We start from the raw sequence: 57,671 nt of genomic DNA, 5'->3' as shown, positions 1-57,671 counted from the left end.
TCTCGGTCGAGGACGCCGATGCCCAGACCGATGCCGAGCAGGCGCTGTTCGGCGAGCCCGGCATGCCCGCGCCGCGTGAAGGCTGGCAGCGCAGCCGCATCACCGCGCTGTTCCCCACGCGGCAGGCGGCCGACGAGGCCGTGCGGCTGCTGCAGGCGCAGGACTTCTTCGAGGGTTGCAGCGTGCTGGGCATTGCCGCCGTGCAGGAGCAGGACTGGGTGCGCCTCACCCAGTCGCAGTTCGAGCCGGTGGAGATCACGCCGGACTTCTGGATCGTGCCGACCTGGCATGAGCTGCCGGCCGCGGCGCGCCGCAGCATCCGCCTCGACCCGGGACTGGCGTTCGGCACCGGGACCCACCCCACCACGCGCATGTGCCTGCGCTGGATCGCGCGCCAGGGCGCCGAGAACGGCGGCCAGGCGCTCGGCCGCGTGCTCGACTATGGCTGCGGCTCGGGCATCCTGGCCATAGGCGCGGCCAAGTTCGGCGCCTTGGACATCGACGCGGTGGACATCGATCCCGCGGCCGTGGAGGCCACGCGTCAGAACGCGCAGGCCAATGGCGTGCATCTGCATGCCGGCTTGCCGGAGCAGGCGCAGGGGCAGTACCGGACCGTGCTCGCCAACATCCTGGCCACGCCGCTCAAGGTCCTGGCGCCCCTGCTGTGCGCCCATGTGGCGGAGGGGGGGCATCTGGTGCTGGCGGGCATCCTTGAGCGCCAGGCCCAGGAACTGGAGCAGGCCTATGCGCCGTGGCTGGGCCTGCAGGTGGCCGATCGCGAGGACGGCTGGATCCTGATGACCGCGCGCCGCTGAGCGGCGTTCGTGCCCCGCGTGGGCCGCGGGCGGGCACCTACAATCCACAGCCGATGAGCCAGATCACCCGCTGCCCTTCCTGCGCAACGACCTTCAAGGTGGTCGCGGACCAGCTGCGGATTTCCGATGGATGGGTGCGCTGCGGGCAGTGCAAGGAGGTGTTCGACGCGTCCAAGCATCTGCTGTCGCCCGAACCCGCCCCGCTGCTGCCGGAGATGCCGCTGGATGATCCGGGCACGCCGGACCGGCACGCGGCCGACGCGCCGCAGCCGCAGGACAAGCCGGTCACGGCCAGCGGCGGAAGCGAGGAAGTGGCCCCGCTGTCATCGCTGCTCAGGCGCGAGGCCCTGGTAGAGCCCGAGTCCGAGGCCGTTCCGGAGGCGGCGATCCAGGGCTACGAACTGCCGGGCGCCACCGTGGACGACTCCGACTGGCCGCAGGAGCCCGATGCCGGGGTAGAGGCGGCGAAGCAAGGCGACGATCAACAGGAGGCGGAGCCTGCGCCGGACATGCTCGATGCCGAGCCGCCCCCTGATGAAGAAGCGCAGGCCGCCGCACCGCCTGAATCCGAGCAGCTGGAGCCATTGCAGCCGCTGGAGCAGGAATCGGTGCTGGTGGAGGGGACGGCGATCATGCCCGGTGCGGCCCATGAGGGCGATGCGCCGGAAGAGACGGCGGCATTGCCCGTGGCGGAGCCCGGATTCGTGACGGCCGCCCGGCGCAGCGCATTCTGGCGCAGGCCCGCGGTGCGTGGAGCACTGGCCGTGGCGGTCCTGGCGCTGCTCCTCGTGTTGGGCTTGCAGGTCGCGGTGCAGGAGCGCGACGCCATCGCGGCGCGCGGCCCGGCGGCGCATGCCTTGATGGAAAGACTGTGCGCACCCCTGCAGTGCACGCTGCAGGCGCCGCAGCGTATTGCCTCCGTGGTCATCGATGGCTCGTCCTTCCTCAAGGAACGCAACGATGCTGCGGCCTACCAGCTGCAGATGAGCCTCAAGAACAACTCCGCGCTCTCGGTCGCCATGCCGGCGCTGGAACTCACGCTGACCGATGCGCGGGATCGGGCGGTTTTGCGCCGCGTGCTGCTGCGCAATGAGCTGGGGGCGCCCGCGGAGCTGGCGCCGGGGGCCACGTGGAGCGCCACGGTGTCCCTGCAGGTTGCGCAAGGCGCCGACCAGGTGGCCGGCTACCGGTTGCTGGCTTTCTATCCCTGAATCTTCTTTCTACATCCTTCCATCCGAAGCTTTCACCTTATGGCTGCGCTGATCTGTGGTTCCCTGGCATTCGACACCATCATGACTTTCGAGGGGAGGTTTGCCGAGCAGATACTGCCCGAGCAGCTGCACATCCTGAACGTGTCCTTCCTCGTGCCCACGCTGCGCCGGGACTTCGGCGGCTGCGCAGGCAACATCGCCTACGGCCTCAAGCTGCTGGGAGGCGATCCCAGGCCCATGGCCATGCTGGGCGCCGATGGCGGCGAATACCTGGCGCGGCTGCAGCAGCTCGGCATAGATACCCGCTTCGTCGGCCAGGCGGGCGACACCTATACCGCGCAGGCCATGATCATGACCGACCGCGACAACAACCAGATCACGGCCTTCCATCCAGGGGCCATGATGCAGGCGCACCGCAACCGCATAGCGCAGGATGCCGGCGTGCAGGTCGGGATCATCGCGCCCGACGGGCGCGAGGCCATGCTGCAGCATGCCGCCGAGTTCGTGGCGGCGGGCATTCCCTTCGTGTTCGACCCGGGACAGGGGCTGCCCATGTTCAACGGCGACGAACTGCGCCGCTTCATCGGGCAGGCGAGCTGGATCGCCGTGAACGACTACGAAGGCAAGATGCTGTGCGACCGCACGGGTTGGACGCTGGCCGAGATGTCCCGGCAGGTGCGCGGGCTCGTCGTCACGCTGGGCGCCGAGGGCTGCGAGGTCTGGGAGCAGGGCGCGCGGACCGAGGTGGCGCCGGTCAGGCCCGCGCAGGTGGTCGATCCCACGGGCTGCGGCGATGCCTGGCGCGGCGGACTGCTCTATGGCCTGGAAAAGGGCTGGCCCCTGGTGCGCTGTGCCCAGTTGGGCAACCGCCTGGGGGCGCTGAAGATCGCGCAGCGCGGCCCGCAGAACTACGCCTTGGATTTCACGCCGGACTGACCGGGGACGGCTGGGCGGCCGCCATAAAAAAACCCGGTGCAGGCACCGGGTTCGTGGCTGTGCTGACCAGGCCTTACGGCTTGCCACCCGTAGGGAAGGGCCATGCGGCCTGGGGGTTCAGCGTGGTTTGCGCGGCAGGCGCAGGCGCTGAGGCGGGAGCCTTGGCTGCGGCCTTCTTGGCGGCAGGCGCCTTCTTTGCCGCGGCTGCCTTCTTGGCGGGCGCTGCCGGGGCAGCCTTCTTGGCCGCTACGGCCTTCTTTGCCGGAGCCGCCGCCTTCTTGGCGGGTGCGGCTGCTGCCTTCTTGGCGGGCGCTGCCTTCTTGGCTGCTACGGCCTTCTTTGCCGGAGCTGCCGCCTTCTTGGCGGGCGCTGCCTTCTTGGCTGCTACGGCTTTCTTTGCCGGAGCCGCCGCCTTCTTGGCGGGCGCTGCCTTCTTGGCTGCTACGGCCTTCTTTGCCGGAGCCGCCGCCTTCTTGGCGGGTGCGGCTGCTGCCTTTTTGGCGGGCGCTGCCTTCTTGGCTGCTACGGCTTTCTTTGCCGGAGCCGCCGCCTTCTTGGCGGGCGCTGCCTTCTTGGCCGCTACGGCCTTCTTTGCCGGAGCCGCTGCCTTCTTGGCAGGAGCGGCCTTCTTCGCGGGGGCTGCTTTCTTCGCAGCGGGTTTCTTCGCAGTTGCCATCATTTTCTCCTTGGGTCGATTTGCAAAGAGCACTCCACGCCTGCATTGGGTGTGGAGCGATCCATGGCAACGACACAATGCTCGTCACCACGAATGCGGGGACGCACCAGGGCCGCAACGCCGGTGGGCGCTGGGAGCGAGGAGCGTGGTTGAAAAATCATGGCCTGGTCAAGCGGGAGTCAATCCCAGGACAGCGCCCCGCCGGTCTGGTACTCGATGACGCGCGTCTCGAAGAAGTTGCGCTCCTTCTTCAGGTCGATCATCTCGCTCATCCAGGGGAAGGGGTTTTCTTCGTTCGGGAACAGAGCGTCCAGCCCGATCTGCGTGGCGCGGCGGTTGGCGATGTAGCGCAGGTAGCCCTTGAACATGGAGGCGTTCATGCCCAGCACGCCGCGCGGCATGGTGTCCTCGGCGTAGCGGTACTCGAGGTCGACGGCCTTGTGGAACAGTCCCTTGATCTCGTCCTTGAACGCAGGCGTCCACAGCTGCGGGTTCTCCAGCTTGAGCTGGTTGATCAGGTCGATGCCGAAGTTGCAGTGCATGGACTCGTCGCGCAGGATGTACTGGTACTGCTCGGCCGCGCCCGTCATCTTGTTCTGGCGGCCCAGGGCGAGGATCTGCGTGAAGCCCACGTAGAAGAACAGGCCCTCCATCAGGCAGGCGAAAACGATCAGCGACTTGAGCAGCGTCTGGTCGTTCTCGGGCGTGCCGGTTTTGAAGGCCGGATCCATGATCGCCTCGATGAAGGGGATCAGGAACTCGTCCTTGGCGCGGATGGACTCGACCTCGTTGTAGGCGTTGAAGATCTCGCCTTCGTCGAGGCCCAGCGACTCGACGATGTACTGGTAGGCGTGCGTGTGGATCGCTTCCTCGAAGGCCTGGCGCAGCAGGAACTGGCGGCACTCCGGGGCCGTGATGTGGCGGTAGGTGCCCAGCACGATGTTGTTCGCGGCAAGCGAGTCGGCCGTCACGAAGAAACCCAGGTTGCGCTTGACGATGCGGCGCTCGTCCTCGGTCAGGCCGTTGGGGTCCTTCCACAGGGCGATGTCGCGCGTCATGTTGATTTCCTGCGGCATCCAGTGGTTGGCGCAGGTGGCCAGGTATTTCTCCCAGGCCCACTTGTATTTGAACGGCACCAGCTGATTCACATCCGTCTGGCCGTTGATGATGCGCTTGTCGACCGCGGACACGCGGCGGTGTTGCGCGGCAGCGGATGCCGGCGTGCGTGCAGCGGTGCTTTCGACGGGTTGCAGCGCGGGGGTATCGAGAGCCGTCGGCGGCGGCTCGACCGGGCGGCCGATTGCGCGGCTGCCGTCCATGAACTTTGGCGATGAGGGCTTGACTTCGTCGTCCCAGGTGAGCATAGGATTTCCCGTGGTTGGATTATGGGAGCAGTGCTCCAAAATGAAAAGCACTGAAGCGTTGCCAGGCGGTGATTTGTTGCTTCACCACACAGGTGGACGCGGTGGATGGGCCCGCGCCCGTCCGCATGCGCGGCGAATTCACTGGCAGGCCTCGCAGGATGGGTCGTCGATGGCGCAGAACTTCACGTCGGTGGCGGGCAATGCGCCTGCCTGCGCCTGGGCCGCCGCAGCTGCCGCGTTGAGCGCGCCGGACTGCGAGTCGGTGCCCGCGGAAACCGCGTTGAGCTGGCGCGTGTTCACGGTGCTCATCTCCACGTGCGTGGCGCTTTGCGTGCGCAGGTAGTAGGTGGTCTTGAGGCCGCGCACCCAGGCGAGCTTGTAGGTCTCGTCGAGCTTCTTGCCCGAGGCGCCGGCCATGTAGATGTTCAGGCTCTGGGCCTGGTCTATCCATTTCTGGCGGCGCGCCGCAGCCTCCACGAGCCAGGTGGGCGCGACCTCGAAGGCCGTGGCGTACAGGGCCTTGACGTCCTGCGGCACGCGGTCGATCGCATGCAGCGAGCCCTTGAAGTGCTTGAGGTCCATGAGCATCACGTCGTCCCACAGGCCCAGCTTCTTCAGGTCGCGCACCAGGTACTGGTTGATGACGGTGAACTCGCCCGACAGGTTGGACTTGACCGACAGGTTGCCGAACGAGGGCTCGATGGAGGCGTCCACGCCCACGATGTTGGAGATGGTGGCCGTGGGCGCGATGGCGATGCAGTTGGAGTTGCGCATGCCGTCCTGCGCGATCTTGCCGCGCAGGGCGTCCCAGTCCAGGCGCGTGGTGCGGTCCACCTCGACGTAGCCGCCGCGCTCCCTGGCCAGCAGTTCCAGCGAGTCGAGCGGCAGGATGCCCTTGGACCACAGCGAGCCTTCGTAGCTCGAATAGCTGCCGCGCTCCCTGGCGAGCTCGGTCGAGGCCCGGTAGGCGTAGTAGCAGATGGCTTCCATCGACTCGTCGGCGAAGGTCACGGCCGCGTCGCTGGAGTAGGGGATGCGCAGCTCGTACAGCGCGTCCTGGAAGCCCATCAGGCCCAGGCCCACGGGGCGGTGGCGCAGGTTGGAGTCGCGCGCCTTGTCCACGGCGTAGTAGTTGATGTCGATGACGTTGTCGAGCATGCGCATGGCCGTGCCCACGGTCTTGCGCAGCTTGCCGTGGTCGATGGCGCCGTCCTTGAGGTGGCGCGCGAGGTTCACCGAGCCCAGGTTGCACACGGCCGTCTCGGTGTCGCTGGTGTTGAGCGTGATCTCGGTGCACAGGTTGGAGCTGTGCACCACGCCCACGTGCTGCTGCGGCGAGCGGATGTTGCAGGGGTCCTTGAAGGTGATCCAGGGGTGGCCCGTCTCGAACAGCATCGAGAGCATCTTGCGCCACAGGTCAACGGCCGGCACGCGCTTGAAGAGCTGCAGCTCGCCGCTGTCCACCTTGGCCTCGTAGGCGGTGTAGGCGCGCTCGAAGGCCTGGCCATACAGGTCGTGCAGGTCGGGCACGTCGGAGGGCGAGAACAGCGTCCACTGGCCCTTGTCCATCACGCGCTTCATGAACAGGTCGGGGATCCAGTTGGCCGTGTTCATGTCGTGCGTGCGTCGCCGGTCGTCGCCGGTGTTCTTGCGCAGCTCCAGGAATTCCTCGACGTCCAGGTGCCAGCTCTCCAGGTAGGCGCATACGGCGCCCTTGCGCTTGCCGCCCTGGTTCACGGCCACGGCCGTGTCGTTGACCACCTTGAGGAAGGGCACCACGCCCTGCGACTCGCCGTTCGTGCCCTTGATGCGCGCGCCGAGGGCGCGCACGCGCGTCCAGTCGTTGCCCAGGCCGCCGGCGAACTTGGACAGCAGCGCGTTTTCCTTGATGGACTCGTAGATGCCGCCGAGCTCGTCGGGCACCGTGGTCAGGTAGCACGAGGACAGCTGCGAGCGCAGCGTGCCGCTGTTGAACAGCGTGGGCGTGCTGCTCATGAAGTCGAAGGAGGACAGCAGCTCGTAGAACTCGATGGCGCGCGCCGATCCCGTCGTTTTAGGGTCGCCCTCCCGCAGCGCCAGGCCCATGGCCACGCGCATGAAGAAGGCCTGGGGCAGCTCGATGCGCGTCTTGCGCACGTGCAGGAAGTAGCGGTCGTACAGCGTCTGCAGGCCCAGGTAGTCGAACTGCTGGTCGCGCTCGGCCTGCAGTGCCTGGCCCAGGCGCTGCAGGTCGAAGTCCAGCAGGCGCGGGTCCAGCAGCTCGTTGTCCACGCCCTGGCGGATGAACTGGGGAAAGCTGCCGGCATAGGCCGCCGCCATGTCGGCGGGCGCCACGTCGTGGCCCAGCACCTCGCGCACGATGGTGTGCAGCAGCAGGCGTGCGGTGGCATAGGTGTAGCCGGGGTCCTTCTCGATCAGGGTGCGGGCCGCAAGAATGGAGGCCTTGTAGACCTCGTCCATGGGCACGCCGTCGTACAGGTTGCGCAGGGTCTCGGCGGCGATGGGCGCGGCCTGGACGTCTTTGCCCAGGTTGGCGCAGGCGGACTCGATCAGCGCCTGCAGGCGCAGGATGTCGAGCTCGACGCGCTGGCCCTTGTCCAGCACATACAGTGCCGGCATCTGGGGCAGCAGCTGCTCTTTCTTCTGCGCGCGTTCCTGCGCGCGGCGCTCGCGGTACAGCACGTAGGCGCGCGCCACCTCGTGGTGGCTGCCGCGCATCAGGCCCAGTTCCACCTGGTCCTGCACGTCCTCGATGTGGAAGGTGCCGCCGCTCGGGCGAGAGCGCATCAGGGCGCGCACCACGGCCTGGGTGAGCTCGTCCACCACCTCGCGCACGCTGGCGGACGCCGCGCCCTGCGTGCCGTGCACGGCGAGAAACGCCTTCATCATGGCCACGGCGATCTTCTGCGGCTCGAAGGGGACGACGGCGCCGTTGCGGCGGATGATCTGGTAGTGGCTGAAGACGCCGCCCGAGGCGTCGGTGGCGGGTGTGCCTGCGGCATGGGGCTGCGTGGAAGGCGCGGTGTCGGCGTGAATGGACGAAACTTGCATGGGTTTCCTCTTTGGTGTGTCGTCAGGGGGGGTGGCGCGCCGGGAAAGACAGCCGGCGGGCCTCGGTGAGGGGTGCGGTTGATGTCTTATCGAACACTATACATATGGTGTTCGAAGTACTCAAGACACTACAGGTAGTGTATATCCGTATGAAGGGTGTCGGGAGGAACGGCTTCCCGGAAGGCGATGCCGTGCCAGGCCCTTGCCGCATGGGGCCCGGGCGCGCGCATGCCAATGGCGGCGCGTGTCTGCGGCGTTTTTGGCGCGCAGGCGCGCGCCATGTCTCAAGGAGGGAACAGGATGCCCGAGCCCGCGAAGGCCGATCGCAGCCGCCGCCACTCGAATCCCGGGCCGGGGTCGTTCTTGCGGTGGGGCGCGATGTGTTCGTGCCCGGCGATGTAGCCGATGGGGTAGCGCCGCGCCAGGGCGGCGCACAGGCGGGTCAGGCTGCGGTATTGGGGCTCTTCGAATGCCCGGCCCTCCAGGCCTTCGAGCTCCACGCCGATGGAGTCGTCATTGCAGGCGTCGCGCCCGCGGTAGTGCGAGCGCCCGGCATGCCAGGCCCGCCGATCGGCGTCCACGAACTGCCACAGCCGGCCGTCGCGGGCAATGAAGAAATGGGCCGAGACCTCCAGCCCGCGGATGCTCTGGAAGTAGGGGTGAGCGTCCCAGTCGAGCCGGTTGGTGAACAGCTGCTGCACCGCCGTGCCGCCGTACTGGCCCGGCGGCAGGCTGATGGAGTGCACGACGACCAGGTCGATGAGGGCGCCCGCCGGCCGTGCGCCGTGGTTGGGCGAGCGCACGCGGCGCGCGGGCAGGTACCAGCCGCCTTGCCATGGCGGGCCCGGCCTACTGTGCTTCGCCATGGCTGTCGCCGTCCTGCGGCATGGCGATGTTGAGCCGGTCGATGCGGTAGCGGATCTGGCGCAGGCTGATGCCCAGGCGCGCCGCCGTGGCCGTGCGATTGAAGCCCGTCTCGCGCAGGGCGCGCACGAGGATTTCGCGCTCATGCTGGTCCAGCCAGGCCTGCAGGTCGCTGGGCAAGGGGGGCTCTTCGCTGGCGGCGGGTGGCGGCGCGGGGGGCGTGCCGGCCTCCGGTGGCGTTGGGTGCGGGGGCGCGGGGACGGCGGCGGCGACCTCCGCGGTGGCGGCAGCGGGGTGTTCCACCTGCAGTTCGTTCCCGTCGCTCAGGGCCACGGCGCGGTGCAGCAGGTTTTCCAGTTCGCGCACATTGCCCGTGAGCGGGTGCTGGGCGATGCGCTGCAGCGCGGCGCCGCTCAGGCGCGGCACGGGGGTGCCCGATTCCTGCTCGATGCGGGCGAGCAGCGCCTCGCACAGCGCGGGCAGGTCCTCGCGCCGCTCGCGCAGCGGCGGGATCAGGAGCTCGATCACGTTCAGGCGGTAGTACAGGTCCTGGCGAAAGCGCCCGGCCTGCACGTCGGCCGCAAGGTCGCGGTGCGTGGCGCTGACGATGCGCACGTCCACGGTCTCTTCCTGCGTGGAGCCCAGCGGGCGGATGCTGCGCTCCTGGATGGCGCGCAGCAGCTTGGACTGCATGGGCAACGGCAGGTCGCCGATCTCGTCCAGGAACAAGGTCCCGCCGCGGGCGGCCTGGAAGTAGCCCTCGCGGTCGCTGGTCGAGCCGGTGTAGGAGCCCTTGCGCGCGCCGAAGAACTCGGCTTCGAGCAGGTTCTCGGGAATGGCGCCGCAGTTCACCGCGACCAGCGGACCGTCGGCGCGCTGGCTGCTGGCATGCAGGGCGCGCGCCACCAGCTCCTTGCCCGTGCCCGATTCGCCGCGGATCAGCACGGGCGCCATGCTGCGCGCCACCTTGGCGATGCGCTGCTTGACGTTGCGCATGGCCTCGGACTCGCCGATCAGGCGCGCGAGCACCGGGTTGTCCGCGTCCGGCTCCTGCGCGGGCGTGCGGGGGGGCGTGGCGGCGGGCAGCACGCCGCCCGTGCCCTGGATGGCCGAGGCCACGACCGAGCGGAACTGCTTGAGGTCCACGGGCTTGGTCAGGTAGTCGAACGCTCCCGAGCGCAGCGCCTCCACGGCGTTCTCGGCCGAGCCGTAGGCCGTCATGACCACGCAGCGCTCGCGCCGCTGCTGCTCGCGCAGGTCGTACAGCAGGTCCAGCCCCAGGCCGTCGGGCAGCCGCATGTCGGTGATCACGGCGTCGAACCTGCGGCGCTGCAACTGCTCGCGCGCCTCGGCCACGCTGGCGGCGGTCTCCACGCGGTAGCCCTCGCGCAGCAGCGTCAGCTCGTAGAGCGTGCGCAGGTCGGGCTCGTCGTCGACGACGAGGATGGATGCGGCGGTGGCGGTGGCGTTCATGGAACCGGCGAGCGTGTCAGACCACGATTGTGTCAAACAGTGAGGAGCTCTCCGCAGGGCGCGTGGCGCTGCGGAACGTGACGCTGAAGGCATTGCCCGCCACGGTGCCGCGCGCCAGCGCCCGGTTGGCGCGCTGGTAGGCGATGGCCGCGCCGTGGCGCTGGCACAGCTGCCGGCAGATGTACAGGCCCAGGCCGCTGGAGCGGCTCTCCGACGAGAAGAAGGGTTCGAACAGGTGCCGCTCCACGGACTTGTCCAGCGGCGCGCCATCGCTCCAGACCTGCAGCCTGACCTGGCCCGCGGCCGTGGCACTCGTGCTCAGGCACAGCGAGTCGGGCTCCTGCCCCATGTAGCGCAGCGCGTTGTCCAGCAGGTTCACCAGCACCCGGCGCAGGTGCTCGGCGTCGAACTCCACCTGGGCCGCGCCCGCGTTCAGCTCCAGGCACCCCTGCCGGCGGGCGGGGTCGTGCGCCTGCCAGTCGTTCCAGGCCTGCAGCACCGTGGCGTCCAGGGCCAGCGTGGACGAGGGCGCATGGCCGATCTGGTGCTGCACCCGGGCGATGTCGAGCACGTCCTCGGAGATGCGCACCAGCCGTTCGGCGTTCTGCCGCACCATGTGGGCCAGGCGCTTGTGGCCGGGGTCGCTCAGGTCCTCGTCCAGCAGCTCGTTGGCCTGGACGATGGCCGCCAGCGGGTTGCGTATCTCGTGCGCCACCGCGGCCGACATGCGGCCCATCGCGGCCAGCTTCTCGGTGCGCAGGCGCGCCTCCATCTCGCGCAGGTCGTGCAGGAACATCACGCACAGCGGCTCCTCGTCCGATGCGCCGGAGGCCGGCTGCGTGCGGGTGAGCCAGGTGCGGATGCGCAGGCCCATGGGGCTTTGGCCTTCGTGCAGGATGTTCACGTCGGCGTGCTGGGGCTGCTCCTGCCGGAACGTCTGCCGCGCCAGATCCATCAGGGACTGCCCGGCCGGGGTGCGCTCCAGCGCGAAGGGCGTGGAGGTCTTGGCCGCGGGGCCCAGCAGCAGCAGGGCTGCGGGGTTGGCCAGGCGCACCTGGCCCTGGCGGTCCAGCACCAGCACGCCGTCGGCCACGTGCTGCATGACCAGGGCGCTCACGGCGGTCTGCGTGCGCGCATCCATCTGGCTGCGCCGTGCCATCTGCTGCTCGCTGGTGAGCCTGGCCGCCAGCAGGTGTACCAGGTAGGCCACCAGGAAATAGCCCGTGCCCGTCACCGCCGTCTGCAGGTAGCGCTGCGTGGCGTCGCCCCCGCCCTGGCTGCCCAGCCACCAGGCCCAGGCCAGCAGCAGCAGGGTCACGCCCGCGGTGGTGCCCAGGGCCAGCGTCAGCGTGCCCAGCACGCCGGCCATCAAGATGGGCAGGCCGAACAGCGGCGTGAAGTTCATGCTGCCCGACTGGTGCAGTATCTGCAGCAGGCCGACGAGCGCGATGTCCACCCCGATCGAGGGCAGCCACTGGATGCCCGGGCGCGGATCGGGCGGCGTGCCGGCGCCGAACACCCGCAGCAGGGTGGCCGCGATCAGGTAGCCGAAGCTGGTCGCCAGCAGCGCGGGCTCTATGGCCTGGTTCAGCACCATGCCCAGCAGCTGCAGCAGCAGCAGCGCCTGCGCCACCATGACGCGGGCCGTGAGGAAAGCCTTCCACAGGCGCTGGAATGGCGGGCGGCCCGGGAGCGGTGCGGGTGTCGCTCGTGGCATGGCGGATTCGTTCACGCTCAGGCCGGCCCCTGCTCCTGGTGCGCGCGGCAGCAGTAGCTGCGGCCGTCCGCCCACAGGGCCTCGCCCTGCGGCAGGTGCACGCCGCAATGCGCGCAGCGGACCATGTCCTGCGGCGGCGCGATGCCCGGGCGGGGCGTGCCGCCCTGGCGCGGCGGCGGGCGGCGCTGGCTGCGCCACAGGGCGTAGACGACGGCGATCACCGCCAGCACGATGAGGTACTTCATGCCGCCCTCACGTCGTGCGCCCGAGCACCACCTCGAGCACGAAGCGCGAACCCACGTAGGCCAGCAGCAGCAGGGCCGCGCCCGCGTACAGCACGCGCACGGCGCTGCGCCCGCGCCAGCCGAAGCGCGAACGGCCCAGCAGCAGCACGGCGAACGTGATCCAGGCCAGCATGGAGAACACGGCCTTGTGGTCCCAGAGCCAGGCGCGGCCGTAGAGCTGCTCGCTGAACAGCCAGCCGGCGACCAGCGTGGCCGACAGCAGCACGAAGCCCGCCGCCACGAAGCGGAACGTGAGGCGCTCCAGCGTCAAGAGCGGCATGCCGCTGAGCGAATCGGCCGCCAGGCGCATCTGCCGTTCCGCGCGGCCCATGAGTGCGGCATGGACCACGGCGGCGGCGAACAGGCCGTAGCACGCGATGCCCAGCGTCAGGTGCAGCGGCAGCCATGGCGAGGCCGAGACGTGCAGCGGCCGGCCGGGAAACAGCGCCGCCAGGAGCACGGTGACGCCGCCCAGCGCGCACAGCGCCCAGCGCGTGCGCATCTGCGGAAACAGCTGGCGCTCCACGGCGTAGGTGGTGAGCACCAGCCAGGCCGTCATCGACAGGGCGGCGGCGAAGCCGAAATGCGGCGTGCTGCCCAGCAGCCCCCAGGCCAGGGCGGCCGCATGCAGTGCCCAGGCCGGCGCCATGGCCAGGTGGCCATGGCCCGCCTTGGCGCGCGATGCCACGGCCGCGGCCAGCGCATAGGCGACGGCGGTGGCCAGAGCGAGCAGCCAGGCAAGAGGGGAAGCACTGGGTAAAATCATGAGTTCGCAGTTTAGCCTTTCGCCCCTGGCCGCCGGGGCTGAGCCATCGGCCGGCGCATGCCCGGGTCGATGCATCTGGAGCATTGGGCCATGGCCTCCGCACTCACCGAAAAACTCACCCGTCTCGTCAAGGAGATGCGCGGCCAGGCCCGCATCACCGAATCCAACGTGCAGGACATGCTGCGCGAGGTGCGCATGGCGCTGCTCGAGGCCGACGTGGCCCTGCCCGTGGTGCGCGACTTCATCGCCCGCGTCAAGGAAAAGGCACTGGGCCAGGAGGTGCTGGGCAGCTTGAAGCCCGGCCAGGCGCTGGTGGGCATCGTCAACCAGGAACTGGCCGCCACCATGGGCGAGGGCGTGGCCGACATCAACCTGGCCGCGCAGCCGCCCGCCGTCATCCTGATGGCCGGCCTGCAGGGCGCGGGCAAGACCACGACCACCGCCAAGCTGGCCAAGCACCTGATCGAGAAGCGCAAGAAGAAGGTGCTCACCGTCTCGGGCGACGTGTACCGCCCGGCCGCCATCGAGCAGCTCAAGACCGTGACGAAGCAGGCCGGCGCCGAGTGGTTCCCCAGCAGCCCCGACCAGAAGCCGCGCGACATTGCGCTGGCCGCGCTGGACTACGCCCGCAAGCACTACTTCGACGTGTTGCTGGTGGACACGGCCGGGCGCCTGGCCATCGACGAGCTGCTGATGCAGGAGATCAAGGACCTGCACGCGGTGCTGAACCCCGTGGAGACCCTGTTCGTCGTGGACGCCATGCAGGGCCAGGACGCGGTGAACACGGCCAAGGCGTTCAAGGAGGCGCTGCCGCTCACCGGCATCGTCCTCACCAAGCTGGACGGCGACTCGCGCGGCGGCGCGGCGCTGTCGGTGCGCGCCATCACCGGCGCGCCGATCAAGTTTGCCGGCGTATCCGAGAAGATCGACGGCCTGGAGGTGTTCGACGCCCAGCGCCACGCCGGGCGCATCCTGGGCATGGGCGACATCGTGGCCCTGGTCGAGCAGGTCACGGCCGGCGTGGACCTGGAGGCCGCGCAAAAGCTCGCCGCCAAGGTCAAGAGCGGCGACGGCTTCGACCTCAACGACTTCCTGGCCCAGCTCCAGCAGATGAAGCAGATGGGGGGGCTGTCCAGCCTCATGGACAAGCTGCCCGCGCAGCTCACGGCCAAGGCCGGCCAGGTGGACATGGACAAGGCCGAGCGCGACATCCGCCGCAAGGAAGGCATCATCTGCAGCATGACCGCGCAGGAGCGCCGCAGGCCCGAACTCATCAAGGCCACGCGCAAGAAGCGCATCGCCGCTGGCGCCGGCGTTCAGGTGCAGGAAGTCAACCGCCTGCTCAACGAATTCGAGCAGATGCAGGGCATGATGAAAAAGATGAAGGGTGGCGGCCTCATGAAGCTCATGAAGAAGATGGGCGGCATGAAGGGCGGCCTGCCCGGCATGGGCGGCATGCCGCGCTTCTAGCAGAAAAGGCGTCCAGCGCTTGCCAGTCAAGCGCCGGAAGCTATCAAATCGGAAGCGGCCGTGCGCTTTCGGCGGTCACCACCTCGCCGCGCAGCGTGTAGGTGCGCGCCTCGGTGATCTTCACGTCGATCATCTGGCCGATGAGCCGCTCGTGGCCGGGGAAGTTGACCACGCGGTTGCACTCGGTGCGGCCCATGAGCTCGCCGGCGTCGCGCTTGGACACGCCCTCCACCAGCAGGCGCTGCACCGTGCCCACGCGCTCCTGGCTGATCTCCAGGATGTTGCGGTTGATGACGGCCTGCAACTCTTGCAGGCGGCGCAGCTTCACGTCGTGCGGCGTGTCGTCGTGCAGGTTGGCGGCGGGCGTGCCGGGGCGGGGGCTGAAGATGAAGCTGAAGGAGTTGTCGAAGCGCACGTCGTGGATCAGCTTCATCATCTTCTGGAAGTCTTCCTCGGTCTCGCCGGGGAAGCCCACGATGAAGTCGCTGCTCATGGCCATGCCGGGGCGTATGGCCTTGAGCTTCCTCACCGTGCTCTTGTATTCCATGGCCGTGTAGCCGCGCTTCATGGCCATCAGGATGCGGTCGCTGCCGTGCTGCACGGGCAGGTGCAGGTGGCTGACGAGCTTCGGGATCCTGGCGTAGGCCTCGATCAGGCGCGGCGTGAATTCGTTGGGGTGGCTGGTGGTGTAGCGGATGCGCTCTATGCCCGGGATCTCGGCCACGTATTCGAGCAGCAGGGCGAAGTCGGCCTTCTCGGCCGTCTCGCCCATGGCGCCCAGGTAGGCGTTGACGTTCTGGCCCAGCAGCGTGACTTCCTTCACGCCCTGGTCGGCCAGGCCCGCCACCTCGACCAGCACGTCCTCGAAGGGGCGGCTCACTTCCTCGCCGCGCGTGTAGGGCACGACGCAGTAGCTGCAGTACTTGCTGCAGCCTTCCATGATGGAGACGAAGGCGCTCGCACCCTCGACGCGCGCGGGCGGCAGGTGGTCGAACTTCTCGATCTCGGGGAAGCTGATGTCCACCTGCGGCTTGTGCTGCTTCTCGCGGGCGCTCAGCAGCTCGGGCAGGCGGTGCAGGGTCTGCGGGCCGAAGACCACGTCCACGAAGGGCGCGCGCTTGATGATCTCCTCGCCCTCCTGGCTGGCCACGCAGCCGCCCACGCCGATGAGCACACCCTTTTCCTTGAGGTGCTTGACGCGGCCGAGGTCCGAGAACACCTTCTCCTGCGCCTTCTCGCGCACCGAGCAGGTGTTGAAGAGGATGAGGTCGGCTTCCTCGGGGTCGTCGGTGCTCTGGTAGTCCTGCGCGGCGCCCAGCACGTCGGCCATCTTGGCCGAGTCGTACTCGTTCATCTGGCAGCCGAAGGTTTTGATGAAGACTTTCTTGGACATGGCGGTCTCGTAAAAAGGCGATGCGCCGCGGCCCGTGCGGGGCGCGGCCGGCGGGGGGGAGGGCGGATCAGCGCGGCGTGGCGGCCGGCTCGGTGCGGATGTTGGTGATGACGGCGTCGTCGCCCTTGCGGGGCTGGCGGGCCTCGGCCTCGGTCAGTATCCAGGCCGTGAGCAGCATGCCCGTGCTGGCCTCGGTCACGTAGTTCACCTTGAGCGGCTGGCCGATCAGGGTGTGGGCGAACACCAGCGCGTTCTGCGGATTGAAGATGCGCAGGCCGGGCGCGAGGCGGATGGCCTTGCCGTTGAGCTCGGCCTCGGCCGGGTTCACGATCTTGAGGCTGCCGCGCAGCGCGGCAGGGGGGAAGGGGCGCTGGCCGGCGGGCGTGGGGGCCTGTTGCGCCCCTGCCGCCAGGGGCAGGGCGAGCGCGGCGGCAAGCGCCAGGGCGGACAATGGGGTGCAGCGTGTCATGGTGTGTATCCAGGGGCTGTTGACGAGAGGGCACAAGAAAAAAACCCACAGCGCCTGGGGCGCTGCGGGTTTCTTGTTTTCTGGTGGTGGTACCGGGACTTGAACCTGGGACATCAGCATTATGAATGCTGCGCTCTAACCAACTGAGCTATACCACCGAAGCTCTAGATTATAAATCAAAAAATCACTGGTGCGTGAAGTTCGGGGCGCGCTTGTTCACGAAGGCGTCCATGCCTTCCTTCTGGTCCTGGGTGGCGAACAGGGCGTGGAACAGGCGGCGCTCGAACATCACGCCGTCGGACAGCGTGCCTTCGAAGGCGCGGTTGACCGATTCCTTGGCGGCCATCACGGCGATCTGCGAGAAGCCGCTGATGACGATGGCGGCGCCCAGGGCGTCCTCCATGAGCTTGTCCAGGGGCACGACGCGGCTGACGAGGCCCGCGCGCTCGGCTTCGGTGGCGTCCATCATGCGGGCGGTGAGGGCCATGTCCATGGCCTTGGCCTTGCCCACGGCCCGCGGCAGGCGCTGCGTGCCGCCGGCGCCGGGGATCACGCCGAGCTTGATCTCGGGCTGGCCGAACCGGGCGTTGTCGGCGGCGATGATGAAGTCGCACATCATCGCCAGCTCGCAGCCGCCGCCCAGGGCGTAGCCGGCCACGGCCGCGATCACGGGCTTGCGGATCGAGCGGATGGTTTCCCAGTTGCGCGTGATGTAGTCGCCCTTGTAGGCGTCGGCAAAGCTGTACTGGGCCATGGCGCCGATGTCGGCGCCGGCGGCGAAGGCCTTCTCGCTGCCCGTGAGGACGATGCAGCCGATCTTCTCGTCGGCGTCGAACGCCTTGAGCGCGGCGCCCAACTCGTCCATGAGCTGGCCGTTCAGGGCGTTGAGCTGCTTGGGGCGGTTCAGCGTGATGATGCCGACCTTGTCCGCCTCGGTGCGGACTTCGATGCATTCGTAGGCCAAGGTGATCTCCAGTGTGTAGTGGGTGGATGGCCTGAATATACCCAAGTACCCAAGGCCGCCTACGCCGGGCTCGCGGCGCCCAGCCAGCGCTGCGCCACGGCGGCGTCCTGCACGTCCAGGCGCACCGTGTCGGCCGCGGCGCCGGCGTCGGCGGCCGGCAGCGCGAGCGGCAGGCGCAGCAGGCGCCGGTCGCGGGCCACGAGCGCGGTGGCTTCGGTGGCGCCGCCCGCGTAGAGCAGCAGTTCGTCGAGCTTGAGCAGGCGCCAGGCCTGGCCCTGCGCCTCCAGCGCCAGCCATTCGTCGCCGGCCATGAAGCCGGCGGCCTCGGCCGCGCCGCCGCGCAGCACGGTCTTGACCTGGATGCCGCCGTTCTCGGCCACGCGCAGGCCCAGGCGCTGGGCGGTCTGCGCGGGTTCGGCCTGCACGGTGATGCCGTGCGCGGCCAGCAGCTCGGCCACCGGCAGGTCCGCGGTGCCGTGCACCCACTGCGCGATCTCGCCCGACCAGTCGCGGCCCGAGAGCTCCTGCAGCACGGCGAGCACGTCGGCCTCGGCCATGGGGCCGCCGCCGGTGCGCTGCCACAGCGCGCGCATCACGTCGTCGAGCGTGGTGCGGCCTTCGCGGCGCAGCGCCAGGTCCAGGCACAGGGCGACGAGCGAGCCCTTGGTGTAGTAGCTCACCGTGGCGTTGGGCGTGTTCTCGTCCTGGCGGTAGTACTTGATCCAGGCGTCGAAGCTCGCCTGCGCCACCGACTGCACCAGGCGCCCCGGCGTCTGCAGCACCTGGTTGATGGCCTTGGTCAGCAGCTTGAGGTAGCCGGCGTGGTCGATCAGGCCGGCGCGGCGCAGCAGCAGGTCGTCGTAGTAGCTGGTGAAGCCCTCGAAGAACCACAGCAGCCGGGTGTAGTTCTCGCTCGCGTAGTCGTAGCGCGCGAACTCGGCCGGGCGCAGGCGCTTGACGTTCCAGGCGTGGAAGTATTCGTGGCTGACGAGCCCGAGCAGCGTGGTGTAGCCCTCGGACGCGCGCAGGTCCTTGTCGCCCTGGCCCAGGCGCGGCAGGTCGCGCCGGCTGCAGATCAGGGCCGTGGAGTTGCGGTGCTCCAGGCCGCCGTAGCCGTCGTGCACCGCGTTGAGCATGAAGAGATAGCCGTCGAACGGTGGCTGCCCCGCGCCGTGCCAGAAGCGGATGGCCTCCTCGCAGATGCGCTGCATGTCGCGCGCCAGGCGCTCGCCGTCGAAGGAGGGCGCGGCGCCCGCCACCACCAGCCGGTGCGGCACGCCGCAGGCGCTGAAGCTGGCGGTCCACAGCGGGCCCATCTCCACGGGGCAGTCGGCCAGCTCGTCGTAGCCGCGCGCGGTGTAGCTGCCGAAGCCCGAGGCGTCCACCTGCACGGGCGCCAGCCCCGTGGCCAGCGACCAGCCGGCCAGGGCCGGAGGCCGCACCACTTCGAGGCCGTGCGCCGCATCCTCCTGGCCGTGCACGCGCAGGCACAGGCTGGTGGCGTTGAAGAAGCCGCGCGTGGCGTCCAGCCAGGCCGTGCGCACCGAGTTGTCGTAGGCCGCCACGGCGTAGCTCAGCACCAGCGGCTCACCGGGCCTGCACTGCGCCACCCAGCGGTGCTTGTCCAGCTGCGCGAGCGGCACCTCGGCGCCGCCCTGGCATGCGCGCAGCGACTGCAGGTTCTTGGAGAACTCGCGCACCAGATAGCTGCCCGGGATCCAGACGGGCAGCGACAGCTCCTGCCGCGCCGCGGGCGCGGCCACGGTGAGCGTGACCCGGTACAGGTGGGCGTGGCACTCGCCGGGGTCGATGCGGTAGTGGATGGCGGGCAGGGAGGAGGGCATGGGCGGTGCGGGCGGCGGTATCGAAAGAATAGCTGTCAGCGCTTGCTATGCGTTGTTTTCAGAAAGAAAAGCACCTGAAACAAAGAAATGGCAAGCGCAGGCAGCTCATGTATCAGGAGCAGAGGCCGGCGCGCGGCCGACTGCCTACTTGTCGGAAGAGGCGGCGGCCGCGGCCAGGCGCTTTTCCACGTCCTGCGCGCCGATGGCGCCGGGCACGCGCGAGCCGTCGGCAAAGATCAGCGTGGGCGTGCCGGTGATCTTGTGCTTGCGCCCGAAGGCCAGGTTGCGCTGCAGCGCGGCCGTGTCGCAGCTGGCGGCCGCCGGCGTCTTGTCGCGCAGCATGTGGTCCTGCCAGGCGGCGGCGCGGTCCTTGGCGCACCAGATGTTGCGCGACTTCTCGGCCGAGTCGGGGCTCAGGATGGGGTAGAGGAACAGGTACACGGTCACGTTGTCCACGTTCTGCAGGTCGCGCTCGAAGCGCTTGCAGTAGCCGCAGTTCGGGTCCTCGAAAACGGCCAGCTTGCGCTCGCCCTTGCCGTGCACGATGGTGAACGCGTCCTGCAGCGGCAGCGCCTTGAAGTCCACGGCCGTCAGCTTGTTCAGGCGGTCCTCGGTCAGGTTGCGCCGCGCCTTGGTGTCGATCAGCTCGCCCTGGATCAGGTAGTTGCCCTGGGCGTCGGTGTAGAACAGGTCCGTGCCCATGCGCACCTCGTAGAGCCCCTTCATCGGCGTGGAGCGCACCTCGTCGATCTGCTGCAGCTGCGGGATGCGCTCGGCCAGGGTCTTGCGGATCGCCGACTCTTGCGCCGAGGCGGTCAGGCCCAGCAGGGCCAGCGTGGCGCCCGCGAACAGTGCGGACAGGGCGTGGGTGGGAAATCGGTTCGGTTTCTTGGCAATCATGTCGTTCTTCAGTGCGTCGTTCCCATGGCCTGGCGGGCCGTCCATTCCTTGAGCAGACCGCTGCGCTCGAAGCCCTTGAGGCCCCAGTTGCGCAGCGCCTGCAGCGGTGCCTCGCGGCGTGCGAACAGCTGCTGCAGCCCGTCCATGGCCAGGCCCATGGGCAGCAGCGCCGCCTTGCGTTCGCGCTCGTAGCGGCGCAGCAGCCGCAGGTCGGCAATGCTGCGCCAGTCGCGTTCCGTCAGGGTGCGCGCCAGCGCCTGGACGTCGGCCAGTCCCAGGTTCAGGCCCTGGCCCGCCAGCGGGTGCACGTTGTGCGCCGCGTCGCCGGCCAGCACCCAGCTGTGCGTGCCCGGTGCGCCGTCCGCGTGCTGGCTGCCGCACCAGTGGTTGGCCCGTGCTTGCTGCAGCGGCCAGGCCGCGCGGCGGCTGGCCAGTTCGAGTGCGCCCAGCGCGCCCTGGCTGGCTTCCTGCACACGCAGGGCAAAGGCTTCGGGTTCCAGCGCCAGCAGTTGCTGCGCCTGCTCCTGGGGGACAGACCAGACGATGGCGACGGAGTTCCCCTGTTCGCCGCCCAGCGGCAAGAAAGCCAGGATGCCGCCGTCGGCCTGGAACCACTGGCGCGCCGTCTGGCCGTGCGGCAGCGCGCAGCGCAGCCGCGCGGCAATGGCCTGCTGCCCGTACGGGGTGGCGGCGAATTCCACGCCGAACTCGTCGCGCGTGCGGCTGGCGCGGCCCTCGCACACCGCGGTGAGCGTGGCCGGCACGGGGCTGGAGACCAGTTCCACCTGCGGCTGGTAGCGCACCGCTTCGGCCAGGCGGACTTCCAGCGCGGGGACATCGACGATCCAGGCCAGTGCATCCACGTGCTGCGCCGCGGCATCGAAATGCACGCTGCCGCCCTGGTCGCCCTGGATCTCCATGCGTGCCACCGGGGTGGCGTGGTGGGCGTCGGGCCAGGCGCGCAGGGACTGCAGCAGCCCGCGCGACGCGGCATTGAGGGCGTAGGCCCGCACATCTTCGTGCGGTTCGGCCGACGAGGGGGCGTCGTCCGGGCCGACCAGCGCCACGCGCAGGCGGTCGCGGGCCAGGAGCAGGGCGAGCGTGCGGCCCACGATGCCACTGCCGCGGATACATACATCAAAGGTTTGCGCCATGCCGGGCATTGTAGGAGCCGGGCGGCGGCCCGCCCGAAGCAGCGGGGTGCTCCACGGGGCGGACCCGGGGCGCGTCAGAGCAGGGCCTTGATGAGGTCCGGGCGCAGCAGCACCAGCCGGCCGTAGCGGTGCGCCACCCAGCCGTCCTGCTCCCACTGGCGCAGCAGCTGGTTCACGCGCTGGCGCGTACTGCCGACCATCTGGGCCAGCACCTCCTGCGACAGGTGCAGATCGATGCCCACGCCGCCGCCTTGCGGTTGCCCAAAGCTCTGGGACAGGTCCAGCAGCCGCATCGCCAGCCGCTGCTCCAGCGAGTGGGTCGCGAAGGCCTCGAAATTCTCCGTCAGCAAGCGCAGGCGCGAGCTTTCGAGCTGCAGCAGCTTGCGGCTGAGCGCGGGATGGGCCGCGAGCAGCGCCTCGAAATCGGGGACGGACAGCTGCAGCAGCCGCACCGGCGTGTGGGCATGGGCGGTGTGGGTGCGCGGGCCGCCGTCGAGCACCGACACCTCGCCGAACCAGGCGCCGGGCTCGTAGAAGGTCAGCAGCGCCTCGCGCCCTTCGCTGGAGGTGCCGCTGATGCGCACGCAGCCTTCCAGCAGGGCGAACAGGTGGTCGAGCGGATCGCCGCGGTGGAACAGGCACTGCCCCTGCGCCAGCACGCGCAGGCGGGCGCGGGCGAGCACGGCCTCCCGCACCGGCTGCGGCAGGCCGGCGAACCAGGGGTTGGACATGAGGATTTCGTGGTGCCGGGCGCTCGCGGTGCTCAAGGCCTGTCTCCGGGGTGTCTGTCTGCAAATCGCGGACAGATTTTTGCACCGGAGCGGCACACCATGCACGGCACAAAGACCTTCAGGAGACAAGGATGCCCCGTTTTCACTCCCCCGCCGTCCGCACAGCCCGCCGCTGGCTGCTGGCCCTGCCGCTGGCCGCCGCCGTGGCGGCCCCGCTGGGCGCCCATGCCCAGCAGGAGCTGAAGTACGCCTCCGCCGCCCCGCCTGGCTCCATCTTCGCCAGGCAGATCGAGCGCCTGGCCGCCGACATCGCGGCCGAGACCGGCGGCGCCGTCAAGATCGTGCCCTTCCACAACTCGCAGCTCGGCGCCGAGGCCGACGTCATCAGCCAGATCGCGCGGGGCCGCCTGGACATGGGCGGCTTCGCCTCCACCACGCTGGCGCTGCAGGTGCCCGAGGTGGCGATGCTGCAGATGCCGTTCTTCTTCGACAGCGAGGCGCAGCGCGACTGCGTCATGGACGGGCACGTCAAGCCGCTGCTCGAGGCCGCGCTGGAGAAGAAGGGCCTGAAGTTCGTCACCTGGGGCGAGAGCGGCTCGGGCCAGCTCATCGGCAAGAAGGCCTATGCCGGCCCCGAGGACGTGCGCGGCATCAAGATGGGCATCTTCGCCAGCAAGTCGTGGAGCGAGTTCTGGCGCCGCTTCGGCGCCAACCCGGTGCCGGTGTCGTCGCCCGACATGGCGTCGTCGCTGCAGACCGGGCTGATCGACGCGCTGAGCACCTCGCCCGTGTTCTACGTGACCTCGGGCCTGAACAAGATCGCGCCGGTGCTGACCAAGGTGGACATCGCCGGCATGCTGACCATCAACGTCATCAACAAGAAACTGTTCGACGGCTTCCCGCCCGCGGTGCAGGCCCAGTTCATGAAAGGCACCTTCAAGGTGCCCACGGCCACCGTGCGCAAGGAGATCCGCGAGTTCAACGAAGTGGTGCTGGCCGCGCACACCAAGGGCGGCGGCACCGTGGCCAGCGTCGCGCCCGAGCAGCGCGCCGCGTGGCAGAAGGGCCTGGAGGGCTACTACGGCCAGATCGCCAAGGACTACGGCCCCGCGGGCGAGAGGCTCTACGCCGCCATGAGCGCGGGCAAGAAGGCCTGCAAGGCCCAGAACTGACGCAGGCACTGCGCACGATGGCGGCGGACACATTGGCTCCGCCGCCGGTTCCGGCATAGACGGCGCGCCAGGGATGCGCGCCCCAGGAGACTTTCCATGAATACCCCCCACGCGGTGGTGCGGCACCCGCCTGCGCCATCCTTCGTCACGGGCCTGCTGCGGGGCTGGCACTGGCTGGAGACCACCGTCGCCATCGTGGCCTACCTGTTCATCATGCTGCTGCTGATGAGCGACGTGCTCGGGCGCGAGCTGGTCGGCCCGCTGCTGCGCCTGCTGGGCTTCGAGCCCGGCGCCACCGGCATCTACGGCTCGCAGCGCATCGCGCTGTACGCCATGGTCGTCGGCGCCTTCCTGGGCCTGGGCATCGCCACCGCCACGGGCACGCACCTGCTGCCGCGCGTGGGCTTCGGCTGGCTGCCCAGGGCCTGGGCGCCGGCGGTGGACCGCATCGCCGACGTGCTGACTGGCGCCATCCTGTGCGCCACGACCTGGTACGCGGTCGAGTTCGTCAACGGCTCGCGCGCCTCGGAGAACGTGGTGGCGGTGCTGGACGCGCCGGCCTGGCTGATCCAGATCGTGATCCCGGTGGGCTTCCTGTCCGCCGCGCTGCGCTACTTCATCTTCGCGCTGTGGCCCGCCGCCCGGCCCGCGCCACCGGAGTTCCAGGAATGACCGCCGCGCTTCTCCTCATCGCCATCGTGCTGGCGATGCTGGCCCTGCGCCAGCCGCTCGTGAGCATGCTGCTCGTCGCCATCGGCTATGCCCACATGGTCTGGGGCTCGGGCAGGCTCGAATACGTCATCGAGGACATGTGGGTGTCGCTCGAGAAAGAGACCCTGCTCGCCATCCCCATGTTCCTGCTGTGCGGCGGCGTGATGACGCGCGGCTCCACCGCGCGGCGCCTGGTGCGCATCGCGGCCGCGCTGACGCGCCAGATCCCCGGCGGCCTGGCGATTGCCTGCATCCTGGCGAGCATGGTGTTCGCGGCCATCTCGGGCTCGTCCATCGTGACCATGCTGGCCGTCGGCGGCGTGATGCTGCCCGCGCTCAAGGAGGCGGGCTACACCAGCCGCTTCGCGCTCGGCGTGGTGCTGGCGGGCGGCTCGCTGGGCGTGGTGCTGCCACCCTCGATCCCGCTCATCATCTTCGGCTTCCTGACCGAGACCTCGCTGACCGAACTGTTCGTGGCGGGTCTGCTGCCCGGGCTGCTGCTGGTCGTGCTGTTCGCGCTGTACTCGCTGTGGGTGTGCCGTCACATCCCCACGCAGCGCTTCTCGTGGCGTGAGCTGTGGGACGCGCTGCGCCACGGCTGGCTCGCGGCGCTCATGCCCGTCATCCTGCTGGGCGGCATCTACAGCGGCTACTTCTCGCCCACCGAGTCCGCCGCCGTGGCGCTGATGTACGCGCTGGTCATCGAGGTGTTCGTCCACAAGGACATGAAGCTGTCGGAGATGCGCAACGTGGTGGTGGACGCTGTCAAGACCTCGGGCTCGCTGTTCCCGCTGTTCGCCGTGGCCTTGAGCCTGGCACTGCTGCTGACCGAGCACCGCGTGCCCGATGCGCTGGTGCAGCTCATGCAGGGCTGGTTCTCGGGGCCCGTCAGCTTCATGGTCGCCGTGAACATCCTGCTGTTCGTGGTGAGCTGCGTGATGACCACCACCGAGGCCCTGCTGATCCTCGGCCCGCTGCTCACGCCGGTGGCCGTGTCCTTCGGCTACGACAAGGCCTTCTTCGGCGTCGTGATGATCCACAACCTGGAAATCGGCTTCCTCGTGCCGCCGCTGGGCATGAACCTGCTCGTGGCCATGACCGCGTTCAAGCAGCGGCTCGGCGACCTGGCGCTGGCGGCGGTGCCCTGGATCGTGCTGATGGTGATCGGCCTGGCCATCATCATCTGGCAGCCGGGCATCGCCATGTACCTCGTCAACGGCAAATGGTGACGCCCATGAGTGACAGCCGCTTCTTTTCCCAGAGCTATGCCGGGGCCCGCCGCCTGTTCCTGCGGGCGGCGTCGGATGCCGGCCTGACCGTGCAGAGCCATGCGCACCCGCTGGCCGGGCGCAACGGCGAAGACCTTGCGATGGACGTGGCCCGCCTGGGCCCCGCCGACGCGCGCGCGCTGCTGATCGTCAGCAGCGCCTGCCACGGCGTGGAGGGCTTCTGCGGCTCGGGCGTGCAGAACGCGCTGCTGGCCGACCCCGGCTTCCACGCCCAGGCGCGCGAGGCCGGCGTGGCCGTGCTGTACATCCACGCGCTCAACCCCTGGGGCTTCTCGTGGTGGCGGCGCTGGACGCACGAGAACGTGGACCTGAACCGCAATTTCGCGGACTTCAGCCGCCCCGAGGCCCTGCCCGCCAACTCCGGCTACGAAGCGCTGGCCGATGTGCTGGTCACCGACCGCTGGCCCGACCCCGAGGCCGACGCCGTGCTGCGCGACTACATGGCGAAGCACGGCCAGCCCGCGATCCAGCAGGCCGTCAGCGGCGGCCAGTACACGCACGCGGGCGGCCTGTTCTACGGCGGCCGCGCGCCCACCTGGAGCCACCGCACGGTGCGCGCGGTGCTGCGCGCGCATGCCACGCGCTGCGAGCGCCTGGCCTGGATCGACCTGCACACGGCGCTTGGCCCCGAGGGCCATGCCGAGCGCATCGCCAGCACGCGCGACGGCGATGCCGCAGGGCTGGCGCGCGCCCGCGCCTGGTGGGGTGCCGGGGTCACCTCGATGTACGGGGACGATTCGGTCAGCGCCCCGCTGCAGGGCCACATGGGCCTGCTGCCCTACGAGGAATGCCCGCAGGCCGACTACGCCGGGATCATGCTGGAGTACGGCACCGTGCATGGCGAGGAGGTGCTCATGGCGCTGCGCGGCGACCAGTGGCTGGCCCGCCACCCCGAGGCCGACGCCGCCACGCGCGCGGCGATCAAGCGCCGCGTGCGCGACGCCTTCTACGTCGACACGGACGCCTGGAAGGCCCGCATCGTCGAGCAGGGCCTGGACGCCGCGCGCGATGCGCTGGCCGCCCTGGCCGCCCCCTGATCCCCCGGAGCCCCACCGATGAACGCACCCCTGCCCCGCGCGCACGTCACGCTCGACGACAAGTTCGAGATCCAGGAAGGCTGGATCTACCTCACCGGCACCCAGGCACTCACGCGCCTGCCCCTGCAGCAGCGCCTGCGCGACCAGGCCGCGGGCCTGAACACGGGCGGATTCATCTCGGGCTACCGGGGCTCGCCGCTGGGCCGCTACGACATGGAGCTGTGGGCGCAGCAAAAGCGCCTGGAGGCCCACAACATCCGGTTCACGCCCGGCGTCAACGAGGACCTGGCCGCCACGGCGGTCTGGGGCTCGCAGTACGTGGGCCTGCTGCCCGGCTCGGCCGTGGACGGCGTGTTCGGCATCTGGTACGGCAAGGGGCCGGGCACCGACCGCAGCGCCGATGCGCTGCGCCACCTGGGCAGCGCGGGCACGCACCAGCACGGCGGCGTGCTCGCCATCGCGGGTGATGACCACGGCGTCAAGTCCTCGTCGGTCTATAACTTCTCCGACCCGATCTTCATCGCCGCCGGCCTGCCGGTGCTCTACCCCTCGAACACGCAGGAGCTGCTGGACCTGGGTCTGCACGGCTTCGCCATGAGCCGCTTCTCGGGCTGCGCGGTGGGCTTCAAGGTGCACAACGACGTGGTCGAGGGCGGCGGTTCGGTCTATGTCGGCTCCGACGCGCCGGCCATCGTCCTGCCCGAGTGGCAGGCCGCGCCCCACCTCGGCCCGCAGGGGCTGAACATCCGCACCTTCGACATTCCGCTGGTGGGCGAGGAGCGGCTGGTCAACCACCGGCTGCCGGCCGCCGTGGCCTACGCGCGCGCCAACCGGCTCAATTACGTGCTGCAGGACGTGCCGGGCGCGCGGCTCGGCGTGCTGTCGGCCGGCAAGTCCTTCCAGGACGTGATGCAGGCCCTGGCCGAGATGGGCCTGGGCGAGGCGCGCCAGAAGGAGCTGGGTCTGCGCGTGGGCAAGGCCGGGCTGATCTGGCCGCTGGACCCGGAGTTCGTGCGCGAATTCGCTCAGGGGCTGGACGCCATCCTCGTGGTCGAGGAAAAGCGCGGAATCCTGGAGGACCAGGTCAAGGGCATCCTGTACGACCTGCGCCTGCCCAGCCCCCCGCGCGTGGTCGGCAAGTACGACGCCGCGCAGGCCTTCGCGCCCGAGCGCGGCGGCGTGGTGCTGCAGGGCTGGGGCGAGCTCTCGCCCACGCAGGTCATGCACGCCATCCGCGCGCAACTGCTCAGGCTCCATCCCGGCCTGCCCGAGATGGCGCTGCCGCCTGTGTCGAACAAGCTGCCGGGCCTGCCCGACCCGGCCTCGCCCAACCGCAACCCCGGCTTCTGCTCGGGCTGCCCGCACAACCGCTCGACCAAGGTGCCCGACGGCTCGCGCGCCATGGTCGGCATCGGCTGCCACGGCATGGCCGTGCTCAACGACCCGGTCAAGACGCCGCCGATGTTCACGCAGATGGGCGCCGAGGGCATGCACTGGCTGGGCCAGCACCACTTCACGAGCGAGAAGCACGTGTTCGCCAACATCGGCGACGGCACCTACTTCCACTCGGGCTTCCTCGCCATCCGCGCGGCCATCGCGGCCAAGGTCAACATCACCTACAAGGTGCTGGTCAACGGCTTCGTGTCGATGACGGGCGGCCAGCCCATCGACGGCGAGCTGAGCGTGCGGCAGATCGTGGCCGAGCTGATGGCCGAAGGCGTGAGGGACATCTTCGTGCTGACCGACGAACTGGAAAAGCACCCGGCCGGCAGCCTGCCCGCCGGCGTGCCGGTGCTGTACCGCGCCGAGCTGGACACGGTGATGCTCAAATGCCGCGAGCTGGCCGGCGTGTCCGTCATCGTCTACGACCAGCCCTGCGCCACCGAGCGCCGCCGCCTGCGCAAGCGCGGCAAGTGGGCCGACCCCGACAAGCGCACCTTCATCAACCCGGCGGTGTGCGAGGGCTGCGGCGACTGCTCCAAGGCCAGCAACTGCATGTCGGTCGAGCCGCTGGAGACGCCGTTCGGCCGCAAGCGCAAGATCAACCAGAGCTCGTGCAACAAGGACTACTCCTGCGTCGAGGGCTTCTGCCCGAGCTTCGTCACCGTCAAGGGCGGCAAGCTGCGCAAGGCCAGGAAGGGCGGCGTGGGCGCGGGCGGCGACTGGCCCGCTCTGCCCGAGCCCGCGCTGCCCGCGCTCACGGGAGCGTTCTCGGTGCTGATCACCGGCGTGGGCGGCACCGGCGTGGTCACCATCGGCCAGGTGCTGGGCATGGCCGCGCACCTGGACGGGCTGGCCTGCTCGGTGCTCGACGTGACCGGCCTGGCGCAGAAGTACGGCGCGGTGATGTCGCACCTGCGCATCGCCCGGAGTGCCGGGCACCTGCACGCCACGCGCATCGCCACGGCGGAAGCCGACACGCTGATCGGCTGCGACCTCGTGGTGAGCTCCGGCGACGAAGCGCTGGCGCGCGTCGGCCTGGGCCGCACCCGCGTGGTGGTGGCCACCGACCTCGTGCCCACCACCGACTTCTCGCGCAACCCCGACTGGCGCATGGACCCGGCGGCGCTGACCCAGCGTATCCGCGAGCGCTGCGGCAGCGGCCAGTTGCTGGCGCTCGACGGCCTGCGCATCGCCAGCCAGCTCATGGGCGACACCATCGCCGCCAACATGTTCATGCTGGGCGCGGCCTGGCAGGCGGGCGCGGTGCCGCTGTCGCACGAGGCCATCATGCGCGCCATCGAGCTCAACGGCACGCAGATCGACTTCAACAAGACCGCCTTCCTCTGGGGCCGGCGCGCCGCCGTGGACCTGGCGGCAGTGGAAAAAGCCGCCAGCGCGGGCAGCATCGTCCAGATCGTGCCGCGCATCGACATGTCGCTTTCCGCCGTGGTCCAGCGCTCCATGGACTACCTCACCGCGTACCAGGATGCCGCCTACGCGAACCGCTACAAGGCGCTGGTGGACAAGGCCGTGGCCGCCGAGACCCCGCTGGGCCTGGACAAGCGTTTCAGCACGGCCGTGGCGCGCTACTACTTCAAGCTGCTGGCGATCAAGGACGAGTTCGAGGTCGCGCGCCTGTACGCCAGCGACGAGTTCAGGCAGCAGATCGAAGGCGTGTTCGAGGGCGACTACAAGCTGCACTTCAATGTCGGCGCCTGGCCCTTCGGCGGCGTGGACAAGAACGGCAAGCCTTGCAAGAAGGAAGTGGGGCCGTGGCTGATGAAGGCCTTCGGCCTGCTCAAGCACTTCAAGGGCCTGCGCGGCACCATGCTCGACCCCTTCCGCAACAACGCCGAGCGCCGGCTCGCGCTGCGCCTGCTGCAAGAGTACGAGCGCGAGGTCGAGGGCCTGATCGCTGGCCTGAGCGCGGCGAACCACGAGGTGTCCGCCCAGATCGCGGCCCTGCCCGAGCACATCCGCGGCTATGGCCACGTGCGCGAGCAGCACGCCGAGAAGGTGGCCCGGCAGCGTGAGCAACTGCGGGCCGCGCTGGCGCAGGCCTGAGAAAAGAAGCGCCATGGACCTGATCGGCGAACTGCGCCAACTGGTGGGCGGCAGCGGCGTGCTGGACGCCGCCGAGCTTGCCACCCGCCCGGCCGGGGCCTTCCGGCCCGAGCACCTGCAGGCGCGCGCGCTGGTGCGGCCGGCCTCGACCCGGGAGGTGTCGGACGTGCTGCGCTGGTGCCATGCGCATGGCATCCCGGTCGTGGCCCAGGGCGGCCTCACCGGCCTGGTGCGCGGCGCCGACGCCGCGCCCGGCGAGCTCATCCTGTCGCTGGAGCGCATGCGCGCGATCGAATCCATAGACCCGCGGCAGCGCACCGCCACCGTGCAGGCCGGCGTCACGCTGCAGGCGCTGCAGGAGGCGGTGGACGCGCAGGGCCTGGCCTACCCGCTGGACCTGGGCGCGCGCGGCAGCGCCACGCTGGGCGGCACGGCCGCCACCAACGCCGGCGGTAACCGCGTGATCCGCTACGGCATGACGCGCGACATGGTGCTGGGCCTGGAGGCCGTGCTGGCCGACGGCACCGTGGTCTCCTCCATGCACCCGCTGATCAAGAACAACACCGGCTACGACCTCAAGCAGTTGTTCATCGGCTCCGAAGGTACGCTGGGCGTGATCACCCGCCTGGTGCTGCGCCTGCGCGAGAAGCCCACGGCCAGCCACGCGGCCCTGGTCGGGCTCGAGAGCTTCGGGCACGTGGCGGGCTTCCTGCGCCACATGGACCGCGCGCTGGGCGGCAGCCTGTCGGCCTTCGAGGTCATGTGGCAGTCGTTCTACCGGCTCGTGACCTCGCCGCCGGCCCAGGGCGTGCCGCCCATCGGCCAGGACCACCCGTTCTACGTGCTGGTGGAGAGCCAGGGCAGCCACCGCGAGCGCGACGGCCAGCGCTTCGAAACCGCGATGGAGGCCGCGTTCGAGGATGGCCTGATCGCCGACGCCGCCATCGCGCAGTCCGAGGCCGACGTGCACGCCTTCTGGCGCCTGCGCGACGACGTGGGGCAGGTGGTGCACGGCGGCTATCCGGTCACCTTCGACATCTCGCTGCCCATCGCCGAGATGGAGGGCTTCACCCGCCGTATCGCCGAGGCGCTGCCGCGCGAGATCGGCGACGGGCACCGGCTGTTCATCTTCGGCCACCTGGGCGACGGCAACCTGCACGTGGTGGTGCAGGTGCCCATGGCCCGCTGCGACGCGCTCAAACCCCGGGTGGAGGCCCTGGTCTACGGCGGCGTGGGCGCGGTGGGCGGCTCGGTCTCGGCCGAGCACGGCATCGGCCTGGACAAGCGCCGCTGGCTGGCGCTGAGCCGCAGCCCGGCCGAGCTCGCGCTGATGTGCGCCGTCAAGGCCGCGCTCGACCCGAAGGGCATCCTGAACCCGGGCAAGTTGTTCGAGGCCGCCTGAATCCAGTTTTCCACCTTTCTCAAGGAGTTTCCATGTCCGAAACCTCCGGCGCGCTGCCCGTCCTGACCACCCTGGCGCTGCCCCCGGCCCTGATCGAGGCCGCGCGCGCCAAGGGCCTGGACCTGCTGGGCCCGCTGCACCGCACCGACCCCGCCGCGTTCGCCGCGTGCGCCAGCAGCATCACCGCCGTGCTCACCAGCGCCGACGCGGCGGTGGACGCGGCCCTGATGGACCAGTTGCCGCGCCTGCGGCTCGTCAGCGTGATCGGCGTCGGCTACGACGGCGTGGACGTGGCGGCGGCGCGCGCACGCGGCGTGGTGGTCACCCACACGCCCGACGTGCTCAACGACGACGTGGCCGACCTCGCTCTGGGCCTGATGCTGGCCGTCGTGCGCCAGATTCCGGCGGCCGACCGCTTCGTGCGCGAGGGCTGCTGGCCGCAGGGGCCCATGCCCGTGGCGCGCAAGCTCAGCGGCGCGCGCTGTGGCCTGGTGGGCATGGGGCGCATCGGCCAGGCCATCGCCCAGCGTGCGGCGGCCTTCCAGATGGAGATCGCCTACACGGCGCGCGCCCCCAAGAACGATCTGCCCTACCTGTTCGAGCCCGACCTGCGCGCGCTGGCCGGGAGGAGCGACGTGCTGGTCGTGATCACGCCGGGCGGCGCGGCCACGCGCCACCTGATCGACGCCGAGGTGCTGCGCGCCCTGGGACCGCAGGGCGTGCTGATCAATGTGGCGCGCGGCTCGGTCGTGGATGAGGCGGCGCTGATCGATGCGCTGGAGCAGGGCGCCATCGCCGGCGCCGGCCTGGACGTGTTCGAGGACGAGCCGCGGGTGCCCGAGCGCCTGCGTGCTCTGCCCCATGTGGTGCTCACGCCGCACGTGGGCAGCGCCACGGCCCAGACCCGCCAGGCCATGGCCGGTTTGGCGCTGGGCAACCTGGTCACGCTGCGCATGGGGCAGCCGCCGCTGACGCCCGTGCCCGAATGCCGCGCCACCGCCGGCGTTGCCGCATGTTGAGGGGCTTCCGATGAGCACACCCATCACCTGTATCGAAGACCTGCGCGTGCTGGCGCAAAAGCGCGTGCCGAAGATGTTCTACGACTACGCCGATTCGGGCAGTTGGACCGAGGGCACCTACCGCTCCAACGAGGCGGATTTCCAGTCCATCAAGTTCCGCCAGCGCGTCGCCATCGACATGGACGGGCGCAGCACCGCCAGCACCTTGCTGGGCCACGCCGTGGCCATGCCCGTGGCGCTGGCCCCCGTGGGCGCCCTGGGCATGCAGCACGCCGAGGGCGAAATCCTGGCGGCGCGCGCGGCCAAGGCCTTCGGCGTGCCGTTCACGCTCTCCACCATGGGCATCTGCAGCCTGGAGGACGTGGCGCGCGAGGCCGGCGAGGGCTTCTGGTTCCAGCTCTACGTGATGCGCGACCGCGCCTTTGCCCGGCAGCTTATCGCGCGCGCCCAGGCCGTGAGGTGCCCGGTGCTGGTGCTCACGCTCGACCTCTCGCTGGTGGGCCAGCGCCACAAGGACATCAAGAACGGCCTGACCGACCCCTCGCGCATGACGTTCAAGCAGTTGCTGCAGATCGCGCGCCATCCGCGCTGGGCGTTGGGCATGGCCCGTTCCCGGCACAAGGCGTTCGGCAACGTGGTGGGCCACGCGCCGGGCATCCAGACCATGGCCGACATGGCGCGCTGGAAGGGCGGAGAGCTCGATCCCTCGCTCAACTGGACCGACGTGGCCGAGATACGCAAGCTCTGGCAGGGCCGGCTGGTGCTCAAGGGCATCCAGGACGTGGAGGACGCCAAGCTCGCCGTGCTGATCGGGGCCGACGCCATCGTCGTCAGCAACCATGGCGGGCGGCAATTGGATGGCGCCGAGTCCAGCATCCGCGCGCTGCCCGCCATCGTGGACGCGGTGGGCCACCAGATCGAGGTCTGGATGGATGGCGGCGTGCGCGGCGGACAGGACGTGCTCAGGGCCCGTGCTCTGGGCGCGCGCGGCTGCATGGTCGGCCGCGCCTTCGTCTACGGCCTGGGCGCGATGGGCGAGGCGGGCGTGACCCGGGCCTTGCAGATCATCCGCAACGAACTCGACCTGACCATGGCCTTCTGCGGCCACACCGACATCGAGACGGTGAACCGAGACATCCTGCTGCAGGGCGCGCCCCGCATACCGGCATGAAACACCTGACGATATTCACCCGCCTGGAGGAAATGGCCGCCGCGGCCAGCAGACCCCACGGCCAGGCGCGGGAACTGGTGCAGTCCGTCGCCGTGCTCCAGCTGGACCAGGGGCCTGGCGCTGGCGCAGCGCCCGCCCACGCCGCAGCCGCCCTGGCGCATGCCCCGCGAGGCCGTCCGCCGCAGATCAGCCGTTCGTGACCTTTCACTTTCCAGGAGACTTCCATGTCCACGATCACCCTCCGCAAGAACAGCGACATCCTCACCAACAGCCCCAGCGAGATCATGAACCTCGCGCGCAAGGGCCTGCTGCACGGCGCCGGCTACGCATCCGCGCGGCTGGCGACGCGCCCGCTGATCGCCATCGCCAACTCGCACACCGAGCTGACCACCGGCCATTCGCACCTCGACAAGCTGGCCAAGCGCGTGCGCGACGGCATCATCGCCGCCGGCGGCGAGGCGGCCGAGTTCAACGTGCCCGCGCCCTGCGATGGCCTGGCCATGGGGCACGACGGCATGCGCTACGTGCTCGCGCAGCGCGACCTGATCGCCGACATCTGCGAGATGCACCTGCGTTCGCAACCCTACGATGGCGTGGTCTTCATCGCCGGCTGCGACAAGATCAACCCCGGCATGATGATGGCCATGGCGCGGCTGGACCTGCCGGCGCTCTACCTGGCCGCCGGCCCGGGGCAGAACGACATCCGCCACCAGGTCGATTTCCGCCAGCAGTCGATCGACCACGGGCTGTACTTCGACACGCCCGAGCTGCTGGGCAAGACCGTGACCTGCGCCACCTGCGGTTCGTGCGAGATCATGGGCACGGCCAACACCTTCCAGTGCCTGGCCGAGGCGTTCGGCATCTGCATCCCCGGCTCGTCCAACATCCCCGGTTTCCACACCGACAAGCTGGAGGCCGCGCGCGCCACCGGCGAGCGCATCGTCGCCATGGTCGGCGAGAAGCTCAACGCGCGCCAGATGTTCACCGAGGCGGCGTTCCGCAACGCCATCACCACCTGCATGGCGATCGGCGGCTCGACCAACGCCGCGCTGCACCTGCCGGCCATCGCCCATGCGGCCGGTGTGCGCCTGAGCGCGGCCGACTTCGACGCCGCCGCCGACGTGCCCACGCTGCTGGGCATCGTACCCAACGGCCCCTGGGGCATCTACGACATGTTCGTCGCGGGCGGCATGCCGGCGGTGTTGAAGCGCCTCGCGCCGCTGCTCGACACCTCGTGCATGACCGTGACCGGCCAGCCGCTGGCCGATACGCTGGAACGCGCGGTGGTGAAGAACCCGCGCGTGATCCCGCCGCTCACCCAGCCGTTCCGCCCCAAGGCCGGCATCGTCGTGCTGCGCGGCAACCTGGCGCCGGACACCGCCGTCATCAAGTCCTCCGGCGTGGACGGGGACATGCTGGTGTGCTCGGGCCCGGCGCGCTGCTTCGACACCGAGGTGGATGCGCAACTGGCCATCAACCGCGGCGAGGTGGCCGACGGCTCGGTCATCGTGCTGCGCTACCTGGGCCCCAAGGGCGCGCCCGGCATGCCCGAGATGCTGGCCATCACCGCCTCGCTCAAGCTCAAGGGCCTGCGCAAGACCGCACTGGTGACGGACGGGCGCTTCTCGGGCGGCACCAACGGCCCCTGCGTGGGCCACGTCTGCCCCGAGGCCAGCGACGGCGGGCCGATCGCGCTGGTGCAGGATGGCGACATCATCGAGATCGACATCCCCGCCAAGCGCCTGACCCTGCGCGTGGACGAGGCCACGCTGGCCGCGCGCCGCGCTGCCTGGACGCCAGTGCTGCGCGAGGCGCCGCACGGCTTCCTGCAGCGCTACCGCAGGCACGTGCGCCCGGCGTCGGAGGGCGCGGTGCTGGACTGACACGCCGGCGGCGGCGGCGGGGGAGGGCGGGCGACATAACGCGCACTCTCCGGCCCATCCCCCGCGCCCAGGCGGAGTGTCCGCGCGAGGAAGGGCACCGTACCCGCCTGGCCCGCCCTGGGGCCTGGGTCTCGGCGACCGGCGAAAGATGCGCGCAAGTAAAATGCGCGGTTTGTCTTCCCGAACCCAGAAAGCCCTGCCATGAGCCTGAAATGCGGCATCGTGGGCCTGCCCAACGTGGGCAAGTCCACTCTCTTCAACGCCCTCACCAAGGCGGGCATTGCCGCCGAGAACTATCCTTTTTGCACCATCGAGCCCAACACTGGCGTGGTCGAGGTGCCCGACCCGCGCCTGACGGCGCTGTCCGAAGTCGTCCAGCCCGAGCGCGTGGTGCCGGCCATCGTCGAGTTCGTGGACATCGCCGGCCTGGTGGCGGGCGCTTCCAAGGGCGAGGGCCTGGGCAACCAGTTCCTGGCCCACATCCGCGAGACCGATGCCATCGTCAACGTGGTGCGCTGCTTCGAGGACCCGAACGTGATCCATGTGGCTGGCCGCGTGGACCCCATCGCCGACATCGAAGTCATCCAGACCGAGCTGTGCCTGGCCGACCTGGCCACCGTCGAGAAGGCGCTCAACCGCTACAGCAAGGCCGCCAAGAGCGGCAACGACAAGGAAGCGGCCAAGCTGGTCGCGTTGCTCACGCCGATCCAGGCCGCGCTCAACGAGGGCAAGCCCGCGCGCACGATCGTGGTCAGCAAGGAAGACGCGCCCCTGCTCAAGCAGTTCTGCCTGATCACGGCCAAGCCCGCGATGTTCGTCGGCAACGTGAGCGAGGACGGCTTCGAGAACAACCCGCTGCTCGACCGCCTCAAGGAATACGCCGCCGCGCAGAACGCGCCCGTGGTTGCCATCTGCGCCAAGATCGAGGCCGAGATGGCCGAGATGAGCGACGATGACCGCGCCATGTTCCTGGAAGAGATGGGCCTGGAGGAACCGGGCCTGAACCGCCTGATCCGCGCGGGCTACGACCTGCTGGGCCTGCAGACCTACTTCACCGCGGGCGTGAAGGAGGTGCGCGCCTGGACCATCCACAAGGGCGACACCGCTCCCCAGGCGGCCGGCGTGATCCACGGCGACTTCGAGCGCGGTTTCATTCGCGCGCAGACGATTTCGTTCGACGACTTCATCCAGTACAAGGGCGAGCAGGGCGCCAAGGACGCGGGCAAGATGCGCGCAGAGGGCAAGGAGTACGTCGTCAAGGATGGCGATGTGATGAACTTCCTGTTCAACGTGTAGGGAGCTCGTTCCTGCTGGTCAAGATCACTGGCAGCGGAAGCACCGCTCGCCCGGATCAAGCAAGGCATCCTACCCCGTCCATGGCCGGCAGCGGGTCGAGTAGCGCGTAGCCGAGTCCGAGGTGCGGCGTCGTGGCAATCGAGCAACGCAACGGCGCTGCACTTCGGGGTTGAGTCAGCTCCTGCGTCCCCCTTCCCCCCCGAGCTGAGGGGGGGGCAATCGGCAAATCTAGGCCAATCTCCGGCCTGTGTTTTTAAGAAATACAGCGAGGAGATTCCCATGCCTTTTGATACCGTCAGCGTCACCCCGAGTGCCTACAGCTACCCCCTCCTGATCAAGCAGTTGCTTCATACGGCGCTCGCCGTGTCCAAGGACCAGGAGATCGTTTACCGCGATAGCGCGCGTTTTTCCTACCAGGAGTTCCGGCAGCGTATCGGCCGGCTGGCCAATGCCTTGAGCGCCCAGGGGGTCGAGCCGGGCAATACGGTGGCGATGATGGACTGGGACAGCCATCGCTACCTGGAGTGCTTCTTTGCCGTCCCGATGATGGGCGCGGTGCTGCAGACCGTGAATATCCGTCTTTCGCCGGAGCAGATCCTCTACACGCTGAATCACGCCAAGGCCGATGTCGTGCTGGTGAACGCCGAGTTCATTCCGGTGCTGGCGGGTATCAAGGATCAGCTGGAGACGGTGAAGAAATTCATCCTGATCAGCGACGACGGTACCGAGCTGGCATCGGTGCAGGTGCCTTGCGTGGGCGAGTACGAGTCTTTGCTGGCCGCGCAGTCCGCCGACTACGACTTCCCCGATTTTGACGAGAACACCCGCGCCACCACCTTCTACACGACCGGAACGACGGGCCTGCCGAAGGGGGTTTATTTCAGCCATCGCCAGCTGGTGCTGCATTCGCTGGCCGTGGCGGCGCATCTGGGTTCCGCGCCCGAGCAGGGGCGCTTGCATCGTGGCGACGTGTACATGCCCATCACCCCGATGTTCCATGTCCATGCCTGGGGGTTGCCCTACATCGCCACCATGCTCGGCCTGAAGCAGGTCTATCCGGGCCGTTATGCGCCGGATACCCTGGCAAAGTACATCCGCGACGAGAAGGTGACCTTCTCCCATTGCGTGCCGACCATCCTGCACATGCTGCTGTCGAGTCCGGCCGCCAAGGATGTCGATTTCTCCAACTGGAAGGTGATTATCGGCGGTTCCGCCTTCCCCAAGGGCATGGCTGCCATGGCGCTGGCGCGCGGCATCGACGCTTTCGCGGGCTACGGCATGTCGGAGACCTGCCCGATCCTGACCATCGCGAGCGTGCCTTCGGACGTGGCCGCTGACGACCTGGACCGCCAGGCCGACCTGCGCATCAAGACGGGCTACCCGATTCCGCTGGTCGATCTGCGCACGGTCGATGGCGACATGCGCGATACGCCGCGCGATGGCAAGAGTTCCGGCGAGATCGTCGTCCGTGCACCCTGGCTGACCATGGGCTATCTGCACAACCCGGCGGCCTCCGAGGACCTCTGGGCCGATGGGCGCCTGCATACCGGCGACATCGGAGTGATCGACGGCAACGGCTGCCTGCAGGTTACCGACCGCCTGAAGGATGTGATCAAGACGGGCGGCGAATGGGTTTCTTCGCTGGAGCTCGAAAACATCATTTCGCAGCACCCGGCGGTCAACGAGGTCGCCGTCATCGGGATCAAGGACGAGAAGTGGGGCGAGCGTCCGATGGCGCTGGTCGTCCTCAAGGATGGCCAGGAGGCCACGCCGGATGACATCAAGGGCATCGTCAAGAAGTTCGCCGAGGACGGGCATATCTCGCGCTATGCGATACCCGAGCAGGTGCGCTTCGTCCAGACGCTGGCCCGGACCAGCGTCGGCAAGATCAACAAGAAGGCTATTCGCGAAGAGCTGGCATCCTGAAGGCCAGGCCGAGGGAGTTGGAAGTGACTCAGTTGCATGTAAAGCAAGCAGCCGTCCTCGGGGCCGGCGTCATGGGGGCGCAGATTGCCGCGCACCTTGCCAACGCAGGCCTTCAGGTTGTCCTGTTCGACCTGGCCGCGAAAGAAGGCGACAAGAGCGGCATCGTCAAAAAGGCCATCGATGGCTTGAAGAAGCTCGAGCCAGCGCCGTTGGCGAGCAAAGCTGCTTTGAAATACATCGTCGCGGCCAATTACGACGAGCACCTGCCCTTGCTCGCGGATTGCGACCTGGTCATCGAGGCCATTGCCGAGCGCGTGGACTGGAAGAATGACCTGTACGCCAGGATCGCGCCGTTCCTGTCGGCGACCGCCATCGTCGCCTCCAACACCTCCGGCCTGTCGATCAACGCGCTGGCCGACGGCCTGCCGGCCGAAATCCGGCCGCGCTTTTGCGGCATCCACTTCTTCAATCCGCCGCGCTACATGCGCCTGGTCGAGATCATCGCCACCGAGACGACCGGTGCCGGAACGCTCGACGCGCTTGAGACCTGGTTGACCTCCCGGCTTGGCAAGGGCGTGGTGCGTGCACTCGACACGCCGAATTTCGTGGCCAACCGGATCGGCGTCTTCTCCATCCTGGCCGTGATGCACCACACGCAGCGTTTCGAACTGGGATTCGATACGGTCGATGCGCTGACCGGCCCGAAAATCGGCCGGCCGAAAAGCGCCACCTACCGTACCGCCGATGTGGTCGGCCTCGATACCCTGGCCCATGTCATCCGCACCATGCAGGCCACCCTGCCGGACGACCCGTGGCATTGCCATTTCAAGGTGCCGGCCTGGCTCGATGCGCTGATCGAGAAAGGGGCGTTGGGCCAGAAGAGCAAAGGCGGTATTTTCCGCAAGGCCGGCAAGGCCATCCACGTCCTCGACCTGGGCCGTCAGGATTGGCGGCCGTCCACCGGAGAGGCGAGCCCCGAGGTGGCTGCCATCCTCAAGGAGCGCGACCCGCACACCCGCTTTGCCCGATTGCGCGAGTCTACGGACCGGCAGGCCCGGTTCCTGTGGGCCATTTTCCGGGATGTATTCCACTACGCTGCCGTGCAGCTCGAATCGGTTGCCGACAATGCGCGCGATCTCGATCTGGCGATGCGCTGGGGCTTCGGCTGGGCACTCGGGCCATTCGAAATTTGGCAGTCCGCCGGCTGGGCCGACATCGCGCAGGCCATCGTTGCCGACATCGCGGCCGGCGAGGCGATGAGCAGCGCGCCGCTGCCGGACTGGGTCTTCGATGGCCGCAGTGGCGTGCATGCGCCGGCGGGTTCCTGGTCGGCAAGCCGCAAGCTCGATGTGCCGCCGTCCTCCCTGCCGGTGTACCAGCGCCAGCTCTTCCCGGCGCGCGTGCTCGGCGATGGTTCGCCCGCGCCCGGGCAATCCGGCGAGACGCTCTACGAGAACGAAGGCGTCCGTCTGTGGCGTTTGCCGGCGGTCGATGCGGGCATCGGCATCCTCTCGTTCAAGTCGAAGATGCATGCCATCGGCGCCGATGTCCTCGCCGGCCTGCAGGAATCCCTTCGTCTGGCGGAAAGAACGCTGTCCGGCGTGGTCCTCTGGCACGATGCTCCCTTTGCCGTCGGCGCCAACCTGGCGGAGATCGGCGGAGCCTGCGCCAGCGGGGATTTCGCCAGGCTCGAAGGCTATGTCGAGGATTTCCAGCGCGCCAGCCTCGCCATCAAATACGCTCCGGTGCCGGTGGTTGCCGCCGTGCAGGGCATGGCCCTTGGGGGCGGGTGCGAGTTCGCCATGCACGCGGCGCGCCGGGTCCTCGCGCTGGAGAGCTACATGGGCCTCGTCGAGGCTGGCGTCGGCTTGATCCCGGCCGGCGGCGGCTGCAAGGAACTGGCGCTGCAGGCGGCCGAATGGGCCAGCCGCACGGCGACGCCGAATGATCTGCTGGCCTTTCTGCAGCCTGCATTCATGAACATTGCGACGGGCAAGGTCTCGAAGAGCGCCCCGGAGGCGGTCGGCTACGGCTTCGCCCGGGCGGCGGATACGGTGCTTTTCAACGCGGATGAACTGCTTTACGTCGCCATCCATGAGGCCCGTGCCCTGGCCACGGCAGGTTACGCGCCGAAGCCGATGGCGCGGGGCATTCCGGTGGCAGGCCGGGCCGGTATCGCCAGCCTGGATATGGCGCTTATCAACATGCGCGACGGCGCCATGATCTCGGCCTACGACTACCAGGTCGCCCGCGCCGCAGCGGTTGCCCTGTGCGGCGGCGAGATCGATGCTGGCAGCCTGGTCGACGAGGCATGGCTGCTGGCCGTCGAGCGCCAACTGTTCGTCGGGTTGCTCAAGAACCCCGAAACCCAGGCCCGGATCAAGCACATGCTGGAAACCGGCAAGGTGCTCCGCAACTGATCCGCGCCAAGAGAGACGACATGAGCCAACAGATTCAAGAAGCCTACATCGTCGCGGCGACACGTCTGCCGGTGGCCAAGCGCAACGGCATGTTCAGGAACGTCAGGCCGGATGACATGCTGGCCCATGCCATCCGTTCCGTCGTTGCCCAGGCGCCGGGTGTCGATCCGGCGCGCATCGGCGATGTCATCGTCGGCTGCGCCATACCGGAGGCCGAGCAGGGCATGAACGTCGCCCGGATCGGCGCCTTGCTGGCAGGCCTGCCGAATACCGTTCCGGGCATCACCATCAACCGCTTCTGCTCTTCCGGCCTGCAGGCCGTGGCCGACGCCGCCAACCAGATACGTCTCGGCCTGGCCGACGTGATGATCGCTGCAGGCACGGAATCGATGAGCGCGATGTCCAACATCATGGGCAACAAGGTCCTGCCCAACCCGGCGGTGTTCTCCGACGAGAACCTCGGCATCGCCTATGGCATGGGACTGACCGCCGAACGTGTTGCCGAACAGTGGCAGATCAGCCGCGCGCAGCAGGATGCTTTCGCCGAAATGTCCCATCGCAAGGCTTGCACGGCCATTGCAGCCGGTCATTTCAAGGCCGAGATTTCACCCTATACCGTGCATGACCATCTGCCGGATCTGGACACCGGCGAGATCCGGCAACGTCAGCGCAGGCCGGAGAACGATGAGGGCGCACGCGCCGATATCTCCATCGAGAAACTGGCCAAATTGCGGACCGTCTTCCACGCCAAGGGATCGGTGACTGCGGGCAACGCTTCGCAGATGTCCGATGGTGCGGCCGCGGTCATGCTCGTTTCGGAGAGAGTCCTGAAAGAGCACGGCCTGACACCCCTGGCCCGCTTTGCCGGCTATGCCGTCGGTGGCGTGGCACCGGAAATCATGGGGGTTGGGCCGATCGTGGCCATTCCCAAGGTTTTGCGGCAAACCGGCATCCGCCAGCAGGATCTGGACTGGATCGAACTGAACGAAGCCTTCGCGGCGCAGGCGCTGGCCGTGGTCAAGGAGCTCGATCTCGACCTGGACAGGATCAATCCGCTGGGTGGAGCCATTGCACTCGGCCACCCGCTCGGTGCCACAGGCGCCATCCGCACCGCCACACTGGTGCACGGCATGCGCCGTGCCGGCGGCAAGTACGGTTTGATCAGCATGTGCATCGGCACGGGCATGGGCGCGGCCGGCGTTTTTGAACGAATTTGAATCGGACAACAAAAGGAAGACAGCAACATGAGTGACTACAAGGCACCCGTGAAGGACATGCGTTTCGTCATGGACGAAATTGTCGGATTGCACGAGATCAACTGCCTGCCAGGCTTCGAGGAAGCGACGCCGGACATGGCAGATGCCGTCCTCGAGGAGGCGGCCAGATTTACCGGCGAGGTTCTCGCTCCCCTCAATCGGCTCGGTGACACTCAGGGCTGCACACTGGGAGCAAACGGCGTGGCGACCCCGGAAGGCTGGAAGGAAGCCTACAAGGCGTTCTGCGACGGGGGCTGGAATGGCCTCAGCTCGCCAGTGGAATTCGGCGGCCAGGGGTTGCCGGAAACTTTCGGCATTGCCGTCAAGGAAATGGCGGCCTCGGCCAACCTGTCGTTCTCGCTGTGTTCCATGCTCACCGGCGGCGCCGTCGCGGCCTTGCTGACCTGCGCCAGCGACGAACTGAAGGCGGTCTATCTGGAAAAGATGATCACCGGCGAATGGACCGGCACGATGAACCTGACGGAGCCGAATGCCGGTTCCGACCTCGCCCTGATCCGCTCGCGCGCCGAGCCGCAGGCCGACGGCAGCTACCGTGTCTTCGGCCAGAAGATCTTCATCACCTACGGCGACCACGACATGACGGACAACATCGTCCACCTCGTGCTCGCCCGCCTGCCCGATGCGCCGGCCGGCGTGCGCGGCATCTCGCTGTTCCTGGTGCCCAAGTTCCTGGTGAATGCCGACGGCTCGCTCGGCGCGCGCAACGATGCCCACTGCGTCTCTATCGAGCACAAGCTGGGCATCCACGCCAGCCCGACCTGCGTGCTGGCCTTCGGCGACAACGGCGGCGCGGTCGGCTATCTGCTGGGCGAAGCCAATCGCGGCCTCGAATACATGTTCATCATGATGAACGAGGCCCGCCTCGGCGTCGGCCTGCAGGGCATCGCCCTCGGCGAACGCGCCTACCAGCAGGCGCTGGCGTATGCCCGCGAGCGCAAGCAGGGCCGCGATGCGGTGACCGGCGAGGCGCTGGTCACCATCGACCGCCACCCGGACGTGCGCCGCATGCTGATGCTGATGAAATCGCGCGTCGAAGCCTGCCGCGCCGTGGCCTATTACACGGCCGGCCTGCTGGACCGGGCGCATGCCGGGGCGGATGCCGGGCAGAAGCAGCGTGACCTGTTCCTGGCGGAATTCATGATCCCCATCGTCAAGGGCGGCAGCACCGAGATGGGCATCGACGTCACCTCCCTGGGTATCCAGGTGCACGGCGGCATGGGCTTCATCGAGGAAACCGGCGCCGCGCAGCACTGGCGCGACTCGCGCATCACCACCATCTACGAGGGCACCACCTGCATCCAGGCCAACGATCTGATCTTCCGCAAGCTGGCGCGTGACCAGGGCGCCACCGCCAAGGTGGTCTTCGGCGAAGTGGCGGCCACGGCCCGGGCTCTGTCGGAATCGGAACGCCCGGAATTGCAGGCCATGGGCCAGCGACTCGGCGCTGCGTTGCCGGCCTGGATCGAGACCACCGAATGGCTGCTTGCGAACGCCAAGAGTGGTATCTCCGGCGTGCTGACCGCGGCCGTGCCTTATTTGCACATGGCCGCGGGCGTCTGCGGCGCCTGGGTGATGGGAAAGGCGGCCCTCGCCTCTGCGGCTCGCCTGCAGGATCAGGGGGATGCGCAGTTCTACCGGAACAAGATTGCCACGGCCCGCTTCTATGCCGACCAGATCCTGCCCCAGGTCGACGCCTGGGCGGCAACGGTGATGGCCGGGGATGCCGCTATCGAGGGTATCGGTACCGAATTGTTCGATTGATGGTGCCGGCACTCGAAAGGGTGCTGGCAGAAGCCACTCTGCGGACTCTGCGAAGCCTCTCTCTTTGCAGTAGTCGCCTTGGAGGGGGGATCCCCCCTCTTTTTTTGCCTATCGACGGTTGGGTGCGTCCATGGAGTCGGTTGCCTTAATCGAGCGATTGCAGCATCGCCTTCAGCAGTACGTCCGGGGGCTGGGCGCCGGACAGGGCGAGGCGATGGTTGAAGACATAGTAGGGAACACCGGATACGTTGTGGTTTGAGGGGCGTGGACGACCTTGCCCGAGGGCCTGGGTCAGCTGACGGTCATCGAGCGCAGCACCGCATTCGTTGGCAATCGCGATGAGCACGGTCGTATCCCCGATATCCCGGCCTTCCATGAAATAGCCCTGGAACAGCTTTTCGATCAGACGCTCCGTCAGGGCATCGTCACCGGACTGGGCGACGAGACCGATCAGCCGGTGTGCGGCCAGGGTGTTCGGCATCACGGCGATTTTTTCGAAAGCGAATTCGATGCCGGCAGGACGCCCGGCCTCCCGGACTTGCGAACGCCGGGCGGCAACGGCCAGTGCGCTGCCCAGGCGGTGTTCGTAGAACTCCTGATAGGGCAGCCCGTTGAGCGGCGTGTCCGGCAGCAGCGGGAACGAGTGCCAGCGAACCTGGGGCTGTAGATCGGGCCGGCTGGCCCGGAACTGTTGCAGGGCACTGGCCAGGTGCCGTTTGCCAATCAGGCACCAGGGGCAGATCAGGTCGAAATAGACGTCAATGGTCAGGCCAGTGTTCATGATGATTTCGGGTGGCGCGAAGCGATGGGAAGTGGCGTGGCAGGCGGCTGGCGCCGGACGTTCCGGTCCAGCAGTACCGCCACGCCGCCGATGAGGGTGAGTGCGCCGGTGCCCAGGGCCAGCGAAAACAGCGAGTCCCACAGCCATGGCGCGATGGCACTGGAGGCCAGCGCGATCATGGCGAACTGGAGGAAGGTTTGGAGCGAACTGGCGACTCCCGCGTTCTGCCGCAACGGCTCGATCGCCTCGCTGACCAGGATGGGCAGGGCGATGGCCAGGCCGAATGAATAGATGAAAAGGGGCAGGACGCTGATTCCGCCGGCCGGCAGCAGTCCGGCAATGGCCAGGTTCAGGAGGATCGATGGGCCGAGGATGCAGTAGGCCATGGCCAGCAGCCGGGCGCCGCTGAACCTGCGCAGCAGTTTCGGCAAAGCCAGGAATCCGCTGCTCAGGCCGAGGGTGATCGGAGCGTAGATCAGGTAGATGTCTGTTGCCTGCCTGCCGAGCAGATGGATGACGATGGCCGGTGCCGAAACGACGTAGATGGCCATGCTCGTCCAGTTGGCGACATGGGCGATCGACAGGCGCACGAAGCGGGGCGTGCGCAGGGCGAGCAGGTAGCTGCCGACGAGCGCGCCGGGGCGCAGGCTTTGGCGCTGTTCGGCGGGCAAGGTTTCCGGAAGCCAGCGCCAGTAGACGAGGGCCATGGCCGTGGCAACCATGCCAAGGGCCACGAATATCGAGCGCCAGCCGAGATGCGTGCCCAGCCAGGCACCGATGACCGGGGTCACGATCAGGCTGGCGATCTGGATCAGCGTGATACGGCCCAGCAGGTGTTGCGCCTGGGCGCCGTGATACAGATCGAGCAGGATGGCCCGGCTGATCACCATGCCTGCACTGGCCGCCAGCCCCTGGGCGATGCGCAGCGCCCACAGGGCCTCGATGCTGGTGGCAAGCGCGCTTGCACCGGCGGACAGGGCAAGGATGAAGATTGCCACCAGGATCGTCCGCCGGCGCCCATGGGCATCGGCAATGGCGCCGCACCAGAGGGACATGAAGGCGCTGGCGATGAAGAACAGCGAAATCGTCTGCTGCGCCTGCCAGCCGTTGATGCCCATATCCGCCTGCAGTGCCGGCAAGGCGGGGATCCACATGTCCGAACACAGGGAGTTCAGCAGCCCCATGACGGCCAGCAGCAGGACCAGTGCTGCTGGCGGCGGCGTGGCTCTTGCCGGGCCGCGATCCGTCATCAACCGAGGCGACGGATCAGTTCTTCCGCCAGTGGCCATTCGCCGAAGCCGGAGGCGGGATTGAGGTGGCCGACGGCGCCGACGTCGACCAGTTCGCTGCCCCAATCCCTGGCGTATTGGGCGGCGCGCTCGTAAGTGGAAAGCGGGTCATTGGTGCTGGCCGCGACGATGCTCGGGAAAGGCAGGCGGCTGCGCGGGATGGGCAGCCAGCCGTTGTCGCGCAGCGTGTCCAGTGCCGGATAGCCCGCCGGAAGAGGAGATTCGAGATCGGCCGGCGCCGCCAGCAGGGCGCCCTGGATCGAACGCTGGTATTTCTGCGCCCAATGCACCGTAATCATTACCCCGGCACTGTGGGCGACGATGACTACCGGGCCTTCGATTTTGGCGATGGTCTGCTGCAAGGCCTCGACGCGGGCGGCGCAACTGAGCTTGTCATGCTCGATCGGGGCGACCGAGCACGCCTTGGGCAGCTTGCGCTCCAGGATGGTCTGCCAGTGTTCTTCGACATGGTCGCGCAGGCCGGGAACGATCAGGATGGTCGGAGATTGGCTCATGTGGGTATTTATTTTTGAGAGTTGAGGTTCAGGTCGACATGCTGCGGATATGCCGCAGATCGTCGGCGTAATGGCGCTTGCCGATGATGAAGGCGGTCGTGGCGCCCAGGGCGATGAGCGGCACCAGTTGCATGGCGCCCATCAGGCCGATCCGGTCGGCGATCAGGCCGGTGACGAAGGGGCCGGGAGCGAGGCCGAGCAGATTATTGGCCAGGGTCAGTGTGGCGAAGGCCGTGGCGTGGATCGACGGGTGCGTCAGATTGGCGACCATGGCGCCGGCCGGCCCGGTGGTACCGGCGACCATCGCCATCCCGAGGGCGAGCATGGCCAGTTGCGCGGTGCCCGGGGGCATCATGAAGCCGGTCAACAGAAAGGCTGCCGACAGCAGCGAATAGACGATGGCCACTGTCCATTTTCTCGATGGGGCGGAGCGGCTGATCCGGTCGGTGATGACGCCGCAAACAGTCATGCCGATGGCGCCGACCAGGATGAAGGCCGCCGCGGCAACGCCGGCCTTGTCGGTGGGCAGGTCGTAATATCGGTTCAGGAAGCTGGGCAGCCAGGCCAGCATCGCCGCCATGATGAACAGTTGAAGGCCGCTACCGACATAGGCGGAAATAACCGAGCGCGAGGCGAACAGCCCGGAGAAGATGGCGCGCAGCTTCAGGGGCTGGGAGGCTGGCGTCGGAGCGGTTCCGGCCGCCGGCTTTTTCTCGGAACGGAGCTTGCTCTCGCGGACGATCATGGCATAGAAGACGACCAGGAACATGCCGAACGCAGCCATGGCGCCGAACGACCAGCGCCAGCCGAAATGGGTAGCGACGATGCCGCCGAGGGCCATGCCGACGACGGACCCCACCGGGCCGCCAGCCATGAAGGCGCTGGTCAGGGTGGAGCGCATGCGGGCAGGGAAAATGCTCAGGATCAGGGCAATGCCCACGCTGCCATAGGCTGCTTCACCGACGCCGACCAGGAAGCGGGCAGCGAACATCTGGTTGTAGTTGGCCGCCAGGGCGCAGCCAAGGGTTGCCAGGCTCCACAGGCCAGCCATCAGGGTCACGCTGCGGACGCGGCCCCAGCGGTCCGCGACGACAGAGAGCGGAAAGGTCAGTATGCCCACGAGCAGCGCGACGATGCTGCTCAGCGAGCCGAGTTGGGTGTCGGTCAGGGCCCATTCGGCCTTGAGAACCGGGAAGACCGCGTTCAGGACCTGACGGGACATATAGTCCGAGAGGAGCAGCCCGAAGGTCAGTGCGAAAACGACCCACGCATAGGTGCGTGGAACGGTCGGTTCGGCATCCTCGCTCGATGAGGTTGCGATATAGACGGCCAAGGTTGTCTCCTTTTTATTGCCGCATGCGGGGAGAAACCTCGTCCGGCCGGCATTTGTGCAGGCCGGACCGTGCTCTGCGGTCCGACCTGTCTGACTACGTTAAAGCTCTGCCGATTTCAGGCAGCGTATTGCGTGAAGCCCTTCTGGCCCGGCTTGCGGTTTGGCGCGAAGCCGTTCTTGGCCAGGGTTTCGTCGGCGCTGCTGTAGAAGGTGCCGATCTTGTAGATCTCGCGGGCCTTCTTGCCGTCAGCGACCGGGCGGCCGAGTTCGCGGGAGATGCGGACCAGTTGCTCGATCTGCTCGACGGTGCTCATCTTGCGCGAACGATCCTGGGTCCAGATGTTGTCCTCGATGCCGCAGCGGACATGCAGGCCCATGGCCATGCCCATCATGTTGAGCGGCAGGGTGTTGAGCATCGAGGTTTCCATGGTCAGCACGGAGCCATCGGGGCAGGCGCGCACGAAGTTGGCCAGGTTGTAGATGTTCGGGGCATCGAAACCGCCGCCAATGGCAACCCAGGTCAGGATCAGCGGCACGTTGCACACGCCCCGGCGCATCATGCGCTCGACGGTTTCCAGCTGGGAGATGGTGGCCAGCTGGAAGTGGGTCTGGATCTTGTTGGCGCTCAGGCGCTTGATGTGTTCCTCGACCCAGGCCGGACCGGCCGGAATGGTCATTTCGCGGTAGGCGTGGTAGCCCGGGGTACCGACATCGAGCGAGGTGCCGCGGACATCGGCCGGGACCATCTGCTCGACCACGTTCATCTGGTTGGAGTTGATGGCGATGGTCACCTGGTCGGGCCTGGGGGTCAGTTCGGCCAGCATGTGGCGGGTGTCGTCGGACAGCCACTTGGCGGTCTCGCCTTCCGTTTCCGGGGCGAAGGAGATCGAGCCGCCCACTTGCAGGATCATGTCCGGGCAGCGGGCGCGAATGCCGGCCAGCAGTTCGTTGAACTTGGACAGGCGCTTCGAGCCATGGCCGTTTTCTTCGCGCACGTGAAGGTGCAGCACGGAGGCGCCGGCGTTGTAGCAATCGACCGCTTTCTGGATCTGGGCTTCCATGGAGACCGGAATGTCCTCCGGAAAATCGGAGGGCATCCACTCGGGGCCGTACGGGGCGCAGGTGATGACCAGGTCTTGCATGTTTTCAACGTGCAGGGAACCGTCGATGAAGTTCATGTGTTACTCCTTGAAGGGTATTGATCAGGTTTGGGCTGTGTGCTTTCGGGTTGACCGTGGACGGCCAACCCTCTCGATGGCTAGAAGGGCTTGTCGCCGACGATGGCGGCGCGCTCCATCTTGCGGTGGCACGGCGGGTAGTCCATGACCGCATAGTGCTGGGTGGAACGGTTGTCCCAGATCGCGACGCTGTAGGGCTTCCAGCGCCAGCGCACCTGGTATTCGGGGTTGTAGGCCTGGCTGATCAGGTACTGCATCAGATCGCTGCCGTTCTTGTTGTAGTCCTGGCCGTAACGGACGTGATCCTTGGTGTGGTAGTTCACGAAATGGGTCGTGAAGGCATTGACGAACAGGACCTTCTCGCCGGTTTCGGGGTGGGTGCGGACGACAGGATGCTCGGCGTCCGGGTACTGCGCCTTCATGGCCAAGCGCTTTTCCTGCGGCATGGCGGCAGCGAAGGAGGAATTGAAGCTGTGGTTGGCAATCAGGCTGGAGATCTCCTGCTTGATGGTTTCCGGCAGCTTTTCGTAGGCCAGGACCATGTTGGCCCACATCGTGTCGCCGCCCACCGGCGGACACTCGATGCAGCGCAGCACGCAGCCCAGGGCAGGTGTTTCGCGCCACGTGCCGTCGGCGTGCCAGGCATTCTCGTAACGGTCTATCGGGCTGTCCGGATTCTTGTAGATCTGGACCAGGCCCGGCGCCTCCGGGTGGCTCGGCGCCATGGGGTGGGTTTCGAGCTCGCCGAGTTTCTGGGCGAAGGCCATGTGGTCTACGCGCGACAGCTTGTCGAGCGTCTGGTCACGCAGGAAGAGTACCCGGTGCTTGAGCAGTGCGGCGTAGATTTCCTTGAACAGCCCGTCGTCGCGCACGGCATCGCCGAGGTTGACATCGAGAAGTTCTGCGCCGACGGCGCAGGTCAGTTGTTCCACTTTCATTGGTGTTGTCTCCTCATATGACGAAAATCGATGACCCGGTCGTCTTGCGAGCTTCCAGATCGTGGTGCGCCTGCACTGCTTCCTGCAGCGCATAACGTTGGTTGATCTCGATCTTGATGCGGCCGGAAGCCACGTGACCGAAGATTTCGCCTGCCAGAGCCGCCTTTTCGGCAGGGTCGGCGATGTAGTCGGCAAGCGCGGGGCGCGTCAGGTAAAGCGACCCCTTCATGGCCAGCAGCTGCGGATCGAAGGGCGGGATGGTGCCGGAGGCCGTGCCGACGCAGACCATCAGGCCGCGGCGCTTGAGCGAATCGAGCGATGCGTTGAAAGTGCTGCGGCCGACGCTGTCGAAGACCACGTTCACGCCGACGCCGCCGGTCAGTTCGCGGGCACGCTTGGCCACGTCTTCGTGGCTGTAGTTGATGGTTTCATCGCATCCGTGGGCGCGGGCGACGGCGGCTTTCTCCTCGGTGGACACCGTGCCGATGACGCGAATGCCGAGCAGCTTGGCCCACTGCGACACGATCAGGCCGACGCCGCCGGCCGCGGCATGCAGCAGCAGCGTGTCGCCTGCCTTGAAGTCGTAAATGCGGCGCATCAGGTAGGCGGAGGTCAGGCCGCGCATGGTCATCGCGGCGGCCGTTTCGCATTCGATGCCTTCCGGCAGCTTGATCAGCGGAGCTGCGGCAATGGTGCGCGCGGTGCTGTAGGCGCCCAGGGTATTGATGAAACCGGTGTAGGTCACCTTGTCGCCCACCGCGACGTTGGTGACGCCTTCGCCGACGGCTTCGACCACGCCGGCTGCCTCGACGCCCATGCCGGCAGGCAGGGGAATCGGGTAGGTGCCATTGCGGAAGTAGGTGTCGGCGAAGTTCAGGCCGACCGCCACATGGCGCAGCCGGACCTCGCCCGCGCCGGGGGCGCCGACGTCGACATTTTCCAGGGTCAGGACTTCCGGTCCGCCGGTCTTATAGAAACGAATTGCCTGTTCCACTTGTTCCCCTTTTGATTAAAGTTTTGTTTAGCGATCGGTTTTCGCCAGATTGACGATCCGCGAGAAGAGGTGTCGGAATTCGGCATCCGTTTCGCCGCCAAAGCGGGGATCGCGATTTTGCGAAAATGCCGCATTGATTTCGTCCCAGTCAGCCTCAGTCAGGTAACGCTGCGCCTCGGGGAGAATGACGCCCTCTTCGCGGCCCATGTGTTCCCATATGAATTTGGCGTAGGCGGAGACTGCCTTTTCGAGGTCCTGCGCGGTTTTCTTGCCATCCGCATATTGCTCAACGATGACGGTAAGTTCGCGGACCATCTGTTCGTCCCGGATATGCTGGCGCTCCAGCTCATCCAGCTCGGGATTAAGAGCGGAGGTCCTTTCACGCAGTTTCCGGAAGAGATATTCCTCTTCTTTGGGGTGATGCAGGGCCACCGGAAATTCCCGGATGTAATGCACCATGGCTTGCATCAGTACCGGGTCGGGAGCCGCATCGCCATCGGCTGCAGGCTTCAGGATGTGCAGCCAGGCATGCAGGACAGCGGCCAGCGAGCGGTGTTCGTCCCGGATGGTGGCAATGGCCTGCGCCGGCGCCGGGGGGGCGGCCATGGCCGAAACGAGAACCGGGATCTCGGAGTTGATCAGGACCTTCAGCGTTTGCGATCCGAGCATCATGCCCAGGGTGGTGCGCCGGCCATGCGAGGCCATGAAGATCAGGTCGCACCCTTCCGAGCGCGCCGCCCCGATGATGGCCGTGTAGGGCGAGTCGCTGACCATGGTCGCCGAAGCGCAGGGAACGCCTTGGGCGCGGGCGGCCGATTCGGCCTTGGTCAGCAGTTCGCGGGCCCGCCCCTCGAAGTTGTAGGCGTAGTTCTCGGGCGAGGTCAGGCGTACGATTTCGGCCTCGCCGCGCAAGGACGAAGAGGGGTCCGATGCCGCGTGGAAAAAAGTGATTCGCGCACCGAGGGAGCGCGCAAACTCGACAGCACGCCCAATCGTGACTATCGACAGGTCCGTGTTGTCGATGGGAACCAGCAGATGGCGATACATGGCGACTCCTCGGTCAATTTGCTGTAAAGATGATCTTCATGCTTCAAGCTGCACCATGACCTTGCCGTCGGCGATCATGACGGGAAAGGTCTTTGCCGCAATTTGCGGGGCAACCAGCAACTGGCCGGTGGTGACATCGAAGCGCCAACCGTGCGACCGGCAGGTAACCACCTTGCCGCACAGATTTCCATTGCTCAAGGCGGCACCGGCATGCGGACAGGAGTTTTCCAGGGCGTAAACCGCCCCTTCCACGTTGAACAGGGCGATATCCGTGGTGCCGATCCGTATCGGACGCGACGTGCCTGGGGTTATGTCCTGCAGCAAACATGCTTCGACGAAATTCATCTGACGCTCTCATATCCATGGCTATGGGCCGTGGATAGATCGTAGGTGAACGATGGCCGTGGAGAACCCCCTCGAAAAAGGGGGGGGTGGCCATGCTGCTCGCAGCGGGGAGTTTTGATTTATCGTACAAACCATGGCATGCGAACCGTTCTCCGTGGCATGCATGGGCTGACGAGGCGCCTTACCGGCGAAAGTGGCGAATCCGTTGCGATTCGCCGGGGCTTCATCTGATGACTTCATTAAACATCGATAGCACGACGACCTACTCGGAGCTGGTGCTCAAGACGATGCCGCCGCGAGCGCCCCGGCATCAGTTGGTCCGCTCGCGTCTGAGCCTGGCCGATGAGCAGTTTCGTGAGCGCTCGGTGATCGTCGTGCAGGCGCCGCCCGGGTTCGGAAAGACCTCCCTGCTGGGCCAGTGGCGGCGCGAGTATCTGGCCCGGGGGGCTGCCGTGGCCTGGGTGACGGCCGATGCGGGGGACGATCTGCAGCGTTTCCTGCATTGCCTGGTCATGGCGGTTCGCTTTGGCTGCGTGCGCCCGGCATTCGGGCGGCTGTTGCTGGAAACGCAGGGGACCAAGCCCGGAGAGTTCGAAGGGGTGACGGCCTGGCTGGCAGAAGTTGCCCAAACGTCGCTCGACATGGTGCTGGTTGTCGATGAGGCTGAGCGCCTGGCGCCGGGAAATTTTGCTGCGCTATCGTATTTGATGCACAACACGCCGCCGAATCTGCACGTGGTGGTTGGTACCCGTGGCGGCGTTGAGGCGACCGTCGCGGATCTGGTGGATTACGGACATGCTCTGTCGTTGAGTGCGGAGGACTTGCGTTTCCGCCTGGACGAGACGATGGCCCTTGTCCGTGAGCGTTGTGGCGACAAGGTCGATGCCGACACTGCGGCGCGCCTGCACGAGCAGACCGAAGGGTGGCCGCTCGGCCTGCAGATCACGCTGGCCGCCGTCGAGAAGGGGGGGGATCTACGCGCTGCGATGACCTCGATGGCTGGAAGAAGCGGTGGCAATGGGGAGGGGTTCGTTGGTGGTTTGCTGGCCAATCTTGCGGAGAAGGATGTCGATTTCCTGGTCCGCATCTCCTGCGTCGATCTGGTCCACCCCGATCTCTGCTGCGCCCTGACAGGCTTGGAAACAGCCGGGGACACTCTTCTTCGCCTGGTTCGTGAAACGCCCGTGTTCGTAGTGGGCGACGGCAGCGAATGGGTCCGCCTGCACAACCTGGTGCGCGATGCCCTGCGTAGCCGGCTGGTCAATTTCCATGTCGATGAACGCCTTGAGCTCCATCGGCGAGCCATGCGCTGGCTGGCTGATCACGGGATGATTCATGAGGCCGCTCGCCACGCCCATGAGGCCGGCCAGTGCGAAATTGCCTACGATCTGGCCGAGCAATGCCTGTACGACGCGGTGACGCAGGGACATCAGGAAACGGTGCTGCGCTGGCTCGACTTGCTGCCGGAGGCGCAGTTGCTGGCGCGTCCCAGATTGCGCCTCGCGGCAGCCTGGGCGCTGGCACTCAGCGAGCGGCATGCCGAGGCGGAATCCCTGGTGCGCGACATCCTGGAAAACCAGGAGGCCGATCCCTCGCTGCGCTACGAATGCGCGCTGATCGCCAGCGGGGCGGCGTATTACGCCGATCAGACCGATCGTTGCCTTGCGCTGTTCCAGCCCTGGATGGGGGCGCCCCCGCCGGGCCAGGATCCACGGCTCCTCCAAATGCACGCCAACCGGCAGGCGGTGATGGCGATTCTGGTGGGGGATCCGGCGCGGGCCCGGCGTTATCTCCAGACCGTTCCACATGGCGACTTCGGCAAACGCTATAGCTATGGTGTGCGGTGGGGAAGCTTTATCACCGGCCTCAGCTATCTGTGGGAGGGCCAGGGGGTGCTCGGCGAAGAGGTGTTGCGGCCAGCGCTGGGCAGCGCGGATGCCGAACTGGGCAGGCGCGCACCTCTTTCCTGCATGATTGCCGCCCTGCTGGCGGCGGCCGTCTATGAGCGCGACCGCGTCGACGAGGCGGCGGAGTTGCTGGCCAATCGCCTGGATGTGCTGGAGCGCGTGGGGATGCCGGAAACGGCGCTGCTCGGCTATCGGACCGCGGCGAGAATTGCCGCGGTCAAGGGTGTCGAGCACCGCGCGCTGGATTTGCTGGAAGTGTTGTATGCCGTTGGTGTGGCGCGTAATTTGCCCCGGCTGTGCGTGGCGAGCCTGGGCGAGCAGATACGGATGCATGCCGGGCGCTTTCGCTCCGAAACATGCCGGGTCCTGGTTCAGCGAATCGATGAAATCGTCGCCAAACATGAGGTTTTCGAGGGCCCTATATGGCGGGCCTCGGTGGAAGTGCCGCGGCGCCTTGCCCACGCCAATGCCTTGATCGCCGCCCAGGACTGGTCTGCTGCGGCAGATGCGCTGGCCGATTCGCTTCCTCTGGTCGAGTCGGCCAAGCTGGGGCGCTGGCGCATCGAAATCATGGCTTTGCGGGCGCTGGCGATGGAGCGCATCGGCCAGAACGGCAAGCCGCTCTTGCTGGAGGCCATGAACCTGGCGCTCACCTTCAGCCTGTCGAGAACCTTCGTCGATGCCCACCCGGCGCTTGCCGACTGGGTGCGCCGCACGGCCGCCGAAGAGGGGGCGGGGCACAAGATCCAGATCGCGCGTACTGCACGCCCCTTGCCCGATCGTGCGACGGGTACGCCACGCGCAGTGCCAAGCATGGTGCTGACGCCGAAGGAGCGCGAGGTGCTTGAGCATCTGGCACGCAATTTGTCGAACAAGGAAATTGCGCAGGCCATGGAGGTCGGCGAAGAAACCGTCAAGTGGCATCTCAAGAACCTGTTTGGCAAGCTGGATGCCGGCACCCGCAAACATGTGGTTCGCCGGGCGCAACTGCTGGGCCTGCTGGTCGGGCTGGAGTAGTCGAGCCCGGTGTTGATCGCACCGGCACATTGCCAGCCCTCCCTGGGTCTTGAGTGCCAACCGGTGGCTTGGATGCGGGACCGTTCAGGGCCTGCAGTGCACAACAAAGAATCGCTGGCAACTCGGACGGTACCTGGCGAGCGGATCGCGAGCCGCGCCCCATAGAGCAGCCCGGGTGGGTTGCCTGGCCGTCGCCTACCTGAGGGGCATGCAGCCCGCGGCCGATGGCGCCGCCGCGCCCGGGCAGCTGCGCAATACCCTGCTGACTGGCGCCCTGTTGGATCGGGGGGCGGTCTGACGACACCCCCCCGTTCCTCCTGTTGCCCCCCGATTGTGGGGGGGGGGCAGTTCTTCCTGCTCCGGATAATTCAAGGCCCGAGACTGAAAGATCCTCGGGCCGGCTGTTAAAGCCAAAGATAAATCGATGAAAGGGCAAGAGACAATGAAAAGCAGGAGACAAACATCGGCATGGGGGCGTCAGCGTCCGACGGTGATAGCCGCGGCCGCGGTCCTGGTGGCAGGAAATGCGGCAGCTTTCGAGGTCGATGTGGGCAACCCGGATCTGGCGATCCGCTGGGATAACACTGTCCGCTATAACGCCGCCCAGCGCGTGGAGGCGCGCGACAACAGGATTGGAAACAACTACAGGTTTGACGAAGGCACCTACAGTTTTGACAAGGGTGACCTCGTTGCCAATCGATTCGATCTGCTGACCGAACTTGACGTGGTCTACAAGAGAGACCTGGGGATGCGGATCAGTGCCGCGGGGTGGTACGACAATGCCTATGATGGCAAGAGCGTAACGCGCAATACATCGCTCTCTTCCCCGTCAAGCTATAACAACGGCCAATACAGCAATTACACGAAGCGCTACTATGCCGGGCCCTCCGGCGAGTTGCTGGACGCCTTTGTCTTCACTAACTTTGACGCCGGAGATGTTCCGGTCAAGTTGAAGGTGGGCCGTCACACGGTCTTCTGGGGCGAGGCGCTGTTGCTGGGTGGCGCCATGCACGGCGTGTCCTATTCGCAAATGCCGCTTGACCTGCAGAAGGGCTTTGCGACCCCGGGCGTCGAGGCCAAGGAATTGTTTCGTCCATTGAACCAGATTTCTGGACAGGCGCAATTGACCGATACGTTGTCGGTGGCTGCCCAGTATTTCCTGGAATGGGAGCCCTATCGTTATCCGGAGGGCGGTACCTATCTTGGTCCGGCCGACTTTGCTTTCAATGGTCCGGACGGCATCGTTCAGGTCGTGCATCCGTCTCTCGGGGGGCTGGGTTATACCAGGGCCAATGCGGTCACGCCCAAGAACAGTGGTGAATTCGGCCTGAGCGCCAAGTGGTCGCCGGAGTCGCTCGATGGCACGCTTGGCTTTTATTACCGTCGCTTTGCCGACAAGATGCCTCAGGCCCTGGTGACGGAGTTGCAAGCTGCCGCAGGCTTTCCTTTGGCGAGCGGCAGCCATTACCGCCTGATTTACCCTGACAAAATAGATCTGTTCGGTGTCAGCCTGGCCAAGAATATCGGCGGCGTCAGTGTCGGCGCGGAATTTTCCTATCGGCGCAACACACCGCTGAGCGCGCAGACCTTGGGCAATGCTTCGGCATTCGGGGTGCCGGGCAGGGGTGAGACTTTCGGGCCGCGCGGCGACACCCTGCATGGCCTGGTCAACCTGATGGGTACGATTTCCAAGACGCCCCTGTTTGATGCAGCCACCTGGGCCACCGAGCTGACCTGGGCGCATTGGACCAAGGTTCGAAGCGGTGGAAACCTGTTCAATGCAGTCGGTTACAACGGGTGCCGGAATGCAGCGGGCGCGGTTGGCGGCGACAAGTGGGATGGTTGCGCAACCAAGAACTATGTCGGCATGGGCGCCGCGTTCACGCCAACCTGGTTCCAGGTCCTGCCCGGCGTCGACCTCTCCATGCCGCTGACTTATTCGATTGGTCTGAGTGGTAATTCGCCGACGACCTTCGGTGGTAATCAGGGCCTGGGTAACTACAGCATCGGTTTGGGTGCCGATATCTATCAGAAGTACCGCATTGATCTGAAGTACATCGACTACATCGGTAAATACCGTGTCGATGCGGCAGGGAATACCGTGACTACGGTCAACGGCTTTACGTCCGTGCTTTCCGACCGTGGCTTCCTGAGCCTGACTTTCAAGACCAGCTTCTAAGGAGACAGACAATGCAAGTCAACAAGACGATTCTCGTTCTGGCCATTGCCTCGGCTGTCGGCGGTGGTGCCTTTGCCGGCGTTTCAGCCGACGACGCCAAGAAACTCGGCACCTCCCTGACGGCGGTGGGCGCCGAGAAGGGGGCGAACAAGGACGGTTCGATCCCGGCTTACACCGGCGGGCTGACGACGGTGC

At 67.5% G+C, this 57,671-nt stretch carries 46 protein-coding genes and 1 tRNA gene (2 of these 47 cut by a window edge); 22 read left to right on the top strand and 25 right to left on the bottom strand.

Annotated elements, in window-relative coordinates; genetic code table 11:
• The 3 genes in view from prmA to ACX12L_RS02840 are tightly spaced (at most 53 nt apart) and all read left to right on the top strand, a layout consistent with a single transcriptional unit that may run on beyond the window.
• Positions 1–815: the 3' portion of a 50S ribosomal protein L11 methyltransferase gene (prmA, locus tag ACX12L_RS02850; RefSeq protein ID WP_459261233.1), read on the top strand. 82 nt of this gene lie to the left of the window's left edge; only the last 815 of its 897 coding nucleotides appear in the window; the start codon falls outside the window, past its left edge; the stop codon is at positions 813–815.
• A gap of 53 nt (positions 816–868) precedes the next feature.
• Positions 869–2,026: a zinc-ribbon and DUF3426 domain-containing protein gene (locus ACX12L_RS02845; RefSeq protein ID WP_459261232.1), complete on the top strand. Its 1,158-nt coding sequence runs from the start codon at positions 869–871 to the stop codon at positions 2,024–2,026.
• 39 nt (positions 2,027–2,065) lie between these two features.
• Positions 2,066–2,962, top strand: coding sequence for a carbohydrate kinase family protein (locus tag ACX12L_RS02840; protein ID WP_459261231.1), 897 nt, complete (start codon positions 2,066–2,068; stop codon positions 2,960–2,962).
• Between the two features lie 73 nt (positions 2,963–3,035).
• Here ACX12L_RS02840 and ACX12L_RS02835 read toward each other — a convergent pair whose 3' ends face one another.
• The 8 genes from ACX12L_RS02835 to ACX12L_RS02800 form a co-directional block, all read right to left on the bottom strand.
• Positions 3,036–3,638, bottom strand: a complete 603-nt coding sequence (locus ACX12L_RS02835) for a histone (protein ID WP_459261230.1) — start codon at positions 3,636–3,638, stop codon at positions 3,036–3,038.
• A gap of 179 nt (positions 3,639–3,817) precedes the next feature.
• Positions 3,818–5,002, bottom strand: a complete 1,185-nt coding sequence (locus ACX12L_RS02830; RefSeq protein ID WP_459261229.1) for a ribonucleotide-diphosphate reductase subunit beta — start codon at positions 5,000–5,002, stop codon at positions 3,818–3,820.
• A 138-nt stretch (positions 5,003–5,140) separates the two neighbouring features.
• On the bottom strand, positions 5,141–8,053 hold the full coding sequence (locus ACX12L_RS02825) for a ribonucleoside-diphosphate reductase subunit alpha (RefSeq protein WP_459261228.1): 2,913 nt from the start codon (positions 8,051–8,053) through the stop codon (positions 5,141–5,143).
• 284 nt (positions 8,054–8,337) lie between these two features.
• The gene (gene ampD, locus ACX12L_RS02820; RefSeq protein WP_459261227.1) at positions 8,338–8,919 is read right to left on the bottom strand and encodes a 1,6-anhydro-N-acetylmuramyl-L-alanine amidase AmpD; all 582 of its coding nucleotides are present in this window, start codon (positions 8,917–8,919) and stop codon (positions 8,338–8,340) included.
• On the bottom strand, positions 8,903–10,390 hold the full coding sequence (locus tag ACX12L_RS02815) for a sigma-54-dependent transcriptional regulator (RefSeq protein ID WP_459261225.1): 1,488 nt from the start codon (positions 10,388–10,390) through the stop codon (positions 8,903–8,905). Before ACX12L_RS02815 ends, ampD begins: the two co-directional genes overlap by 17 nt.
• 16 nt (positions 10,391–10,406) lie before the next feature.
• A complete protein-coding gene (locus tag ACX12L_RS02810; protein WP_459261224.1) occupies positions 10,407–12,107 on the bottom strand; it encodes a sensor histidine kinase in 1,701 nt (566 codons plus the stop codon).
• Between the two features lie 17 nt (positions 12,108–12,124).
• Positions 12,125–12,352, bottom strand: a complete 228-nt coding sequence (locus ACX12L_RS02805; protein ID WP_459261222.1) for a PP0621 family protein — start codon at positions 12,350–12,352, stop codon at positions 12,125–12,127.
• Positions 12,353–12,359: 7 nt separating this feature from the next.
• The gene (locus tag ACX12L_RS02800) at positions 12,360–13,157 is read right to left on the bottom strand and encodes a cytochrome C assembly family protein (RefSeq protein ID WP_459261221.1); all 798 of its coding nucleotides are present in this window, start codon (positions 13,155–13,157) and stop codon (positions 12,360–12,362) included.
• A gap of 90 nt (positions 13,158–13,247) precedes the next feature.
• Between ACX12L_RS02800 and ffh the strand changes: the two genes are divergently transcribed.
• Positions 13,248–14,627, top strand: coding sequence for a signal recognition particle protein (gene ffh, locus ACX12L_RS02795; RefSeq protein ID WP_459261219.1), 1,380 nt, complete (start codon positions 13,248–13,250; stop codon positions 14,625–14,627).
• Positions 14,628–14,670: 43 nt separating this feature from the next.
• On the opposite strand, the gene miaB is transcribed toward ffh, so the two are convergent.
• The 8 genes from miaB to ACX12L_RS02755 form a co-directional block, all read right to left on the bottom strand.
• Entirely contained in the window at positions 14,671–16,020 is a 1,350-nt protein-coding gene (gene miaB, locus ACX12L_RS02790) for a tRNA (N6-isopentenyl adenosine(37)-C2)-methylthiotransferase MiaB (RefSeq protein ID WP_459261218.1), read from the bottom strand.
• Positions 16,021–16,087: 67 nt separating this feature from the next.
• The gene (locus tag ACX12L_RS02785) at positions 16,088–16,489 is read right to left on the bottom strand and encodes a hypothetical protein (RefSeq protein WP_459261217.1); all 402 of its coding nucleotides are present in this window, start codon (positions 16,487–16,489) and stop codon (positions 16,088–16,090) included.
• A gap of 81 nt (positions 16,490–16,570) precedes the next feature.
• Positions 16,571–16,647 (bottom strand) — tRNA-Met (locus tag ACX12L_RS02780).
• A gap of 26 nt (positions 16,648–16,673) precedes the next feature.
• Positions 16,674–17,453 (bottom strand): enoyl-CoA hydratase, encoded by a 780-nt coding sequence (locus tag ACX12L_RS02775; RefSeq protein WP_459261216.1) that lies wholly within the window; start codon positions 17,451–17,453, stop codon positions 16,674–16,676.
• A gap of 59 nt (positions 17,454–17,512) precedes the next feature.
• Positions 17,513–19,297 carry a M61 family metallopeptidase gene (locus tag ACX12L_RS02770; RefSeq protein WP_459261215.1) on the bottom strand — a complete coding sequence of 595 codons (1,785 nt, stop codon included), beginning with the start codon at positions 19,295–19,297 and terminating at the stop codon, positions 17,513–17,515.
• Between the two features lie 144 nt (positions 19,298–19,441).
• Positions 19,442–20,197, bottom strand: coding sequence for a DsbC family protein (locus ACX12L_RS02765; RefSeq protein WP_459261214.1), 756 nt, complete (start codon positions 20,195–20,197; stop codon positions 19,442–19,444).
• Positions 20,198–20,205: 8 nt separating this feature from the next.
• Positions 20,206–21,351, bottom strand: a complete 1,146-nt coding sequence (locus ACX12L_RS02760; RefSeq protein ID WP_459261213.1) for an FAD-dependent monooxygenase — start codon at positions 21,349–21,351, stop codon at positions 20,206–20,208.
• 74 nt (positions 21,352–21,425) lie between these two features.
• Entirely contained in the window at positions 21,426–22,118 is a 693-nt protein-coding gene (locus ACX12L_RS02755) for a Crp/Fnr family transcriptional regulator (RefSeq protein WP_459261212.1), read from the bottom strand.
• 95 nt (positions 22,119–22,213) lie between these two features.
• On the opposite strand from ACX12L_RS02755, the gene ACX12L_RS02750 reads away from it, so the two are divergent.
• The 15 genes from ACX12L_RS02750 (at position 22,214) to ACX12L_RS02680 (ending at position 43,953) form a co-directional block, all read left to right on the top strand.
• Positions 22,214–23,254, top strand: coding sequence for a TRAP transporter substrate-binding protein (locus tag ACX12L_RS02750; protein ID WP_459261211.1), 1,041 nt, complete (start codon positions 22,214–22,216; stop codon positions 23,252–23,254).
• Between the two features lie 96 nt (positions 23,255–23,350).
• Complete coding sequence (locus tag ACX12L_RS02745; protein ID WP_459261210.1) at positions 23,351–23,926, top strand: TRAP transporter small permease; 576 nt, start codon at positions 23,351–23,353, stop codon at positions 23,924–23,926.
• Positions 23,923–25,194, top strand: coding sequence for a TRAP transporter large permease (locus tag ACX12L_RS02740; protein ID WP_459261209.1), 1,272 nt, complete (start codon positions 23,923–23,925; stop codon positions 25,192–25,194). The genes ACX12L_RS02745 and ACX12L_RS02740 overlap by 4 nt, the downstream gene beginning before the upstream one ends.
• 5 nt (positions 25,195–25,199) lie before the next feature.
• Complete coding sequence (locus ACX12L_RS02735; protein ID WP_459261208.1) at positions 25,200–26,291, top strand: M14 family metallopeptidase; 1,092 nt, start codon at positions 25,200–25,202, stop codon at positions 26,289–26,291.
• Positions 26,292–26,309: 18 nt separating this feature from the next.
• Entirely contained in the window at positions 26,310–29,798 is a 3,489-nt protein-coding gene (locus ACX12L_RS02730) for an indolepyruvate ferredoxin oxidoreductase family protein (RefSeq protein WP_459261207.1), read from the top strand.
• Positions 29,799–29,811: 13 nt separating this feature from the next.
• Entirely contained in the window at positions 29,812–31,200 is a 1,389-nt protein-coding gene (locus ACX12L_RS02725; protein ID WP_459261206.1) for an FAD-binding oxidoreductase, read from the top strand.
• Between the two features lie 32 nt (positions 31,201–31,232).
• Positions 31,233–32,219 carry a 2-hydroxyacid dehydrogenase gene (locus tag ACX12L_RS02720; protein ID WP_459261205.1) on the top strand — a complete coding sequence of 329 codons (987 nt, stop codon included), beginning with the start codon at positions 31,233–31,235 and terminating at the stop codon, positions 32,217–32,219.
• A gap of 10 nt (positions 32,220–32,229) precedes the next feature.
• Complete coding sequence (locus ACX12L_RS02715; protein ID WP_459261204.1) at positions 32,230–33,390, top strand: alpha-hydroxy acid oxidase; 1,161 nt, start codon at positions 32,230–32,232, stop codon at positions 33,388–33,390.
• Complete coding sequence (locus ACX12L_RS02710; RefSeq protein WP_459261203.1) at positions 33,387–33,590, top strand: hypothetical protein; 204 nt, start codon at positions 33,387–33,389, stop codon at positions 33,588–33,590. The genes ACX12L_RS02715 and ACX12L_RS02710 overlap by 4 nt, the downstream gene beginning before the upstream one ends.
• A gap of 24 nt (positions 33,591–33,614) precedes the next feature.
• A complete protein-coding gene (gene ilvD, locus ACX12L_RS02705) occupies positions 33,615–35,273 on the top strand; it encodes a dihydroxy-acid dehydratase (RefSeq protein WP_459261202.1) in 1,659 nt (552 codons plus the stop codon).
• Between the two features lie 201 nt (positions 35,274–35,474).
• Positions 35,475–36,569 carry a redox-regulated ATPase YchF gene (ychF, locus tag ACX12L_RS02700; RefSeq protein ID WP_459261201.1) on the top strand — a complete coding sequence of 365 codons (1,095 nt, stop codon included), beginning with the start codon at positions 35,475–35,477 and terminating at the stop codon, positions 36,567–36,569.
• 279 nt (positions 36,570–36,848) lie between these two features.
• Positions 36,849–38,495, top strand: a complete 1,647-nt coding sequence (locus tag ACX12L_RS02695; RefSeq protein WP_459261199.1) for a fatty acid--CoA ligase — start codon at positions 36,849–36,851, stop codon at positions 38,493–38,495.
• A 23-nt stretch (positions 38,496–38,518) separates the two neighbouring features.
• Complete coding sequence (locus ACX12L_RS02690) at positions 38,519–40,915, top strand: 3-hydroxyacyl-CoA dehydrogenase/enoyl-CoA hydratase family protein (protein WP_459261274.1); 2,397 nt, start codon at positions 38,519–38,521, stop codon at positions 40,913–40,915.
• Positions 40,916–40,935: 20 nt separating this feature from the next.
• Positions 40,936–42,132 carry an acetyl-CoA C-acyltransferase gene (locus tag ACX12L_RS02685; RefSeq protein ID WP_459261198.1) on the top strand — a complete coding sequence of 399 codons (1,197 nt, stop codon included), beginning with the start codon at positions 40,936–40,938 and terminating at the stop codon, positions 42,130–42,132.
• A gap of 27 nt (positions 42,133–42,159) precedes the next feature.
• A complete protein-coding gene (locus ACX12L_RS02680) occupies positions 42,160–43,953 on the top strand; it encodes an acyl-CoA dehydrogenase (protein WP_459261197.1) in 1,794 nt (597 codons plus the stop codon).
• Positions 43,954–44,098: 145 nt separating this feature from the next.
• On the opposite strand, the gene ACX12L_RS02675 is transcribed toward ACX12L_RS02680, so the two are convergent.
• The 9 genes from ACX12L_RS02675 to ACX12L_RS02635 all read right to left on the bottom strand — a co-directional run bounded on the left by ACX12L_RS02675 (position 44,099) and on the right by ACX12L_RS02635 (position 52,373).
• Positions 44,099–44,734 carry a DsbA family oxidoreductase gene (locus ACX12L_RS02675; protein WP_459261196.1) on the bottom strand — a complete coding sequence of 212 codons (636 nt, stop codon included), beginning with the start codon at positions 44,732–44,734 and terminating at the stop codon, positions 44,099–44,101.
• A complete protein-coding gene (locus tag ACX12L_RS02670) occupies positions 44,731–45,984 on the bottom strand; it encodes an MFS transporter (RefSeq protein ID WP_459261195.1) in 1,254 nt (417 codons plus the stop codon). Before ACX12L_RS02670 ends, ACX12L_RS02675 begins: the two co-directional genes overlap by 4 nt.
• On the bottom strand, positions 45,984–46,538 hold the full coding sequence (locus ACX12L_RS02665; RefSeq protein WP_459261194.1) for an RBBP9/YdeN family alpha/beta hydrolase: 555 nt from the start codon (positions 46,536–46,538) through the stop codon (positions 45,984–45,986). The genes ACX12L_RS02670 and ACX12L_RS02665 overlap by 1 nt, the downstream gene beginning before the upstream one ends.
• Before the next feature lie 28 nt (positions 46,539–46,566).
• Positions 46,567–47,871, bottom strand: a complete 1,305-nt coding sequence (locus ACX12L_RS02660; RefSeq protein WP_459261193.1) for an MFS transporter — start codon at positions 47,869–47,871, stop codon at positions 46,567–46,569.
• Positions 47,872–47,987: 116 nt separating this feature from the next.
• A complete protein-coding gene (locus ACX12L_RS02655; RefSeq protein ID WP_459261192.1) occupies positions 47,988–49,049 on the bottom strand; it encodes a beta-keto acid cleavage family enzyme in 1,062 nt (353 codons plus the stop codon).
• Between the two features lie 80 nt (positions 49,050–49,129).
• Positions 49,130–49,987: a TauD/TfdA dioxygenase family protein gene (locus ACX12L_RS02650; protein WP_459261191.1), complete on the bottom strand. Its 858-nt coding sequence runs from the start codon at positions 49,985–49,987 to the stop codon at positions 49,130–49,132.
• A 13-nt stretch (positions 49,988–50,000) separates the two neighbouring features.
• A complete protein-coding gene (locus ACX12L_RS02645) occupies positions 50,001–50,981 on the bottom strand; it encodes a quinone oxidoreductase family protein (protein WP_459261190.1) in 981 nt (326 codons plus the stop codon).
• A 27-nt stretch (positions 50,982–51,008) separates the two neighbouring features.
• Positions 51,009–52,028, bottom strand: a complete 1,020-nt coding sequence (locus tag ACX12L_RS02640; protein WP_459261189.1) for a universal stress protein — start codon at positions 52,026–52,028, stop codon at positions 51,009–51,011.
• 36 nt (positions 52,029–52,064) lie between these two features.
• A complete protein-coding gene (locus ACX12L_RS02635) occupies positions 52,065–52,373 on the bottom strand; it encodes a Rieske (2Fe-2S) protein (protein ID WP_459261188.1) in 309 nt (102 codons plus the stop codon).
• A 230-nt stretch (positions 52,374–52,603) separates the two neighbouring features.
• Between ACX12L_RS02635 and ACX12L_RS02630 the strand changes: the two genes are divergently transcribed.
• The 3 genes from ACX12L_RS02630 to ACX12L_RS02620 form a co-directional block, all read left to right on the top strand.
• Complete coding sequence (locus tag ACX12L_RS02630) at positions 52,604–55,297, top strand: helix-turn-helix transcriptional regulator (RefSeq protein WP_459261187.1); 2,694 nt, start codon at positions 52,604–52,606, stop codon at positions 55,295–55,297.
• A 424-nt stretch (positions 55,298–55,721) separates the two neighbouring features.
• Positions 55,722–57,476, top strand: coding sequence for a DUF1302 domain-containing protein (locus ACX12L_RS02625; RefSeq protein WP_459261186.1), 1,755 nt, complete (start codon positions 55,722–55,724; stop codon positions 57,474–57,476).
• A gap of 11 nt (positions 57,477–57,487) precedes the next feature.
• A protein-coding gene (locus ACX12L_RS02620; protein WP_459261185.1) for a DUF1329 domain-containing protein crosses the window boundary here: on the top strand, positions 57,488–57,671 show its beginning. 1,166 nt of this gene lie beyond the right edge of the window; 184 of the gene's 1,350 nt are visible here — the first part of the coding sequence; the start codon lies at positions 57,488–57,490; the stop codon falls past the right edge of the window.

The sequence above is a fragment of the Alicycliphilus sp. T452 genome, from assembly GCF_054512775.1.
This window is presented reverse-complemented; position numbering and strand designations above follow the sequence as displayed.

Coding starts and splice junctions, on each gene's coding strand:
- ACX12L_RS02845 (WP_459261232.1), top strand. CDS start 869: ATGAGCCAGATCACCCGCTGCCCTTCCTGCGCAACGACCTTCAAGGTG.
- ACX12L_RS02840 (WP_459261231.1), top strand. CDS start 2,066: ATGGCTGCGCTGATCTGTGGTTCCCTGGCATTCGACACCATCATGACT.
- ACX12L_RS02835 (WP_459261230.1), bottom strand. CDS start 3,638: ATGGCAACTGCGAAGAAACCCGCTGCGAAGAAAGCAGCCCCCGCGAAG.
- ACX12L_RS02830 (WP_459261229.1), bottom strand. CDS start 5,002: ATGCTCACCTGGGACGACGAAGTCAAGCCCTCATCGCCAAAGTTCATG.
- ACX12L_RS02825 (WP_459261228.1), bottom strand. CDS start 8,053: ATGCAAGTTTCGTCCATTCACGCCGACACCGCGCCTTCCACGCAGCCC.
- ampD (WP_459261227.1), bottom strand. CDS start 8,919: ATGGCGAAGCACAGTAGGCCGGGCCCGCCATGGCAAGGCGGCTGGTAC.
- ACX12L_RS02815 (WP_459261225.1), bottom strand. CDS start 10,390: ATGAACGCCACCGCCACCGCCGCATCCATCCTCGTCGTCGACGACGAG.
- ACX12L_RS02810 (WP_459261224.1), bottom strand. CDS start 12,107: ATGCCACGAGCGACACCCGCACCGCTCCCGGGCCGCCCGCCATTCCAG.
- ACX12L_RS02805 (WP_459261222.1), bottom strand. CDS start 12,352: ATGAAGTACCTCATCGTGCTGGCGGTGATCGCCGTCGTCTACGCCCTG.
- ACX12L_RS02800 (WP_459261221.1), bottom strand. CDS start 13,157: ATGATTTTACCCAGTGCTTCCCCTCTTGCCTGGCTGCTCGCTCTGGCC.
- ffh (WP_459261219.1), top strand. CDS start 13,248: ATGGCCTCCGCACTCACCGAAAAACTCACCCGTCTCGTCAAGGAGATG.
- miaB (WP_459261218.1), bottom strand. CDS start 16,020: ATGTCCAAGAAAGTCTTCATCAAAACCTTCGGCTGCCAGATGAACGAG.
- ACX12L_RS02785 (WP_459261217.1), bottom strand. CDS start 16,489: ATGACACGCTGCACCCCATTGTCCGCCCTGGCGCTTGCCGCCGCGCTC.
- ACX12L_RS02770 (WP_459261215.1), bottom strand. CDS start 19,297: ATGCCCTCCTCCCTGCCCGCCATCCACTACCGCATCGACCCCGGCGAG.
- ACX12L_RS02765 (WP_459261214.1), bottom strand. CDS start 20,197: ATGATTGCCAAGAAACCGAACCGATTTCCCACCCACGCCCTGTCCGCA.
- ACX12L_RS02760 (WP_459261213.1), bottom strand. CDS start 21,351: ATGGCGCAAACCTTTGATGTATGTATCCGCGGCAGTGGCATCGTGGGC.
- ACX12L_RS02750 (WP_459261211.1), top strand. CDS start 22,214: ATGCCCCGTTTTCACTCCCCCGCCGTCCGCACAGCCCGCCGCTGGCTG.
- ACX12L_RS02745 (WP_459261210.1), top strand. CDS start 23,351: ATGAATACCCCCCACGCGGTGGTGCGGCACCCGCCTGCGCCATCCTTC.
- ACX12L_RS02740 (WP_459261209.1), top strand. CDS start 23,923: ATGACCGCCGCGCTTCTCCTCATCGCCATCGTGCTGGCGATGCTGGCC.
- ACX12L_RS02735 (WP_459261208.1), top strand. CDS start 25,200: ATGAGTGACAGCCGCTTCTTTTCCCAGAGCTATGCCGGGGCCCGCCGC.
- ACX12L_RS02730 (WP_459261207.1), top strand. CDS start 26,310: ATGAACGCACCCCTGCCCCGCGCGCACGTCACGCTCGACGACAAGTTC.
- ACX12L_RS02725 (WP_459261206.1), top strand. CDS start 29,812: ATGGACCTGATCGGCGAACTGCGCCAACTGGTGGGCGGCAGCGGCGTG.
- ACX12L_RS02720 (WP_459261205.1), top strand. CDS start 31,233: ATGTCCGAAACCTCCGGCGCGCTGCCCGTCCTGACCACCCTGGCGCTG.
- ACX12L_RS02715 (WP_459261204.1), top strand. CDS start 32,230: ATGAGCACACCCATCACCTGTATCGAAGACCTGCGCGTGCTGGCGCAA.
- ACX12L_RS02710 (WP_459261203.1), top strand. CDS start 33,387: ATGAAACACCTGACGATATTCACCCGCCTGGAGGAAATGGCCGCCGCG.
- ilvD (WP_459261202.1), top strand. CDS start 33,615: ATGTCCACGATCACCCTCCGCAAGAACAGCGACATCCTCACCAACAGC.
- ychF (WP_459261201.1), top strand. CDS start 35,475: ATGAGCCTGAAATGCGGCATCGTGGGCCTGCCCAACGTGGGCAAGTCC.
- ACX12L_RS02695 (WP_459261199.1), top strand. CDS start 36,849: ATGCCTTTTGATACCGTCAGCGTCACCCCGAGTGCCTACAGCTACCCC.
- ACX12L_RS02685 (WP_459261198.1), top strand. CDS start 40,936: ATGAGCCAACAGATTCAAGAAGCCTACATCGTCGCGGCGACACGTCTG.
- ACX12L_RS02680 (WP_459261197.1), top strand. CDS start 42,160: ATGAGTGACTACAAGGCACCCGTGAAGGACATGCGTTTCGTCATGGAC.
- ACX12L_RS02675 (WP_459261196.1), bottom strand. CDS start 44,734: ATGAACACTGGCCTGACCATTGACGTCTATTTCGACCTGATCTGCCCC.
- ACX12L_RS02670 (WP_459261195.1), bottom strand. CDS start 45,984: ATGACGGATCGCGGCCCGGCAAGAGCCACGCCGCCGCCAGCAGCACTG.
- ACX12L_RS02665 (WP_459261194.1), bottom strand. CDS start 46,538: ATGAGCCAATCTCCGACCATCCTGATCGTTCCCGGCCTGCGCGACCAT.
- ACX12L_RS02655 (WP_459261192.1), bottom strand. CDS start 49,049: ATGAACTTCATCGACGGTTCCCTGCACGTTGAAAACATGCAAGACCTG.
- ACX12L_RS02650 (WP_459261191.1), bottom strand. CDS start 49,987: ATGAAAGTGGAACAACTGACCTGCGCCGTCGGCGCAGAACTTCTCGAT.
- ACX12L_RS02640 (WP_459261189.1), bottom strand. CDS start 52,028: ATGTATCGCCATCTGCTGGTTCCCATCGACAACACGGACCTGTCGATA.
- ACX12L_RS02635 (WP_459261188.1), bottom strand. CDS start 52,373: ATGAATTTCGTCGAAGCATGTTTGCTGCAGGACATAACCCCAGGCACG.
- ACX12L_RS02630 (WP_459261187.1), top strand. CDS start 52,604: ATGACTTCATTAAACATCGATAGCACGACGACCTACTCGGAGCTGGTG.
- ACX12L_RS02625 (WP_459261186.1), top strand. CDS start 55,722: ATGAAAGGGCAAGAGACAATGAAAAGCAGGAGACAAACATCGGCATGG.